This window comes from Pectobacterium zantedeschiae (genome assembly GCF_004137795.1).
GTDB classification, from domain to species: Bacteria; Pseudomonadota; Gammaproteobacteria; order Enterobacterales; family Enterobacteriaceae; genus Pectobacterium; species Pectobacterium zantedeschiae.
This window is the reverse complement of sequence record NZ_NWTM01000001.1, coordinates 976,900-1,034,570: the sequence shown is the minus strand read 5'-3', so window position 1 is coordinate 1,034,570 and position 57,671 is coordinate 976,900. Positions and strand designations below refer to the sequence as shown.

46 protein-coding genes (2 of these 46 only partly in view) are annotated in these 57,671 nt (G+C 51.6%); 5 read left to right on the top strand and 41 right to left on the bottom strand.

Annotated features, from left to right (window positions below):
• From CLR69_RS04635 to CLR69_RS04485, 31 genes are all read right to left on the bottom strand, one after another.
• Nucleotides 1-2,209 carry the 5' portion of an RHS repeat-associated core domain-containing protein gene (locus CLR69_RS04635; RefSeq protein ID WP_242451553.1) on the bottom strand. 1,781 nt of this gene lie to the left of the window's left edge, so the window shows 2,209 of its 3,990 coding nt (coding positions 1-2,209); the start codon lies at nt 2,207-2,209; its stop codon lies beyond the left edge, outside the window.
• A 238-nt stretch (nt 2,210-2,447) separates the two neighbouring features.
• On the bottom strand, nt 2,448-3,122 hold the full coding sequence (locus tag CLR69_RS04630) for an ankyrin repeat domain-containing protein (protein WP_242451551.1): 675 nt from the start codon (nt 3,120-3,122) through the stop codon (nt 2,448-2,450).
• A 337-nt stretch (nt 3,123-3,459) separates the two neighbouring features.
• Entirely contained in the window at nt 3,460-4,212 is a 753-nt protein-coding gene (locus CLR69_RS04625) for an ankyrin repeat domain-containing protein (RefSeq protein WP_129708152.1), read from the bottom strand.
• A gap of 44 nt (nt 4,213-4,256) precedes the next feature.
• Entirely contained in the window at nt 4,257-5,012 is a 756-nt protein-coding gene (locus CLR69_RS04620) for an ankyrin repeat domain-containing protein (RefSeq protein ID WP_242451549.1), read from the bottom strand.
• 12 nt (nt 5,013-5,024) lie between these two features.
• Nucleotides 5,025-6,320, bottom strand: coding sequence for a Tle-like phospholipase domain-containing protein (locus CLR69_RS04615; RefSeq protein ID WP_129711204.1), 1,296 nt, complete (start codon nt 6,318-6,320; stop codon nt 5,025-5,027).
• On the bottom strand, nt 6,313-7,467 hold the full coding sequence (locus CLR69_RS04610) for a DUF2169 family type VI secretion system accessory protein (protein WP_129711203.1): 1,155 nt from the start codon (nt 7,465-7,467) through the stop codon (nt 6,313-6,315). Before CLR69_RS04610 ends, CLR69_RS04615 begins: the two co-directional genes overlap by 8 nt.
• A 2-nt stretch (nt 7,468-7,469) precedes the next feature.
• Nucleotides 7,470-9,608: a type VI secretion system Vgr family protein gene (locus CLR69_RS04605; protein WP_129711202.1), complete on the bottom strand. Its 2,139-nt coding sequence runs from the start codon at nt 9,606-9,608 to the stop codon at nt 7,470-7,472.
• A gap of 185 nt (nt 9,609-9,793) precedes the next feature.
• On the bottom strand, nt 9,794-10,207 hold the full coding sequence (locus CLR69_RS04600; RefSeq protein ID WP_242451548.1) for a hypothetical protein: 414 nt from the start codon (nt 10,205-10,207) through the stop codon (nt 9,794-9,796).
• A 111-nt stretch (nt 10,208-10,318) separates the two neighbouring features.
• Nucleotides 10,319-11,749, bottom strand: a complete 1,431-nt coding sequence (locus CLR69_RS04595; RefSeq protein WP_129711201.1) for a serine/threonine protein kinase — start codon at nt 11,747-11,749, stop codon at nt 10,319-10,321.
• A gap of 29 nt (nt 11,750-11,778) precedes the next feature.
• A complete protein-coding gene (tssH, locus tag CLR69_RS04590) occupies nt 11,779-14,388 on the bottom strand; it encodes a type VI secretion system ATPase TssH (RefSeq protein ID WP_129711200.1) in 2,610 nt (869 codons plus the stop codon).
• Between the two features lie 56 nt (nt 14,389-14,444).
• On the bottom strand, nt 14,445-15,494 hold the full coding sequence (gene tssG / locus CLR69_RS04585) for a type VI secretion system baseplate subunit TssG (RefSeq protein WP_129711199.1): 1,050 nt from the start codon (nt 15,492-15,494) through the stop codon (nt 14,445-14,447).
• Nucleotides 15,491-17,365: a type VI secretion system baseplate subunit TssF gene (gene tssF / locus CLR69_RS04580; RefSeq protein WP_129711198.1), complete on the bottom strand. Its 1,875-nt coding sequence runs from the start codon at nt 17,363-17,365 to the stop codon at nt 15,491-15,493. Before tssF ends, tssG begins: the two co-directional genes overlap by 4 nt.
• 2 nt (nt 17,366-17,367) lie before the next feature.
• Nucleotides 17,368-17,943 (bottom strand): type VI secretion system baseplate subunit TssE, encoded by a 576-nt coding sequence (tssE, locus tag CLR69_RS04575; protein ID WP_129711197.1) that lies wholly within the window; start codon nt 17,941-17,943, stop codon nt 17,368-17,370.
• The gene (locus CLR69_RS04570) at nt 17,933-18,760 is read right to left on the bottom strand and encodes a type VI secretion system accessory protein TagJ (protein ID WP_129711196.1); all 828 of its coding nucleotides are present in this window, start codon (nt 18,758-18,760) and stop codon (nt 17,933-17,935) included. Before CLR69_RS04570 ends, tssE begins: the two co-directional genes overlap by 11 nt.
• Before the next feature lie 16 nt (nt 18,761-18,776).
• Nucleotides 18,777-19,754: a hypothetical protein gene (locus tag CLR69_RS04565; RefSeq protein ID WP_129711195.1), complete on the bottom strand. Its 978-nt coding sequence runs from the start codon at nt 19,752-19,754 to the stop codon at nt 18,777-18,779.
• Between the two features lie 10 nt (nt 19,755-19,764).
• A complete protein-coding gene (locus CLR69_RS04560; RefSeq protein ID WP_129711194.1) occupies nt 19,765-20,556 on the bottom strand; it encodes a PP2C family protein-serine/threonine phosphatase in 792 nt (263 codons plus the stop codon).
• Nucleotides 20,553-22,367, bottom strand: coding sequence for a type VI secretion system-associated FHA domain protein TagH (gene tagH / locus CLR69_RS04555; RefSeq protein ID WP_129711193.1), 1,815 nt, complete (start codon nt 22,365-22,367; stop codon nt 20,553-20,555). The genes CLR69_RS04560 and tagH overlap by 4 nt, the downstream gene beginning before the upstream one ends.
• Before the next feature lie 718 nt (nt 22,368-23,085).
• The gene (locus CLR69_RS04550) at nt 23,086-23,484 is read right to left on the bottom strand and encodes a lysozyme inhibitor LprI family protein (protein WP_129711192.1); all 399 of its coding nucleotides are present in this window, start codon (nt 23,482-23,484) and stop codon (nt 23,086-23,088) included.
• An 11-nt stretch (nt 23,485-23,495) separates the two neighbouring features.
• On the bottom strand, nt 23,496-24,377 hold the full coding sequence (locus CLR69_RS04545; protein ID WP_129711191.1) for a peptidoglycan-binding protein: 882 nt from the start codon (nt 24,375-24,377) through the stop codon (nt 23,496-23,498).
• 128 nt (nt 24,378-24,505) lie between these two features.
• Nucleotides 24,506-24,988: an Hcp family type VI secretion system effector gene (locus tag CLR69_RS04540; protein ID WP_129708197.1), complete on the bottom strand. Its 483-nt coding sequence runs from the start codon at nt 24,986-24,988 to the stop codon at nt 24,506-24,508.
• A 305-nt stretch (nt 24,989-25,293) separates the two neighbouring features.
• On the bottom strand, nt 25,294-26,796 hold the full coding sequence (tssC, locus tag CLR69_RS04535) for a type VI secretion system contractile sheath large subunit (protein ID WP_129711190.1): 1,503 nt from the start codon (nt 26,794-26,796) through the stop codon (nt 25,294-25,296).
• Complete coding sequence (tssB, locus tag CLR69_RS04530; RefSeq protein WP_129708203.1) at nt 26,796-27,326, bottom strand: type VI secretion system contractile sheath small subunit; 531 nt, start codon at nt 27,324-27,326, stop codon at nt 26,796-26,798. Before tssB ends, tssC begins: the two co-directional genes overlap by 1 nt.
• A 78-nt stretch (nt 27,327-27,404) precedes the next feature.
• Nucleotides 27,405-28,427, bottom strand: a complete 1,023-nt coding sequence (gene tssA, locus CLR69_RS04525) for a type VI secretion system protein TssA (RefSeq protein WP_129711189.1) — start codon at nt 28,425-28,427, stop codon at nt 27,405-27,407.
• Nucleotides 28,428-28,438: 11 nt separating this feature from the next.
• The gene (gene tagF / locus CLR69_RS04520) at nt 28,439-29,146 is read right to left on the bottom strand and encodes a type VI secretion system-associated protein TagF (protein ID WP_129708209.1); all 708 of its coding nucleotides are present in this window, start codon (nt 29,144-29,146) and stop codon (nt 28,439-28,441) included.
• Between the two features lie 14 nt (nt 29,147-29,160).
• A complete protein-coding gene (gene tssM / locus CLR69_RS04515) occupies nt 29,161-32,778 on the bottom strand; it encodes a type VI secretion system membrane subunit TssM (RefSeq protein WP_129711188.1) in 3,618 nt (1,205 codons plus the stop codon).
• Nucleotides 32,779-32,781: 3 nt separating this feature from the next.
• Nucleotides 32,782-34,023, bottom strand: a complete 1,242-nt coding sequence (locus CLR69_RS04510) for a DotU family type VI secretion system protein (RefSeq protein ID WP_129711187.1) — start codon at nt 34,021-34,023, stop codon at nt 32,782-32,784.
• A 19-nt stretch (nt 34,024-34,042) separates the two neighbouring features.
• A complete protein-coding gene (gene tssK / locus CLR69_RS04505; protein ID WP_129711186.1) occupies nt 34,043-35,383 on the bottom strand; it encodes a type VI secretion system baseplate subunit TssK in 1,341 nt (446 codons plus the stop codon).
• 11 nt (nt 35,384-35,394) lie between these two features.
• On the bottom strand, nt 35,395-35,892 hold the full coding sequence (gene tssJ, locus CLR69_RS04500) for a type VI secretion system lipoprotein TssJ (protein WP_129711185.1): 498 nt from the start codon (nt 35,890-35,892) through the stop codon (nt 35,395-35,397).
• Nucleotides 35,893-35,915: 23 nt separating this feature from the next.
• On the bottom strand, nt 35,916-36,497 hold the full coding sequence (locus tag CLR69_RS04495; RefSeq protein ID WP_129711184.1) for an SH3 domain-containing protein: 582 nt from the start codon (nt 36,495-36,497) through the stop codon (nt 35,916-35,918).
• 1,177 nt (nt 36,498-37,674) lie between these two features.
• Complete coding sequence (locus CLR69_RS04490) at nt 37,675-38,739, bottom strand: MBL fold metallo-hydrolase (RefSeq protein WP_129711183.1); 1,065 nt, start codon at nt 38,737-38,739, stop codon at nt 37,675-37,677.
• Nucleotides 38,740-38,983: 244 nt separating this feature from the next.
• The gene (locus CLR69_RS04485) at nt 38,984-39,577 is read right to left on the bottom strand and encodes a hypothetical protein (protein WP_129711182.1); all 594 of its coding nucleotides are present in this window, start codon (nt 39,575-39,577) and stop codon (nt 38,984-38,986) included.
• A 498-nt stretch (nt 39,578-40,075) separates the two neighbouring features.
• Here CLR69_RS04485 and CLR69_RS04480 point away from each other — a divergent pair, with 498 nt between their 5' ends.
• Nucleotides 40,076-40,960, top strand: a complete 885-nt coding sequence (locus tag CLR69_RS04480; RefSeq protein WP_129711181.1) for an RNA ligase family protein — start codon at nt 40,076-40,078, stop codon at nt 40,958-40,960.
• A gap of 5 nt (nt 40,961-40,965) precedes the next feature.
• Nucleotides 40,966-42,111: an AAA family ATPase gene (locus CLR69_RS04475; protein WP_129711180.1), complete on the top strand. Its 1,146-nt coding sequence runs from the start codon at nt 40,966-40,968 to the stop codon at nt 42,109-42,111.
• Between the two features lie 179 nt (nt 42,112-42,290).
• Here CLR69_RS04475 and zigA read toward each other — a convergent pair whose 3' ends face one another.
• The 6 genes from zigA to ascF all read right to left on the bottom strand — a co-directional run bounded on the left by zigA (nt 42,291) and on the right by ascF (nt 48,838).
• Entirely contained in the window at nt 42,291-43,514 is a 1,224-nt protein-coding gene (gene zigA / locus CLR69_RS04470; protein ID WP_129711179.1) for a zinc metallochaperone GTPase ZigA, read from the bottom strand.
• A gap of 488 nt (nt 43,515-44,002) precedes the next feature.
• Entirely contained in the window at nt 44,003-44,419 is a 417-nt protein-coding gene (locus CLR69_RS04465; protein WP_129711178.1) for a hypothetical protein, read from the bottom strand.
• A gap of 17 nt (nt 44,420-44,436) precedes the next feature.
• The gene (locus CLR69_RS04460) at nt 44,437-44,823 is read right to left on the bottom strand and encodes a VOC family protein (RefSeq protein WP_129708360.1); all 387 of its coding nucleotides are present in this window, start codon (nt 44,821-44,823) and stop codon (nt 44,437-44,439) included.
• Between the two features lie 64 nt (nt 44,824-44,887).
• Entirely contained in the window at nt 44,888-45,685 is a 798-nt protein-coding gene (gene hisN / locus CLR69_RS04455) for a histidinol-phosphatase (protein ID WP_129711177.1), read from the bottom strand.
• Between the two features lie 231 nt (nt 45,686-45,916).
• Nucleotides 45,917-47,347, bottom strand: a complete 1,431-nt coding sequence (locus CLR69_RS04450) for a 6-phospho-beta-glucosidase (RefSeq protein ID WP_129708246.1) — start codon at nt 47,345-47,347, stop codon at nt 45,917-45,919.
• Nucleotides 47,348-47,377: 30 nt separating this feature from the next.
• Nucleotides 47,378-48,838, bottom strand: coding sequence for a PTS cellobiose/arbutin/salicin transporter subunit IIBC (gene ascF, locus CLR69_RS04445; RefSeq protein WP_129711176.1), 1,461 nt, complete (start codon nt 48,836-48,838; stop codon nt 47,378-47,380).
• A 363-nt stretch (nt 48,839-49,201) separates the two neighbouring features.
• Between ascF and CLR69_RS04440 the strand changes: the two genes are divergently transcribed.
• Nucleotides 49,202-50,215, top strand: coding sequence for a LacI family DNA-binding transcriptional regulator (locus CLR69_RS04440; RefSeq protein ID WP_129711175.1), 1,014 nt, complete (start codon nt 49,202-49,204; stop codon nt 50,213-50,215).
• Between the two features lie 100 nt (nt 50,216-50,315).
• On the opposite strand, the gene CLR69_RS04435 is transcribed toward CLR69_RS04440, so the two are convergent.
• The 3 genes from CLR69_RS04435 to CLR69_RS04420 form a co-directional block, all read right to left on the bottom strand.
• On the bottom strand, nt 50,316-52,268 hold the full coding sequence (locus CLR69_RS04435) for an autotransporter domain-containing protein (RefSeq protein ID WP_129711174.1): 1,953 nt from the start codon (nt 52,266-52,268) through the stop codon (nt 50,316-50,318).
• A gap of 968 nt (nt 52,269-53,236) precedes the next feature.
• Nucleotides 53,237-53,743 (bottom strand): ClbS/DfsB family four-helix bundle protein, encoded by a 507-nt coding sequence (locus tag CLR69_RS04425; protein WP_129711518.1) that lies wholly within the window; start codon nt 53,741-53,743, stop codon nt 53,237-53,239.
• Between the two features lie 112 nt (nt 53,744-53,855).
• The gene (locus tag CLR69_RS04420) at nt 53,856-54,836 is read right to left on the bottom strand and encodes an LLM class flavin-dependent oxidoreductase (protein ID WP_129711173.1); all 981 of its coding nucleotides are present in this window, start codon (nt 54,834-54,836) and stop codon (nt 53,856-53,858) included.
• 284 nt (nt 54,837-55,120) lie between these two features.
• Here CLR69_RS04420 and CLR69_RS04415 point away from each other — a divergent pair, with 284 nt between their 5' ends.
• Nucleotides 55,121-56,317, top strand: a complete 1,197-nt coding sequence (locus CLR69_RS04415; protein ID WP_129708265.1) for a M20 peptidase aminoacylase family protein — start codon at nt 55,121-55,123, stop codon at nt 56,315-56,317.
• A 150-nt stretch (nt 56,318-56,467) separates the two neighbouring features.
• Here the strand turns inward: CLR69_RS04415 and CLR69_RS04410 are convergent, their stop codons facing one another.
• Nucleotides 56,468-57,013, bottom strand: a complete 546-nt coding sequence (locus tag CLR69_RS04410) for a flavin reductase (protein WP_129708268.1) — start codon at nt 57,011-57,013, stop codon at nt 56,468-56,470.
• A 280-nt stretch (nt 57,014-57,293) separates the two neighbouring features.
• Here CLR69_RS04410 and CLR69_RS04405 point away from each other — a divergent pair, with 280 nt between their 5' ends.
• Nucleotides 57,294-57,671, top strand: the start of a protein-coding gene (locus CLR69_RS04405) for an LLM class flavin-dependent oxidoreductase (RefSeq protein ID WP_129708271.1). The gene runs 951 nt beyond the window's last position; the window shows 378 of its 1,329 coding nt (coding positions 1-378); the start codon lies at nt 57,294-57,296; the stop codon falls past the right edge of the window.

Genomic DNA, 57,671 nt, shown 5'->3' with positions numbered 1-57,671 from the left:
CACGTTCGCACACCAGGTTATCCCGCGCGTCATAGCTGAAGGTATGGCGGGCACCGTTTTCATTGATGAGCGCCGTCAAGCGGCGTGCGGGGTCGTACTCGTAACCGACCTGGTGCCCCAGTGCATCCGTTCGGGTTAGCGGCAGGCCATCGGCCGCCAGCGTCCAGCGCGTAACCTGCCCCTGTGCATCATGCCAGGCCGTCAGCCTCTGCCAGCGGTCAAACTCAGCCCGCTCGGTACTGCCGTCGGCGTGTACGATGCGCAGAGGCTGGCCATCACGACCGTGATATAGGGTGGTTTGGTGACCAGCGGCATCGGTTTGCTGTTTCAGCCAGCCGTATTTATCGTACTCAAACGTGGTGGTGCGCCCGGAGCAGTCAGTATGACTGACAAGAAAATCAGCGCTATTCCAGCACAGTTGCTGCACGCCCGCCGCTGCGTCGCGGATGCGCACCAGATTGCCCCGATCATCGTGGTTATATTCGGTGATGCGACCTATCTCATCCGTCACGCGGATAAGGTTACCCGCAATGTCATAGTGATATTCACGCGTGCCACCTAGCATGTCAGTGACGCGTACCGGCAGATTCCAGCGCTCATGATAGTCGAAATGCGTGGTCTGCCCGTCTGGCTCACTCACCGCCGTGCAATTACCCCGCTCGTCGTAGCGATAACGCGTCACGCGCCCAGCCTGATCGGTCAGTTGCGTCATCTGCCCGCGCACGTTGCGCCGGATGCAGATATTCCCCCCCATCGCGTCCCGGTAACCTGTCAGTTCCTGATGTTCATCTACGTCGTAACGCGTCACGCGCCCCAGCACATCCGTGACGGTGGTACAGTTGTGGCCATATTCGAAGCGCCATTCACCACCGAGGCTGTCGCGATGCGCCAGTACCTTACCGTCGGGGGTATGTCTGTCGTAATGGTAAAAGCACTCCATTTCACCTGCGCGGCGGTGCGCCACCATCATGTGATTGCGATAGCGGAACTCACGCAGCACGTCACCCAGTTCATTACGTACTGCGATGAGATCCCCCTGCGGTGAGTAGTCATAGCCGCAGAGTTTTTCTATGTTGAGCGGCTCAGACGGATGGCTCACACTGACGCCGGTTATACGCTCAACCTCGCTGCCATCGGCCAGACTGAGCAGGGTAACGTGGATGTGGAAGCGGCGACCGGCACTGTCTTCAATCTGAACAGGTAGATGCTGCGCGTTGTAATGCAGCGTCAAGCGGTTGTTATGGCGATCGGCGATCGCCGAGAGCAGCCAGCGCCCCGCGCCAGCCTGATGGGCAAAGTGCCAGTGCTGGCCGCCGTCAGCGCTGGAAATGCAGAATTCACCCGGTTGAGGCTGGGACAGCGAGAGCTGTTCATAGCGATGCAACTGCGGCTCATGGCCGAGTTGCGGATAAGGAAAAGCGATCTCGCGTCCTTGCTCATCAATCAGTACCAACTGCTGATGGTGTTGACGCATCTCCTGGGAAAATGGCAGCGACCACCCCTGCCCCAGCCAGCCATTACCGATCTCGTCGGAGAAGTAGTAGCGCTGCCAGTTAAGCGGTACGGATGCTGGGAAGGAGAAGTCGTTGTCTTCCGCCTCAAACAGTACTTTGATGCCCAGCAGCGGATTGACCGGGCTACCAATCGCCATATCCACCTGCGGCAACGGACTTTGCGGGATCTTGCACGGCTCGGTATTTTTCTGCGTGTGGCCTTTGTTACTGCCGCCTTTCTCACTGCCTGCCTTCTTGGCCTTAATAGTCTCACCGGCTTCCTTTTTTACCACCTTGGATTCCGCTTTGACGGCCGTGGCTTCGGCTTTCATCGCAGCCTTTTCCGCCAGCACTGCACCCTCTTTTACTGCTTTTTTACCTGCTTTCACTGCGTCTACCGCTTTACCCGCTTTCGCAGCCAGCTTGCCCGCTTTGAAAGCCGCACCTCCACCCGGAACAAAGTTAGCGGCAGCGGACGCTGCCGATAACGCCGCATTACCGTAATCACCTTCAGCGGTGTAAATGGCCGCGTTGGCACCATCAGCAACGGCGCCGATAATCGGCACTGCACCTAATACATCCAGACCGGTATGCACCCAGTCACCGTAGCGACTCCACCAAGATTTCTGTTTCGGCGGGTTGGCACTGCCCGCCGTCACATGGCCCTGTGGTGCAGGTGCATACTGTAATTTACCAATCGTATTTCCTGTTGCCATTGGCACTCCATGCGAAAAAGTCGCTTATTAATCAGGTTGAAAATTTATATCGTAGATTTTGAAGAGCAGAACGAAGGTTGTTATATAAACGCACTAAAGATAATTTAATTCTTTATTTTTTAATAACGAGCGTTATGGTGACATGTAATGAATTTATTCATTACATGTCACCATAATTATGCTTAAGGAAAATATTGAATTCGCGAAGTGAAATATTTATCACTATTGATATTTGTCGTTAATGATAAGGATGGCCACCTTTTTGTTTAGCTAACTGAAGGATGTCCATCAATTTCTTGTGAGTCGCACCGGTATCACCATTATTTCGCGTTATAACATCATCAAGCTGTCGCATAAATGACCAGCCTGTATTGGTCTCAATAATATTAGGATTAGCGCCATGATTTAATAACCACTCGACAGTATCTAATTGCATTCCATCCAGTGCTGCCATAATTGTCGCTTTACCTAATGAGTCAACGGCATTCACGTTAGCACCACGCTCAACCATCAACGTTAGCGTTTTAATGGTATCGTCGGAAGCAGCATCATGAAGCAAAGGCTGACCTTGAATTTTTACATTAACATCCATCCCGCCATCAATTATGGCTTGCATGTATTCTGGATAAGGCGAAGTTGCAACAACTTCAGCGACACTTCCCATATTGGGGACCTGCTGCAATGGATTTGCTCCAGATCTAACTAACTCTGCCATAATTGCCAACTGCTGGGAGTTCTTTCCATAAGCGCTTTGCAATGCAAAGAAAAGTATTGTCATATCCTGCGCACCAAGTTTATTTAAATCAGTTTTTCCAGCAAGGTCCTTTACCTCGACAGAATCGCTACGTTCTATAGCGTGCGCTAACATAAGTTGGGATCCACTAAAAAACTGTTCGGCAGGTAACTTTTTCATTGCGTTACACCCTGTCGTAAAAAATAAGCATAAAACAAGCGACATTGAAGCTAATTTATTCAGATTTTTTCTCACAAACGTCTGACCTCCATCTTAGAGATGGCGTTGTTAAGTAAATTTTTCTGGCAACTATGAAAGACCAACTCACGCTAGCGGCATATCAATTTATTACAATAGATAAAAAGCAACTAATTCACACGAAATGCACTGAAATACAACGACTCAGCAACGGTTTTATATTCATACGACAAAAGTGCTAAAAATAATAAAACCGTATCCTGACACTTACCTTTTTATTATTTTGGAAGTGAAATATTTATCACTATTGATCCTTATCCTAGAGATAAGGACGACCACCTTTTTGTTTAGCTAACTGAATGATCTCCATCAATTTCTTGTGAGTCGCACCGGTATCACCTCCATTGCGCGTTATAACATCATCAAGCTGCCGCATAAATGACCAACCTGTATTGGTCTCAACAGCATTAGGATTGGCGCCATGATTTAATAACCACTCAACAGTATCTAATTGCATTCCATCCAGTGCATACATAAGTACCGATCTTCCTAAACTATCACCTTGATTGATATCACCGCCTCTCTCCACCATCAACTTGAGCGTTGATAAAGTATTATCAGAAGCAGCACGATAGAATACTGGACGTCCCATAATTTTTGCATTTGCACTCATTCCGCCATCCAACAGTGCTTGCATGTAAATTGGGTATGGCGATGTTGCCAAGACTTCAGCAACACTTCCCATGTCAGGTACATCCTGAAGCGGATCGGCACCATTTTTTACCAATTGGCGGATCGCTGCTATCTGCCGTTCGTTTCTATCCTTTGCTGCCTGCACGGCATAGAACAAAAGCGTCATATCTTCTACTCCGGGCTTATTCAGTGCAGTATTCGGGGCAAGCACCTCGATCTCTGAAATATTTCCATTAGCAATAGCTTGTGCTAGTGTCAATTGAGCTCCATGAAAGTAATTTTCTGGGGGAAATTTATTCATTGCATTACACCCTGATGCTGAAAATAAAAATAATATCCAAAAACGGCGTGTTAATTTTTTTATAAAATGGGTAAACATACCGCCTCCATCAAATTAATAGTAGTTATTATCCTTGCCTGCGATTATCGAACAACAGGTGGCCACACCATACCTTTGCTTACGGCCAATTCGCGTATTTTCTCCAGCTTAGCTTTTACCATTTTATTTGGATGTAAATTCATCGTATCTTCTAGCATATGACTAAACTGCCATCCCGCTTTTGTCTTAATCCTCGGATCGGCTCCATGTTGCAACAGCCATATAACAACTTCATATTCATCCCGCGAAAGTGCCTCAGTTAAAACTGTCTGCCCTAGCGAGTCTTGTAAATTAATATTTGCACCTTTAGAAGTGAGGTACTTCAAAACACGTATACTGTGTTCATATGCGGCATCGAAAATGATTGGCGTCTCTTCCACCATCGAGTTAGGGCTCATACCACCATCAATTAACGCTTTCATAAAAACGTCATCATCTGAACGGGCAACAACTTCAGCCACACTTCCCATATCGGGGATCTGCTGCAATGGGTCTGCACCAGATCCAACTAACACAGCCATAATTGCCAACTGCTGGGGATCCTTTCCATAAGCGCTTTGCAATGCAAAGAAAAGAATTGTCATATCCTGTGCACCCGGCTTATTTAAATCAGTTTTTCCAGCAAGGTCCTTTACATCGACAGAATCGCTACGCTCTATAGCATGCGCTAACATAAGTTGGGAGCCACTAAAAAACTGTTCGGCAGGCAATCTTTTCATTGCACTATATCCTGTTGTAAAAATTGAACATAAAACAACCAATACTGAAGCTAGCGTCTTCAGATTCTGTCTAACAAACATCTGACCTCCATCTTAAATAGCTAATAGAATTTCCTCGTCTTCAGACTTCTCTTTCTCAATACATGACAATACCTGATCCATACCATGGCGCGCGACTGCATTCCCGCTACCACCTTCCATATCGTGGCGGGTGCCAACTGAATCAGGAACTAAATTTAGTAGACCACCAATAATCCCACCGACAATAGCACCAACTCCCCCACCAATGAGTGCTCCGATGCCTACTCCTACACCAATACGCCCTAAACCACCTAATAAACCAGGCTCCTGAATGGCTGTTAGTATTTCGCCTTTCACTCGATAAGCAGTAATATTCTCTTCATTTTGTTTAGTTATGGATCCCCCATACTTCTCAACCGTAGAAGGATTTAACCCTGCTGAATTATAAGTCCATCCTGTTTTTCCACTTGTTCTGGAGCAAGCCGATGCCATCCCACCGCCTAATGAATGACCAGTACAATCTATATTGGCATCATTCAATTTTATTTTCTTACCAATACTGACAGCTTGTTGGTAATAATCAGAATGCATATTTACACCTTGCTGAGCATTATTTTTCCAATCAACCATTTCAGGTGGCCGGGTGCCCCTAAAAACCACTGATGCTGACATATCTTTGTCAAACACAGATTGATCAGGTTCATATACTCGAGCTCTAAAACCATCATTATCAGGGATTTTTAAATCCTTGGGTTTTAAACCATATTTCGCCATAGCTGAGGAATCATCACTAATATCATTCCAACCTGGCGGCACTTCTAATGTACGTAGACTTTTACCATCTGGATCATAAACATTTTTTGCTAGTTTTGCTTTTTCAACTCCAACATTGTTTAGTTCCAAACGATTTGCTGCTGCACGTATTTTAGGATCGCTACTTTCCTTTCCCTTCGTAATGAGTTTTTTCCGCCTTTCCCAGGTCTCTTTCTTCGTCAGATTACCGCCGCGCCCTCCTTTAGCTTTGCCATTCATGGCAAAGATGTCCTGTACCCGATTGATAGGGAAACCACCAATATAAGTATCCGGGCTGTGTTCTATCGACCAGCAATCGCCCTCTACCGTGCCGCTGACTACGCCTTTATTACGCCCAGCGGCATCGCCGATGGTAGTGGGAACAAAACTTATGTTATACACAAACGCTGGATGGCCATTTAAGCGCACGCTATCTACCGTGCTCTTCGATGGCGCAAGTGTAGCCGTTACCGGATATGGTATCGGCGGCTGAATACCCGGCGTGAAACACAAGTCCGGTAGTAATCCCACTACTTTATACACGCCGTCCCTACGGGCGGCATAATTGTCAGCCATGACGTTGCTCCTGTGAAATAAGTGCAGCGAGTGACGGCGGTAGCGGGGTGAAACTGTCGTCTTGAACGTTGGTAAGCTGGTGTTGTGAACGCTGTACCATCGCATTGCGTTCATCAACTGCAATAAAGCGCAACTCCGTCATTGCCGCCTCTAACTGCTCGGAGAAGACCGCACGATAACTGCAATGCACTTTTCGGCTCGGCAGATCGATCACCAACGTATCGAGCTGTAGGTCAAAGGTCACGCCAGCCCCTTGCTGCGTGGTAACAAATGCAAACAGCGTCTCTACCGGCACAGAAAAGTTGATCTCCTGCCCCGATTTTTCCTGATGTGATATCAGGCTCTTTAGCATTACCTGCACATGCGACAGTGGTTTAGGCAGCGGAAACTGCATCCACGGATGCGCACCGCACCAGTAATCGAAGCGAAAGTCTTCAGGCAGAAACGGATGACGTAGCCGCTTCCAGGCGTCGTCATGAGTGCCAGCGAAGCCGATGCGCGGTGTCCAGCCGCGACCATAAAACCCAAATCCGGCAGGCAGATTTTCATCATCTATGTGCTTAATCGGCTGTGGTAATAGTTCAAATTGTGGTGCGGCCACACGCTGCAACTTAAGCTGTTTCTGTGCCTTCGCAGGTAGCCAGCCGATACCCACGCTATTTGACGCAGAAGCCAGCACTTCATCTTTCTCTAGACGATAGCTGCCACCCTGCGCATATTCGTAGCGTAAATCGAGGCTGGCGATCGGTTGAGCCTCGGTCAACTGCCAACTGGCGACCATGTTGCGCCACTCGCGCGGACCATAGACATTCAGCAAACGCGTGAAATCACCAATACGCACACCTACCGTGAACTGGCGCACGGCCTTGTCTTCCGGTGCCCATGCCGTTCCGTTGATCACGACATCCAACCGTGGCTTATAGGGGGCGAGATCGCTCTCAAAACGTACGCTACTGTTACCCGGTTCGTCATAGTACTCATCCTGTTCGACCAGCTCACCTTGGTCTTCACTCAGGGTAAGGTTGCCGCTGATAATATCGAGCTCGTAGCTGACACGCGCCACCAACACGCTGAAGCCGTGATCGTGTTGATCGATCGATTCAAACAGTTGCGCTGGGAACGCGCTGTAGTTAGCAAAATTTTCCATAATCAGTTGATATCAATCTGCGTTCCGTCGATGTCGATAACCTTCTCTCCCACCAACTTAATTTTGTTGGCACTGAGGGTGATGGTCCCGTTCTGCTCAAGCACAATCATTGATTCGCCACATACCAGCGTGATTTTGTCCTCTGCGCTGAACTCCGCTGACGTTCCTGCTGAGAGGCCGATATCACGACCGGCATTGAGGGAATATTTCATCCCAACATTGTGCATTTGCATCGCCCCCACGTTGGTCATCCAGCCAGCACCGACATTGAGCACATAAGCCGCCCCAATATTGGTGTTCTGCGCCAGACCAACATTCAACATGGATGCCAGCGCAATCGTCTCGGCCTTCGCCTGATCGACTTTAAGCGTCTGATTGCCGTTAACCGTGACTGACTGATTCTGACCGATGCGCACATTTTCGTTCTGGTCGACCGTCTCGGTACGATTACTGTGAACCGTGATCGTTTCGTTACCATCTACGGTTTCAGAGCGATTCTGATGGACGGTGATGGTCTCGTTTTGATCGACTGTTTCGGTGCGGTTCTTTTTGACCTCGGTGGTTTCATTACCATCGATGGTTTTGCTGCGATTGTTGCCAACCAGGTGGGTCTCGTCATTCTCCACCTCGGTATCCATATTCTTCTCAGCATGGAGCCACACCTGCTCCTCGCCCGCCTTGTCCTCAAAGCGCAGCGCGTTCGCGGTGTCCGCCGTGCCGTCTTTCGACCGGCTCATGAACCCCATCTGCGTCGCCGCCGCTGGCAGCGACCACGGCGGCATGCTCGCCTCGTTGTACACCCTGCCAATGATCAGCGGACGGTCCGGGTCGCCGTTGATGAAGTCCACCACTACTTCATCGCCCACGCGCGGGATCTGCACCCCGCCAAATCCCTGACCTGCCCACGCACTTGAGACTCGTACCCAGCACGAACTCGTGTCGTCACCCTTCGCCAGCCGGTCCCAGTGGAACTTCACCTTCACGCGGCCGTACCGGTCCGTCCAGATAGATTCACCCTGCGGGCCCACTACCTTCGCCGTCTGCGGGCCGTGCGTCTTAGGCCATACCGTCGTCGGCGGTGCGCGGAAGGTGACCGACGCAGGCAGTACCGTGAATGCGATGTTGTGCCGGCCCCCGCTCGTGTCGCCACTGGCGTAGGCGTTCTCAGCAAAGTCATAGGTCGCCAAGGTCACCAGATATTCCCCGTTGTCGCTAAAATGCGGCGCGTTAAGGAGACCGAAGGTAAACCCCGGCGCAATGCCCGTCGCCGTGCCCAACCCGCTTACGCTGTGGTGCTCCACCTGCCACACCTCCTGACGGATTCGCGTGTAAAATTCGCCGTGGCTGTGGTCCACAAAATGACCCGGCCAGTCGTATACGTCCACCGAGCCCGGCGTCGGTGACGCCGGGTTCTGCCGCGCCTGCAACATCCACGCGTTCGGCTTGCGGAAATCGTAGTCATCTGTGCTGTACATCCCCGGCGTGACGCTCTCGGCCAGCGACCACTGGCTGATGCCCTCTTCCGTAACGCTGCCGCCCGACGGCGTTACGTGGTATGCCAGTGTTTCGTAGCCGGGAAACGCCTTGTGCTGATCCGTTGCATCGCACAACACCAGCGTGTGCCGTTCCTGCTCGTGGCGGAACCAGTAGTAAATCCCCTCTAGCTCTATCAATCGACTGATGAAGTCCAGGCTGCTCTCCTGGTACTGCACGCAGTACTCCCATACCCGGTAACTGCCCGATAAACGCATCTCCACGTTGACCCCGTACTCCTTCAGCAGCGTCTGCACTATCTGCGGCACCGTCTGGCTCTGGAAGATGCGCAGGTTGCGGTCACGCCCCATCGGCCACAGGTCAGACTCTACCGTTAGCGTGTACACCGCGTAGCGCGTGCCACTCAGCTCTTCGCTGCGCACCGCCACCCGGGTGATTTTGCCATTGAGGTAGCGTGGGCTCAGCAGGCTCTCCGTCGGCAGCGTAAACGTGACCGGCTGACCCAGCAGCGCATGCCGGTCGATACGTGCGTCGGTGGCGAGCAGGTCGGCGGTCAGCACAAACGACTGGGACAGCGCCTCAGTGCCTGAGAGTTTCCAGAACAGCAGGCCATCCATCGGCAACTGCGCGGTGATGCGTGAGAACATAGATAGATTCCGTAAATTGTTTGAGGCGAATGAATCGTAATGGAAAGTGAAAGACTAAAATGCAATGAATATAAAGCAGAGTAATTCAGATATAATCATTCAATTTTATTTTATACGTGAGAAAATGCTTATTTGTGAAACATTAAATAGCGATGTATATATTTCAACGACCTGTATTCATACTTTTAATCAGTATTATGTGTAATACCCTTATTCGTTTCAATAAGCCGTTGACTTTCAACCCAACCAATAATCTGGTCGCCATCCTGGGTTAAATACATCACACTGTAAAATCCCCCAAATGCTGAATACACATAGAGTGAATTCCCAGGGGCCACAAATGTGTCCTTTAGCACGCACCTGTCATCAGGCGCAGAATAAAACTGCAATTGTCCTCCCCCCCTTACTTTATAAATATTGTTATGGTGAGAAAAAAACACAAATTTTTTATCGATCACTTTGTTAAATTGATTGCAAAATTCGTTTGAAAAACAAATATCGGGTAATAACACGGATGATAAAAATATACAGACAACAATCAGCCTCATATTTACCCCACTCAAAATAATTACACCCCTCAGTCTTGAACTGATCTCCATAATAATGCTGCTTACTTTATTTCAGTATTTAAGGTTTTTGGGCTCAGAGATAGTGAGATTTTTATACTACGCAGTTGAGCCCACTGACGGTGAAAAGTAGATTCCTGACGATTAACCGTGGGGATCGAGCAACCAAACGCCTTCCCGACTAATCTGCAAGGTTTGCTCACGAGTGCCGCTTTGACCGCTGATGGCGAAAGTGTAACGGCCCAGAGCTAGTTGTAGTGAGGCGAAGCCATTCGTCGCAGGAACCAGCGCCTGCGGCTTGCCGTTAACCTCGACGCGATCTCCCTGCTGTAGCTTGATGTACACCTGCGCAACCCGTATTGGCTCGGGTTCGTGCGGCGTAACCTGAGCTTGCGCTAGTGCAGTCGGTTGTTCTGCCTGCGTTTGGGGTTCAAGGGGGGCCGCAGGTGCACTATTTTGCGTAGTTTCCGGCGGAACTACCTGCTCAGCACCGCCCGACATCAGCATACCTATGCACAGGCCAACCAACGCACCGGCCGCCACCAATCCAGGAAGCGCAAAGCGATAGCGCAGCAGCGATTTCACCCGCGATTCCGGCTCGGCCTCTACCACATTGTCTACCAGCGCCAACATGGTGCCCGGTCCGCTGATTTTAACGTCCAGCAGTTCGGGTTCGCGCTCCGGTAATTTGATGAGTTCGGCAAAAGCATCAATGCTTTGCGTACGATCCTCCGGTTTCAGCGCTAACGAACGATCCACCGCTTCCAGCAGCGCGGCAGAGTAGCCTGACACACGGCGCTGCGCCAGCGGCAAATAGTTATCTTCGATGCTACGCACCACGCTGACCGGCGGCGGCGCGCCGGTGATCAAAGTATGCAGCGCGGCTCCCAGCGCGTAGATATCGGTCCATGCGCCCTGCTCACTCTCGTCATTGTCGCTGTACTGCTCAATCGGTGCATAGCCAGGGCGCAGCATGGTTTCACTTTCATCCGACAGGTTTCCGATGGTTTTACGCGCCGAGCCGAAGTCCAGCAACACAGGATCGCCATTGCTCTGAATCTGGATGTTATCCAGCGAAATATCACGATGCAGATAACCCGCTTCGTGGATAGTTTTGATGGCCCCCAGCAACGGCGGTAGCAGACGACGGATCCAAGCCTCATCCACCAACTGCGGATTACGCTCACGCAGCGTGGAAAGCGTGGTACCGCTGTAGAGCACCGTGCCCATATAAGCGGTGTCGTTCTGTACCCAGAAACGCAGCACATGCAGGAGATTGGGATGATTGAAACGGGCCAGCAGACGCGCTTCCTGGATAAAGCTATTCAATCCGGCATAGAAAGTTTTACTAAAGCGTTCACTGCGCAGTACCAGATTGAGATCATCACTGCGCACCGCCAGCGAGGCAGGCATGAACTCTTTGATCGCGATATCACGCTCCAACTGATGATCCCAGGCACGATAGACAATACCGAAGCCACCACCACCAATAACTTCTTTAATTTCAAACTCATTGAAACGGTAACCCAACGGTAAGGCATTGGGTACGTTCAGGGGATTATCGTGTTCCGACATTTTTAATAACTCTCTAATGACTAACGGCTTTAGATATCGAATTGGCAAACAAACTCGCCCTGCTCACTGCGCACTTGTATACGCCGATAGTGTTCATCGCGTGCATGGGCGCTAAGCAACATCTGACTCATCTGCGGCAACAGGGTGTTGGTGAGGATGGCATCGACCATACGGCCACCGGATTCCACCTCGGTGCAGCGCTGTACGATCAGGTGCACTACGGAGGCATCGATCTCAGCCTCAATGCCGTGGTTGTCTGCCAAACGTCGTACAATGCGCGCCAGTTGTAGCTGCACAATCTCTGCTAGCATGGCATCGCTAAGCGGGTAATACGGCACAACCAATAAACGGCCTAGCAGCGCGGCCGGGAACACGTCCAATAGCGGTTTACGCAGCGCCGCACTGAGCGAATCGGGGTCAGGCATCAGTTCTGGATCGGCGCACAGTGCGCTAATCACCTGCGTACCGACATTGGAGGTCAGAATGATGATGGTGTTACGGAAATCGATATGGCGACCTTCGCCATCCTCCATCCAGCCTTTGTCGAACACCTGAAAGAAAAGTTCATGTACATCGGGATGCGCTTTCTCGATCTCATCCAGCAGCACTACGCTGTATGGCCGACGACGTACAGCTTCGGTCAGCACACCGCCCTCACCGTAACCCACGTAACCTGGCGGTGCGCCTTTCAGCGTGGAAACGGTGTGTGATTCCTGGAATTCACTCATGTTGATGGTAATGATGTTTTGCTCACCACCGTACAAAGATTCTGCCAAGGCCAGCGCAGTTTCCGTTTTGCCGACGCCCGATGGGCCGCACAGCATAAACACGCCGACTGGCTTGTTAGGGTTGTCGAGGCGCGCGCGCGCAGTGCGCACACGTTTAGCGATCAGATCCAGACCATGACGCTGACCAATCACGCGTTGATTAAGGGTGTCAGCGAGGTTGAGTACTGCATCAATCTCGTTCTTTACCATGCGGCCCAGCGGAATGCCGGTCCAGTCAGATACCACCGCCGCCACCACACCAGCATCAACCGCCGCGAATAGCAGTGGCGTTTCGCCCTGTACCTCGCGCAAGCGCTGCCGAGCGATATCCAATTCGTCGCGTAATGCCGCTTCACCTTCCACCACGCAACGCCCACACAACGCAATCAGTTGATTAACCAGCTCGCGCTCCTTCTGCAAACGCTGCTGCAACGCATCACGTTCTGCTTCTAGCTCCACGCGCTGTACGGCAATCGCCTGCCGCCGCGCAGCATCGCCAAGACCAACTTTGGCTTCACGCTCGGTAATCTCTGCTTCAATTTCCAGTGCATCCAGACGATGTAAACAATCCTCCAGTGCCGCAGGCTGCGCGCTCTGGCTTACCGCCACCCGCGCGCAAGCGGTATCAAGCAGAGCAACGGCTTTGTCTGGCAACTGCCGTGCTGGAATATAGCGATGCGATAATTTCACCGCCGCACTGACCGCTTCATCCAGCAGCAGCACCTGATGATGCTTTTCCAGTGCGCTGACGGTACCGCGCAACATCAGAATCGCTTTGTCTTCATCCGGTTCCTGTATCTGCACCGTCTGGAAGCGACGTGTCAGTGCAGGATCTTTCTCGATATACTTTTTGTATTCTGTCCATGTGGTCGCACCGATGGTGCGTAACTGACCACGCGCCAAAGCTGGCTTAAGCAGGTTAGCGGCATCGCCTGTGCCCTGCTGTCCACCGGCGCCGACCAGCGTGTGAATCTCATCAACAAACAGCACAATAGGCGTTGGGCTGGATTGCACTTCATTGATTAGCGCCTGTAAACGCGCTTCGAATTCGCCTTTCATTCCAGCCCCTGCCTGGAGTATGCCGATATCCAGCAGCCACAGTTGTACATCGCGCAACGGTGCCGGCACATCGCCTGCAGAAATCCGTAGTGCCAGACCTTCCACTACTGCCGTTTTGCCGACGCCAGCTTCACCGGTCAGCAGCGGATTGTTCTGTCGGCGACGCATCAGAATATCCACCATCTGGCGAATCTCTTCGTCGCGCCCGGTGACCGGATCGATGTGCCCTTCACGCGCGCGCGCGGTAAGATCCTGTGCGTACTGCGCCAGCGTGCTATTACTGGTAGTCGGGACGGCACCTTCTGCGCTCGGCGGTGCGATTAGCGCCTGCTGCGCCTCTTTACTGCTGCCGAGTACCGTATCGAACTGATCCAGCAGCGCGTCGGCGTTAATGTGGGCGAACTGGCTGGATATGCCTTTCAGTACGCTGGCGAGATTGAAGGTTTTCAACATACCAATCAGCAGATGACCGCCACGGATCCGTGTGGCACCATACTTGAGAGAGGCGTAAACCCAGGCGCGTTCCACAGCACTATCAATATGTTCAGCAAGGTCGGAAACCGCACTCGCCCCTCGTGGCAGGCGGTCAAGGGCGCTAACGATATCTCGCGTCAGAGCACTTTCATCCAGTGAAAAATGGCTGATTACCCGCTGTAAGTCGCCCTCTTGTTGCTGCATCAACTGGTGCAGCCAATGCACCAGTTCAACATAGGGATTGCCGCGCAGTTTGCAAAAGGCGGTGGCGCTTTCCAGCGAAGTAAATAACAGCGTATCCAGTTTGCCGAATAACACGGCACGGCTGATTTCTGACATATCGAGTCTCTTAAATGAAAGAAGCACAAGCGGTGTAACAGGGAAAAGCGATGGGGCTAGCGTGCCGCAGCCTCAACCTCAAACATAAAATCTTCACGATCCTGTAACTGCGGCATTTGCCCCAGCCAACTGGTGTAACCAAGACGGGCATTACCGCCCAGCGTCACACTCTGCACGTCGTCTGCCGCCAGAATCAGGCTAAGATCCCACTGCATTTCAATGCCGAGGTAGTGACGCACCCAGTCACGCACTTCGCGTACACCCGGTGTATCCGGTAGGAAGCGGGCATATTGTTCAATACTGAGCGGTCCAAAACGCAGGCAGAAACGGTGCTGCACATCGCGTACCGAAACACCGAGAAATGACGATGTGCCAAGGCGCGGTATCTGGCGACCTGCACCTAATCGCGCCTGATCGCGCTTATCCAGCGTCAGCCACTGCGGCACGTTCTGTTCCATCTGTACCGGTACGCCAAAGTAATGGCGCAAAATACGCACTAGCCCTTCAGCATCATGACCGTGACGGCTGAGGTGGCCGACTAACATCAGACGTGCATGCAAACTCAGTGAAGTGGCTTGCTGTTGAGCGGGTAATCCAATACCGGACAAGCACGCCAGATAGTTGAGAAATCGACGGTTATCACTGCGATCCAGGGATACTGTGGGCTGTGCATCGGCCCAGACGCGATAAAATAGCAACGTCGCGCGATGATGAAATAGGTCAGCAAAAGCGGCAAAACTGTGGTCCTGGTGATGCACGATACGCTCGCGTGCATATTCGGTCAGGTGCGTAGGTAGCGGCCCGTTGGGGCCAAACAAGCCGAAGCTATAAATGGAGACCTCGTGGCGATCATCCTCCTCACGTTGGCTAACCTCTGCTACTGCGGCGGGTGCAAAAGCCAGTGACGGCGTTTGGCCAATCCGCACTACCTCAAATTTCGGCAATGGCGCACGGCCCAACGCATAACCTTGCCCACACTGGGCATCCAGCTTGCGCAACAACTGGAAGAGATCGTAGCGCCACGGTGCCGCCATCACCTCCTGCCAGAAATTATCCGGTAGACGCATGGCACGCTGTAGCGCAATGCCTTGCGCCAACTCGCTCATATCAACGCCTTCTTGCCCATGCGTGGCGGCCAGTAACCGACTTCGCCACGCTGCTGGCTGTTCAGGGTGAATTCTGTGAAACTATTTAGCGCAACCAGTCGAGAAAAAACGCGCTCCAAGACACTACCAAATAGCCACGGGCTTGCACCGGAGAATGCCTGCTCATCAACCTCCAACGTGATATTGACACCGCGCGCAAACACGACGGGCCCCGGTTCAGGCACACGACGGTTGACGGTGCTGAGTTGGCAATGGCGGATACCTTCAATTTGGCGTGATACCGGCGCATCGGCTGGGTTGGCATACAGACCAAGTAGCTGGCGCAATGCCGCAGCACCTTCACCGTCGGCGCTGTCCATCAGACTGAGATAGTTCATTTGCAAATGGCTAATCAGCCGCCAGGATGAGAGTCCTTCAGCTAGCGCTGGACGCGGTGGCGTTGGGCCTTTACATAACGTCAACTGCCCCACGGGGATCGAATCAGGCATCACAAAGTTGCCCTGATCCTGCTGCAATAGCATGAGCGGTAAATCACGACTGGTACACATCACTTCTGCCGATAGATAACGTAGGTCATCACGCCACGGCGTGTGATGTTCATCTACCAGCGACAGGAAAACTTCCGAACCCATGTAGCCGGTGCGTGTACCATAGCGCTGCGCATGTTCGGATAGCGTGCGCTGCTCACGCCGCAGCGAAAAATAGGCTCCGTAATCGCCACCATCACTACTGAAGGTGCTCCAGAAGGAGCGGAAAATCTGCTCATCTCGTTTCCCTTCCATCGTGGCAAACAGCCGCTGCACCGAATGCACTTCATAATCCAGTGGACGGATATTATCGACCACCACGTGGTATTCGTGTTGGCTGTCGCTGACCTTTATACGTTCAGCGGTTTTCGGGAACAGATTTATGACGGGGGTGCAATGTAACGCCAGATGACTGGCATCCACTACACTCTCTAGTGCGCTGTCGGCTTTATCCAGCAGGATAATAATTTCAAAGGATTGGGCGTTACCACAGCCGCGTATAAACGGTGCCAACTGCCTTAAACTGATGAACTGGAAACGAACAGGAAAAGCAAAATACTCTTGCAGCAGGCGATAGCCATCAAAGTTCCGCAGGTCGTCTGGTAGCAAGGCCTGCTCCGGTGCAAATCCTTCCTGCTGTAGTGCATCATCGCTTAACACCTGGCGCAGTGGCTTTCTTTCCACAGATTGCAGCAGGACACCAACTCGATGCTGCATCAATAATTCCAGCAGCTTCAGCGCCTGGATATCCGGGCCACTTAGGTACAGCATGACATCATCCAGCTTGAGCTGGTCTAACGACGAAACACCCTCACATTCAATACGGATCCGCAATGCGCCAACGGCATCGGTACCGCTCAGTTTTAGCTCCCCCAAGGGGATATCCGCAGGCACACCGCCAAGCGAGACATTGCTGATGCGTAACGGCTGCAACATCACGTCATGTGCCGTGGTATAGCTACAGGTGACACCGCTTTTTTTGAGATTTTGGCTTTCCATCATGGTACCGCGTGGCACGAGGAAACCATTGCTAATGTCGCCTTTTTGCGTGTCTGGCGTGAGTTGGGCAATTGCCATTGACGGCGTCGGCGATAAGTAACCCGGCGCAATCATTTCCAGCATACGCTGCGAAAAACGCGGGAACTCAGCGTCCATTTTCAACTGAACGCGCGAAGTGAGGAAGGCGAAACCTTCCATCATTCGTTCAACGTAAGGATCGGCGACATCAATCCCTCGCATGCCCAGACGCCCGGCCACTTTGGGATAGCGTGCGGCAAACTCCGCGCCCATCTCACGCAAATAAGCGAGCTCACGGTTGTAGTAATCAAGCAGTTTGCTGTCCATGATTAACTGGCATCCTGTAGTTCGAAGTGGCCGCTCTCCAGCTCAATTTGGGTGCGGAACAAAAACTCCAGTGGATAAGGCACGCACCATAGGCGGCCCTTGATCTCAATCGACAACACGTTATGCAGGCTGAGTGAGGTCATGTCGCTGATGCAGCGCACCTGTAAGCCTTGCGGCAGAATGCGCGGTTCGAAGTGCAGGATGGCATCGGTCATTTTGCGCTGGATATCCAGCCATTCGATGTCTGAAATGTTCTGCCCAGACAACGGTGCCACGCCGAAATTCCACACCGAGCGCTGCACTTCACCGAATTCGCTGAGATCCTGCTGCGCTTCATTGTTGATGGTGTTGAACAACCACTGTAGATCTCGTAGCACATGGCGACGCAGTGTGCTGTGTGAGATCAACGTGTTGCTGTTAGCGTCGTTACGTTTGTCCGGCGCATTGTCGGTCAGGCGATCGAGCAGCGATGGTTGCAGCTTGTCGCGCGCGGTTAACGTATCGCGATTTTTACGTGCGCGGAAACCGCTATGCAGTAGTGCATGTCCGTCGTTGTTCGAACGATTATCACTGCTCATCGGCAACCTCGATCGCGTTAAAGGTGATCTGTTGCAACGCCAGCAGCGGGGATTCGGCACTGTCACTTAGCCATATTTTCTGGCCGTTGCCGATGAACTGGCTACCCTCTTCACCCTGCGTCTGCCATTCGGTAACGCTGGCGCGCAGATAGCGTTCGTCCGCGCCCTGTAGCAAGGGATAACGCACCGGGATCTGGCAAATCTGTTCGCTGCCATCGATCAGTTGTACGCGTGTGTGGCGCCAAATTAAGTCGGTAACGCTGGCTGGAGCCTGGAACACCATCTCGCGAATAGCGGCAAACGGGATCCAATAATAACGACCATTGGCAATGGCTTCGCATACCGGACCAAAACGGCTGTCGCCGTCCATCAGCCAGGCGAAATCCATTGTTTCATCCTGCTGTTGCAACTGGCCGGGATTGGCGTCAGCCTGATCCAACGCGTCGGCACGCCACTCTGCGCCACGTATGAAATCACCCGCAATATCGGCACGCAGTGCAGCTAGCAGGGTTTCACACCAGCGCCAGGCGCTGCCCGGCAGCTGTGGTTCTGCCTCACCGCGTAGCACCGCCTCACGCTGCTGTTCACCGGCAATCGTCTGCTGCAGCAAAGTTACCGTGGGCTGCGCCAGCGGCGTTAAGGCTAGCCAAGGTTGCAACTGGGCTTGCGCGCGCGTCCAATTGCCAGCCAAACACAGTAGTTGCACAAAAGCGGCTCGCAAATCGGCATTGGCTGGGGCAGCTTGAATCTGGCGCATAATCTCAGCAAGATTATCGGCTAATGAACCACTCGCCAGACGCTGTTGTAAGGACTCCATGCAAGCTCCTTTTGCGTTAATTAATGGTGCGGTAAACCGCAGCGGCAGGATCTTTCAGCTCTGGATGCAGCTGTTCGACCAGTTGAACCTTGATCGGTGCATTCCCACTCAGCCACGGCGACCACACATTGCTCACTTCCCGCAGACGCGCCCGTAGCACACTGTCATTAGCCGCATGGCTGGCAGGCATTTGTACGACGACCTGATTCGGTGCCTGCCAGCCATTGAATTGGTTACTGAATGGCAGCACCAGCCAACTCTCCGGCGATTTATGGTTACTCAGCACCATACGTTCGCGGTTAACGGTAGTAATGCTGAGCTCGGTGGTTTCCAACTTGCTATTCAGGCCCACAATCGGGAAACCCTCTAGGAAGGTGACATCCACAGTTTTCTCCTCGCCATTACCTACCTGCGTCAGGCTACTATGGCCGCTCAGCCACTCCCCCTGAGCACAGATCGGCCCCTGTGTTGATGGTACAAACAGCGCGTTGACTTGCGCCGGATGCTGCCACCAGGTACGGAAGTGGCAACCATCAAGCTGGCTAAATTGCAGCCACGGCGTGGTATCGGCCGGCGGTGAATTCAGCACCGGTGCAGTTGGCTCAGCCGCACTGACTGAGAGCGGTTCTACTGAAGGAGGCGGCGGCGTGGCCACCGTTTTCCACTGCTGCGCTTTGGCCGCGCTGCCGGTAGCGATTTCGCTGCCGTCTGCATCGGTCAGTTGCCAGTGCAACTGCTGCAAAGGTTTACACTGTGACGCCATCAGTTTGGCAACGCGCGGCAGGAAATCGTCCAAGTCCGCGGCACTTTTATCACCTTGACTGACAATACGCAGAGCCACACTGCTCTTACACCAACTCGCCAACTGGTTATTTTTTACATCATCGATCCAGACATCCAGTTTCTGTGCCGGTGACTGCACAATACGATAGTTATCAGCAAAAGCGTGTGTGCTGAGCAGCAACGTAGCCAGTACCAGTAATCCATGTTTCATGTTGACGTTCTCAATCTCGAAGGGGGGAAAACTGCGCCGCGTCGGATAGCGAGTGCAGTAAAGTGATGTCTTGCGGTGATCCAATCCAGACTGCCAGCGCACTGAAGTTATCCTGTTGTCCATTATCTAACTGGCCATTTTTGATAATTTGCTGCATCAGCGTCATCCACTCTTCTGGCGTATTCACCATGTGCAGCGACTGTTGCATTTGGTTCTGTGTCACGCCATTCCAGAAACCATCGGTGCACAGCAAGAAAGCATCGCCGTCTTCAATCCCCACCACATCGCTATAGCTGGCATCGCGCAGCTCATCACCCATGCCGAGTGCGAAATAGAGCAGATTGTTGTTAATGCCTTCAGTCTGATGCCCAGCATCTTTCATCTGCTGTACCAGGCTGTGGTCGGTGGTGACGTGATAGAGATAGCCGCGTCGGAACAGATACAGCCGGCTATCTCCGGCGTGAGCCCAGTAGGCGAGCTCAAAGTCGCGGTCAATAAACAGGCTCACCATCGTAGTGCCCATGCGGCTGTGTTCGCTGCTGACCTTCTGCTGCTGACGAATCGAGTGGTTGGCATGATTGACGTAGTCGCGAATCGACTGCGCATTAAGGTGCGTATTGCCGTCGAACGCATCCATCAGGCTACTGCGAGCGATATCTGCCGCAACATCACCACCAGGAAATCCGGCTACGCCATCGCACACCACGAAGCAGGCTGAGCGTTCACCGATGGCGTCACCAGTTTGATCCTGATTGCTGGTGCGGTCGCCCTGATTCGACATGGAAGCAATTGTGATCTTCATGTGGCATCCGTGTGGGTTTGTGAGTCTTTGTACTGATTAACTTCCAGGTCATAGGCATGCAGGAACGCTTCACCAAACAGGGTGTGAAAATCGTCTTCGATCTCGCCAGCCGTCTCACCGTAGCGCTCCACAAAATGTTCCCACAGCGCCGCTTTACGACTACCGGGTAAACCCAGACGTGAGACCGCTCCCGCCTGACGCGCCTCTTCTTCTAACTGATCCGGATTAAAGGATTGCAACATTGAGGCGATGATGGCGCGGATCCCGGCAATCATCCCCAACTGGTGTGCTTGTAGATCGATCAGCGCATCACGTACTGCCTGACGCGGCGGCATAAAACCCGGCATGCGACTGCCGAACATCTGTATCAACACGGTCTTGCCGGAAGGCAGCAGCTTAAATGGGTTGTTGGCGTCATCAAGAATCATCGTCATATCTGCTTTTACGCCGCGTTTGAGAATTGAACGCGACGACAGCAGTGCCACCGTACCCTGCGAGAACATGCTGAGCATCTGGCCAAACTGCAGCATCTGCTCACGGTCGAACTGTGGTGTCGACTGCAGATCGCGCAGACCCATTCCTTCCAGCAGTGCATCCAGCAGATCTCCTTTCAGCAGATCGCCGCTGCTTTGACTGACTGCGCTGCCCTCTGTAGATGTATCGGCCTGGGTGCTGGAGGTGACCGGGTCGATACGCAAACGCCCTTTCGGCGTTGGCGATAGCGTGCGCGGTACCGCCTGCGGTGTCGGCAGCGTGATACCACCATAATCCATTTGTGGATTGACGGTTTCATGCTGCTCCGGCTCGGGTTCACGGCTCGACAACGATTCGCTGGTAGCCTGCATATCGGTGTTATCAAATAGCGGTGAGCTACAGAGATCTGCCAGTTCAACTGGAACGCTTCCAGAATGCGCTTCGGCGATGGGTTCCGGCTGTTCAGGCTTAGCAACCAGAGTCTCAGGTTGTGTCAGCGGCACCGCGTTGTCCATCATCAAACCGAGCGGATCGTCGTGACTACGCGCATCTGTAGAACTCTGGTTACCAAACAGGCTGAGCGGTTCGATCTCGGTTGATCTGTTTTCCATCTGCGGCTGTGCTGCCGCATTTTGCTGCGCTGATAGCGTGCTCGGCGTACGATCGTCAAAGATGCTTTCCCGAGCAAAAAGCGCATCACCTTCATCAAATAGGCTGGTGTTTTGCGATGGTTGCCCGATATTCAGCGGCGCATCGCTGAGTAACTGTGCTAAAGGATCTTCCGGGTTGCGTTCAACACCTGCGGGCGCTGTCAACGGGTTTGCCATCGGCTGTTCAGGCACCGTGTTCTTATGCGTCGACAAATCATCAGAGATCGAAAATTCTTTGGTGAGACTATCCCAGATTTCACTGGGGATCGCCGCAGTGTTGCTGGCTTTTTCCGTCAATGGTTCATCGGCGATGATAGTGGGGTTAACCACAGGCGATGGCGCGACCGGTGCAGCCTGCAACTGCGGCGCGTTATTGAAATCATTAACTAACAGTTGGTAATCACCGATGCGCAGCACATCGCCATCCTGCAATTCAACCTGACTGCCACGCTCCAACGGGATGTCGTTGAGCTGTACGCGCGTCACATTGCCACGGTTGGTCAGACGGCATTCGCCATTCGCCGTGATGTGCACAATCGCTTGCAGGCGAGAGATGGTTCGGTCGTCATCGGGTAATACCAAATTGTTATCAACCCCTCGACCAATGGTGCCACCGGGAGGAAGGAAGTCACAACAGATTTGCGGCGGCTGATGACCGGGTTTAGTCGTTATTATCGTAAAGCGCATAACGGGTTCCTGCGGTTAGCGGTTTGGCATCTATAACTCACATCTCTCGGGGAAAGATGCCGGGTATAGCGTACTGCCGAACGTTTAAGCATTGAGATACACGAGGTGTCCCTGTGTTTCCCTAACAGCTTCATTAAGTGGCTAGTATTAGGTTATAGGGATATTTGATTTCTGTACGCTGCGGTAAATACTATTCCGTTGAGCACGAAATAGGTCACCATGAATGACAACTCTACAAAGGTTGACTGGGGTTTAATCGTTGATTCAGAAATTTATTACAATACCAAAAAGTTAATTAACTGGATAAAGATACGTTAAGCTTAAATAAACTCAAGCCCTTTAACCCTTAATACAGAAGCGATAGGCTTATATTCTAATGAGCTTTTTAAATATAAACATTTCATAAGGATGAATACATATAGCCAGAATAAAAAAGAGCGCCTATAGAAATAAAAAACCATCACTATAATTCATAGTAATCTTTCCAGCAGGCTATTCTTTTGATGAAATTAACTTATAAAAACCTTCAACTCATTCCTTAGCTGACTTGTACTATTTATTCAACTTAAGCTCAGTTTCGTTTCTATCTTTTTCAGCGCCAAAATAAATATCTTGATCATTGTCACCTTGTCCGCAGCCCATCGTTACGTAAGCAGACTGTAACGAAAAAAACTTATTACCAACACCGAGGTAAATAAAAATTTCGTCATAAGCTTATTTAATAAGGCAACTGTTTCAGAATATCAGTGCGCTCTTTATCGATGCGAACAACACAGAGGTTGGTGGCAACCTCATGAGCATTGCTACCCTCCTCAGCGGCAAAAGCTTCCAACTTACACTGACCATCACGGTACTTAAGCCAGTTGCGCTGGGTATCAACCAACGTTGCAACATAGTCATCAGCTAGTTTTTTCTGCGTACCGTACATTTGTACAATACGTTTTTTAGCAGTCAGGTATTCTTTATTGAGTTCATCTTCCACGAACTTTTTCTGCTGAACAGTGCACTGATAAAGCGCGCCATCTGAAGGCTGTTTAGCACAAATATCCTCCGCAAGTGCCGAAGCGCTGGCGCAGAAAGAGAACGTCACCAAAACCAATCCATGTACGAACTTCATACTCACTCCTGTTATCGATTTTTACGAAGGTAATTTGCACGACGCCTGCCAGCTTCACCTTCTCTCATAGCTGGCGTATTTTCAATATAATGAATTAGTGTATCAAAGTCGTTGGTCATACCCGCCATCATTGGACGGGGACCTTTAGTCCAGCCCTGATAGACAAAGTCCACCATAATGTCTCTGATAGCAGGGTGAAGATGTTCCCAGCCAACTTTGCCAGGCTGCCCGTCAGTGTAATTATTGTAATTTGTCTGCGCACGTTGCACATAGGTCGGATAAATTGCCTCAAACAAGTTAATTTGCTGCTGATGACTGATTGTCCCAATACTGTTTTGATTATTAAGAACAAACCGTCGAGCCAGATCCCCTTTTAAGCCAGCTCCTCTGGCGATCATTGTTGCCTGGTTCACAGGCACTCCAGCGGCCTGAAGTTGACTAGAGACACTGGCCTCAGAACGCGATCCCAGATCGTAACCCCGACCAATAGTGACACCTGATTCCATTTTTTCCGGCCAGTGAATATGGCGACTGAAATAGCGGCTAGAGGAAGAATCATCCCCTTCTGCATCAAAGGTTACCTGCCCTGCACACACCACAAGCGGCCCGGATAAAGGGTTATTTACTGGCGGAACCGCTGGCCGTACCGAAGCATTTCCTGACACACTTCCGCGCATCAAACTACTCCACGTTTTACCATGGATATCGATAACACCATCTGGGCGAGACATAAAACGAGATTGGTAACGCTTAATCGCTTCAATAGTTTTAGGTCCCATGCGACCATCATCTCGAAGCTGGGGAAATCCATTACGCTGTAACAGCTGCTGTACTGTTTTCACATCGCTGTAATGATTACGGCCACCTACACCAACCGAACCAGAAATACTCATTTATCGTCTCCGCATAATGATGTTGATTCAGAGAGTCCTTGTAAACCGATTGGAAAATTAGCATAAAACGCTATTACGGCTTCCCTGAACAGGAAAGATACGCCTCCTCTCTGGAGGCGTATCGTTTATTACGCTTCTTTATTCTCTTTGATATTCCACCCTGCACTGCTTTCAGCGCCTTTACTACCGGATGAAGTTTGTTCCCAGTACTGTTGCTTCACTTTTGATGCCTGGAAAGCATAAGTAATACCAACAGTGTCACCACCGTCTGAGCCAGTGTAGTTAACGGAAGTAACGAGTACATCTTCTAAAGTGAGGCGTGCATATTCCACTTGTTGACCACCCGCTTTACAAACTGAAAGTTCAACTTTGGAAAGGTGCTTACCACTTGCGCAATATTTAAGAATTGCGGTTGTTGATTTGTCGATTAAGGCATTAACGCTCAGGTCGACAAAATTAACTTTACCAGCACCTCCACCACCACCTACAGACATATTGCCCGGTTGGTTAGCGCCCCAGAAAAAGGAGTCGATATCAGTCCAACCGGTGTGGTTAGAGTCTTTAGACTCACCAGTTACACCATCAACTTTTAAAAACATATCAATAGCCATAATTATCTTCTCTTGCTTGGTTTATATTCTGCTTTGATAAAGCATCGTTATGGCAAACAGGAAAGCATGGGGCTGAATAAAACAGTCCATATTTTACCTCTGCCTCGTTTTCTGAATATCGCTACATGTATTATTCAGAGGGATTTTTATTACCCCGAGTGGTGGGTTAATAAAAAATAGTGAATAACTTTACTCATCGGCGTAATAAATCACGTCAATTAAGAACATTGGCTTTATTTTTAATAAATTAAAAAACGTTATGGCTCACTGTGCCAATGAGTCCTATGAACCGCCCTTACTCTAAGCTATCCATTTTCATTCGATTTCAGCGATGGTAGTTTCGATACCAGGCGCAGTGAAACTGTCAGTCCTTCTAGCTGATAATGTGGACGCAGGAAGAATTTCGCTGCGTAATAACCTGGATTGTCTTCCTGCTCCTCTACCGTTACCTCGGCAGCAGCCAATGGTTTACGCGATTTAGTTTCCTGCGAGGAGTTGGCTGGGTCGCCATCAACATAGTTCATCACCCAATCATTCAACCAACGTTCCATGTCATCGCGCTCGCGGAAAGAACCGATCTTGTCGCGTACAATGCATTTCAGGTAATGCGCGAAGCGGCAGCAAGCGAACAAATAAGGCAGACGGGCAGCCAAACGGGCGTTGGCTGTGGCATCAGCATCGTGATACTCGGTCGGCTTCTGCAACGACTGTGCGCCGATAAAGGCGGCGAAATCAGAGTTTTTACGATGCACCAGCGGCATAAAACCGTTTTTCGCCAGCTCGGCTTCACGTCTGTCGCTGATGGCGATTTCGGTCGGGCATTTCATATCCACACCGCCATCATCACTCGGGAAAGTGTGGCACGGCAGATTTTCGACTGCACCACCGGATTCCACGCCGCGAATCGCGGTACACCAGCCGTATTCTTTAAACGAGCGGTTGATGTTGGCTGCCATCGCGTAAGCCGCATTGCTCCATGTGTAGTTGCTGTGGTTAGAACCGTCGGTCTGCTCTTCAAAATCAAAGTGATCAACCGGATTGGTGCGAATACCATACGGCAGACGAGCGAGGAAACGCGGCATCATCATACCGAGATAACGGGCATCTTCCGATTCACGCAGGCTGCGCCATGCGGCATATTCGGTATTTTGGAAGATTTTGGTCAGATCGCGTGGGTTAGCCAGTTCCTGCCAGGATTCCATCTGCATTACACCCGGTGCAGTGCCGGTAATGAACGGACAGTGTGCGGCCGCACCGATACGGGCCATTTCACCCAACAGTTCGACATCCTGTGGACTGTGGTCAAAGTAGTAATCCCCCACCAGACAACCAAACGGTTCACCACCGAATTGGCCATACTCCTGCTCGTAGATTTTTTTGAACAGCGGACTCTGATCCCATCCCGCCCCTTTGAAGCGTTTCAGGCTACGCCCCAACTCCTTTTTGGAGATGCTCATGAAACGAATTTTCAGCATCTCGTCAGTTTCGGTGTTGCTCACTAGATAATTCAGGCCACGCCACGCACTTTCCAGCGTCTGAAAATCATCGTGGTGAATGATCTGATTCACCTGCTGAGACAGTTTTTCATCGATCTCAGCGATCAGCGCCTGGATGGTGCGGTACGCATCACTTGATACGGTAATCGTGTTTTCCAGCGCTTGCTGCGCCAGGGTTTTCACCGCACGCTCTACCGCTTCACGTGCCTGATCGCTCTTCGGGCGGAACTCTTTGTTCAACAGTGCGCTGAATTCGTCCTGGCTAAAATGGGTTGCGCCCTGCGGTTGCTGCGGTTGTGAAGTCTGGGTCATTAGCGCTCTTCCTTACCTTCAGCAGTATCGTCCTGCTTCGGCAGATGCGTCAGCGCCTGCAGTAGCGTGGGATCTTGCAGAATCTTACCAACCAGCTCTTCCGCACCGTTTTTACCGTCCATATAGGTCAACAAGTTCGCCAACTGAGTACGCGCGTCCAATAGCTTGCTCAGCGGCTCAACGTTGCGCGCGATGGCGTCTGGCGAGAAGTCGTCCATACTTTCGAAAGTCAGGTCGATGTTCAGTTTACCTTCGCCGTTCAGGGTGTTATCCACCTGAAAGGTGGCGCGTGGCTTCAGCGCTTTCATGCGTTCATCAAAGTTATCGATGTCGATTTCGAGGAATTTTCGCTCATCAACGGCGGCCTGTGGCTCCAGTGGTTTCCCCACCAGATCCGCCAATACCCCCATGATGAACGGCAGCTGAATTTTGCGTTCCGCGCCATAAATTTCCACGTCATATTCGATCTGAACGCGAGGCGCGCGATTGCGGGCAACGAACTTTTGCCCACTGGATTTCGTTGGTGCCATGGGTTTCTCCATTAATGATGCGCGGATAAAGTCTCGCAGGAGGCGCGCTGGTCTCGCTGCGGTGAGTTGTTACGCTCGCTAGTCGCGGCGTCCAAAAATATTTTCCATCTGATGTACACCATCTGGCGCGAGATCGCGGATGATGTCCATAAAGTCGAGTTCGATCAGACGCTGTACACGGTCAATCATCAGCGGGGCCGGATGACTGGGCTCATGTAGCGTGAAATAGTGCTTCACTTTCTCTAGCATCAGCTGCGCATCGGCACGTGAAGTGAGCGGAGAACTGCGCCAGTCGGCGGCAGTATGCATAGGAGCAAGCGCACCCCGTGCGGACGTTTCGACGGCGTGCTCAGTGGCAACCTTGGGCCGTAAGGCGTTGAGGTCGGTGGCCTGACAACGTTCGGCGATTATCGCAATCTGTTTACGCAGTTGCGCCAGTTCCGGTACCGCCGACTCCCCCAACCGTTCGGCAAGGGTTTCACTGATCGTTTGTAAATGCCCCGCTATTTGCAGAACCGCTTCTGTACCCGGTTGTTCGCCGCGCGCCAGTTCATCAGTCAGGCGAGCTAAACCTCCGGGATACTCGGAAACGTTCGTTTTGCTACCGTCACATAGCGCCACGGCATCGCGCAGCGTGATACCGTCCAAGGCATAGCGCAGCAGCCAGGACTGGCGTACCGCGCTACTCAACGCCGATTTATCCCCCAGTAGCGCGACAGCATTGATGCGATAAAACGGATCTTCTTCACTAAATTCTTTCAGGCGCGGCCACAGTGGTTCCCAGTACAGCAGCAGTGCCTGCTCAATCAGTTTCAGACCTTGAGCGTAACCCGGCAGGCCTTTCAATTCAGTCCATGCATGAGTCAGCGCTAACATCACGCGCAAGTCTTTACTGCGGCTCAGTAAGTCAATCGCCAGCTTTTCAACTTTATTCCAGTCCGCTGGTTCTGCCGGGATAATGGTGTTACCGAACTGCTGCTCAGCTTTGCCCGTGCCAGCCTGCTCCATCGCCTGAAAATCTGCGTGATACTCTAGGTTGTCGCCGCAGGGATTGTCACTGCTGACCGGTGCCAGCAAGGCATCAACTATATTCATCGTCATGCGCGTTGGTCTCAGGATTCAAACATGGGTGGATAAAGTCCGTTTCGTCCGGGTTTTGCTCCACCGGCTGGGTCGAACAGCAGCGAAAACAGCTGTGCAGTGAAATTGCCGCTGTGCATCTGGGTATAAAGTGGGAAACCGTCGCTCTGATTGGTCCACCAGAAACTGGTGTAGAACTGCGGGTCAAAACTGTCACCCGGCCGTTGCCAGTTCAGCGTTGATAAGCCGTTACTCGTCTCAACCATGTCGAGGATGCCCGATGGTTCGCCATGCCCCTGCGGTTGCGGAATGCTAAGTAGCGCCTGATCCAGTTGTTCTGGCGTTCCGCCGCTCCGCACCACGCGCAGTAGCATATTACCAACCTGCTGATACCACTCACCGGAACATGCCAGCAGCGCTGGCGACCACTCTGCTGGCGTGAAATGGCGCAGTACGCACAACGGATAGTTACGCCCGACGCTGTCGCGCGCGGCGATTAAGCACCCCATTTGAATCAACTGGCTACCGAGCATTGGCGGTACTACAAAATTCCACACTGGCGCGTTGAGAAAGGCGCGCGACGGTGCATTATTTCTCTCTTCACTGGTTTTCCAGTGATGCAGTCCGACCTGAAACCAGTTGGACCACTGCCGATAGAGCGCATCGGGGAAACGTCGCTTAACAAAGTCACCCGAGCTGGGCAATTTTCCGTACCAGCCGGGGGCAGCGTAATGAGTCATGATCAGCTCCTGTTTCAGGGGCAGCCAAAGCTGGGAAGCTGGAACGGGTTGCGAATACTACCAGGCGTGAACGACAGCGTGACCTGATGGCCATCGACATCAAAACTGGCTTCGCGGGTTAAACCACCGACTGAGGTCAGCCGGGCGCGATCGAAGAAGCGATTGAGTGCCCACGGGCCGCTGGTGACCAGTGTCGAGGTTGTGCCATTAGTCAGGCCAAGCTGCATTCGCACCTGGCTGGTGCCGCCAGGGCCTGGCCAACTCACCATCTGCACCGCCTGCGGGCCGTGGCTGTAACGCAGAATCTGACCGTCAACATCCAGCGTCAGGTTGAGGATCTCGTTGTCCATCTTCACCGTACGTAGCGTGATGCGAAACGATGACGTGGTGGCACCGTTGGCAAAGAAAGCGTCACGAATCGACTGCGCCTGCTGGAACGGACGCAGCAACGCTTCCCCTCCCGGCAACGTTTTACCGTCAATACCCGGCGTAAAGCGCCACGCGGCGTGAGTGGTATCCACTTTGCTGGACAGATTGTCACGGAAGAAGCTGTCCATCAGGCCGCTGCCGGGCGCGAACATGCGCGCCAAATCGTCAGGCGTCACTTCACTGCGAGCGCTGCGGACCAGCGGATAACGACCGGCGATCGCCTGGCGACAAAAGCTGCCAACTTCCATAGTGATGCGCTTGCGCACATTATCCATGTCACGGCGCTGTGCATCACTGCTGGCACCGACCGCCATACTAGAGATCATATTCTCCAGTGAGCGCGGCAGGCGACCCGCACTGGCCTGCAGGCGGCTAATGGCATCGTTCGACGGTGGTGGCATGCCGCTGTTGGCCGCATCCTGTACCGCCGTGAGATAGCGATAGAGATCGTCAATCTGATGCAGGAAATCGTCCACCGCCAGCACGTTGCCTCCCGGCTGCAACGGCTGCGCCAACTCAATAATCGAGGCGAAATGCACAGCAACAGCCTGCTCCGGCGACGGCTGTGTCGCGCCCTGTCCCTGTGCTGCGTTAGCGTCCGACGAGTTGAACAGCGCCTCCAGCGTTCGCGTCGCGTTGTTGCCAGATGACGGTTGTACCAGTGCCTCTTTTTCATCCGCCTGAACGCGCGTCAGCGTCAGCAGTTTGCCCAGGTTGATCACCAATTGGCGTAACGGTGAATGGTTGCCGGACAGCAAACGCGCGGTGTTGATGCGCTGCGATAAATCAGCACTGCTGTTGAGCTGGATATCACCAAGGAACTGTTCCCACTGGCGAATGTAATCCTGTACATACCGTTGGCGTACAGCAAGATCGGTTTGCTGACTGTTTTCTTGCGGCACGATGCCGTTCAGTACCCAGACATCATCCTGGTACAGTGCCTGCGTCACTGGTGCAATTTGTTTATCAACATGCTGCCAGTAACCATCCGGCGTAAACAGGCCTGATAGACCATCATTAAACGACTGACCACTTTTACGCGAGAACACCAGTTCACTCTGTGGGCCGCCCAGCGCCGAGAGCGTCACCGATTGCAGGCTACCATCACGTTGCAGCAGACGTTTCAGACGTCCATAGACTCGCTGTGACAGCGGCATTTGATTAATCAGTACCTGCTCACGCTTTACCAGTGCATCATCCTTCGCGTATGGCGAAGACTGGATGTGCGTCTCCAGCAGTTGTTGCAGATGCCACGCCAGTTGTTTAACTTCCTGCTGAGTGACGTTCTGCGGCAGCTCACGTGAGATATTGAGCATCAACCATGCTTGCAGGAATTTACCGTCGTAGTGCTTCGGTTGATACAGCATCTGATACGCCTTCAACGCTTCGTAGCTATAATCAGCATCGCTGCCATTATCGTTGCGCAGCCAACGTGTAATGTTTTGCGCCACCTGCGGCAACAGAAGCTGTTTTAACGCTTTGTTATACAGCGCCTGAGTGGCATCACTAACTTCAGTCCCCCGATATAGCCCCATACGGCGCGTCTGCGGCGGTGCTTCCAGTGAAAAATCAGCGCTTTTAGGCAACTGCAACAGAGCGTTAAGATACGGCACCAGGGCGAATAAGTCGCCGTCACCTTCACGCTGTAGTTGCTGTCCGAGTTTCTCAACCTGCGGCGTTTTACCCGCTATTTCCTGCAGATAAGATTTATTTTTACTGTAGCTGGTAACCCACAGCCCACCGGCAATCAGTACCAACCCGAGCAATGCCAGATAGCCAGACCACAAACCGGCACGATTGCGCAACTCCCACCAACGGTTGCTGCCCGCAAGTCCTGATTCCTGAAAGATGACGTTTTCCAATACACCTTTGAGGAAGAAGCTTTGTCCTTTGTTTGATGGAATTGGCGCGTTTTTATCCACCTGATCCCAGTTATTGGACTCACCGTCACGCTGGTTCGGCAGATGCAGAGCACGACTCAACTCCCCCATCACGCGGTCAAACGGCAGACCTTCCTGTGTACCGCTGGCAAAATAGATACCGCGTGGCGCGAACTGGGTTTCGAAATCTGAACGCGCGAACAATGTATCAAGCGCATCCGCCAGCAGCGGGCGCAATGCGGCGAACTCCTGCGGGAACAGATAGACCTCTGCGCGCGCCTGTGCATCACTCTCTGCTAACAACGTATCAGCCAAACCTGCATCAAGACGCTGTTGTAACAGTGAATATTCCTTCTGAAACTGGATGTTGAGCTCGAAATCAGTGGTAGAAGCCTGTGCCCACGGGAAGGTGAAACCCCAGATCTGCTCACGCTGCGCTTTATCCAGAGAGCCGAAGTAACTGCGGAAACCTTTGAGTAGATCGGTTTTAGTCACCAGCACGTACACCGGGAAGCGGATGCCGAGGCGATCGTGCAGTTCCATCAGGCGCTGACGCAGTGCGATAGCCTGATTGCGCATCGCTTCTGGTGATTGCGTCAGCAGGTCTGACACACTCAGTGTGACGATTACGCCATTAATCGGCTGGCGACCGCGATACTTACGCAGCAGGTCGAGGAAGTGATGCCACTCGCTAGCATCGCGTTCCTGCTGACTATCCTGAGTGGCGTAACGTCCGGCAGTATCCAGCAGCACCGCTTCGTTGGTGAACCACCAATCGCAGTTGCGCGTACCACCAATACCACGCAGCGCTGCTTTACCGAATTTATCCGCTAGCGGAAATTGCAGACCCGAGTTGACCAGCGCCGTGGTTTTACCCGCACCCGGTGCCCCGATGATCATGCACCACGGCAGTTGATAGAGATATTGATGGCTGAAGCGCTGCGCCCAGAACGGAGCACCTTTGCTGCTGTTGCGCTGGAAGTGCGCCTTTTTCAGGATACCCGTCGCTTCAGAAAAGCGGCTCGCCAGCACCTGCTCTTCGCTGGTCAGGCGCTCTGGTGCAGCGGTTTTGCTGGTTTCCAGACTCGACATCAGCTTGCGATTAAGCCAGGAATTGTACAGGCGCGGAATCACCTGACTCAGTCCCCACACCAGATAGAGCAACGCGATACTGATGATGCGATTGTGCTCTGGCGCAAGCGGGCGTGAATCGGCAATAGAGAACACAGGGCCAATCACCCAGATGATAAAGGCGAGCGCGGTAATACCGATAAAACCCCAAGTGAGGCGGCTGGTCAGCACAGCAAGAAGTATATTCAGCATGGATTACTGCCCTCTCGCCAAGCCGTTGAGTTCCGCTTGCGTTGCGTCCGGCGCGACCAGCAGCGTAATCTCCACGCGGCGGTTGCGAGCGCGATTCTCTGCGCTGGTATTCGGAGCTAGCGGATGGCTTTCGCCGCGCCCTTCTGCTTTTACGCGTGACGGCTGCGTCAACTGCTGTTGCAGTAGGGTTTGTACCGACTGCGCTCGCGCCAGCGAGAGTTCATAGTTGGAGGCGAAACGGGCGCTGCGAATGGGCACGTTATCGCTGTAGCCAATCACCAGAACCTTGCCACGAACGTTGTTCATCGCTTCCGCGATACGCTGAATCACGACATCGTAGCGTCCACGTACGTCGATTGATGCCGAAGCAAATAGCCCATCGCCTTTTAGCGTGACTACACTTTGGTTAGCTTCATCGCGCACCGCGACCAACCCCGCATCAATCTCCGGTTTCAGAAAGGCTTTGAGGTTGAGCGTGGCAGGTGGTGGTGGCGCGGGATTGCGGATTTTCACCTCCGGCAGCGTCGTCTGGTAGATACGGGCCAGCACCGGAGAGGTGTAATCACCAAGACGCCAGTTGAGGCCAATGTAGAACAAACAGGCAGCAAAACCGGCAACGGCTGCGCAGGCCCACAGTGGGATCATTGGACGCCACCGTTTACGCAGTACCGGCTGATCGGTCGGATGTGGAGAGAGCGCAACAAAGTAGCTGCCGCGCACACTTTTGATCATCTGTAGCAGGCGCTGCTTGATGGTTTCCAACTGTGAACGGCCGTTATCCAACACCCGGTAACGCCCTTCAAAGCCCAGCAGCAGGCAGAAGTAAATCAGCTCCAGTAGCAGAATGTGCTGTCGCGGACTCTGTGACAACCTCGCCAACAGTTGGAAGAACTTCTCGCCCCCCCAGGTTTCGTTGTGAAACGTCACCAGCAGACTGTTACTGTTCCACACTCCGCGACTCCCCCACGGCGTCAGCGCAGCGGCTTCATCCAGCGCGGTGCACAGACAGTAACGGGCACCGACAATCACTTCATAGCTCAGACCAGACTGCTGGCAGTTCAGCTCGAAGCGACGGATTTGGTCGATCAGTTGCTGGCGTAGGCGCACCGGATCGTCATGGGAGATGGAATGGCGAATCTGAGGAATCGCGTTAATCAGCGGATTGGCAGCCGCCACCAGCATATTCTGATGGCTGACATCCTGCTGCGTGACGTCACGGCTCGGTTTTTGTTGTTCCTGCATCATGCGGCGTGCTCAGCGTTGGTTATTCTGATGAACTACGAATGGCCCAGAACTCCATGTTCAGGCCCGGAAAATCACCGGCTAGATGAAGCGCAAATGCACCGGAGCGCTCCATCTCTTTCCACAGCTCGCTGTTCTTATCCAGCTCAAAGTAACTGTAACCGGCATGCCATGGAATTTGCGGCGGTGCACCCGGCATGGCTTTCAACGCCAGACCGGGCAGTTGCAACTGAACCAGATCGCGGATTTTAGTAACAGGCGCGACTTTCATCTGCGCCGGGAAGTGGGTTTTCAGGGCTTCAGCGGGCACACTGGCTTTTACTGCCAGCACAAAGCCAAATTCGTGCACCATGCTACTTTCCGGCACCGTGGCAACGTTGAGGCCGTGTGAGCGCTGGGTGAGTGGAAGCTGAATTGCACTTTCTTCCATCACCTGAGACAGCCCCTGGCGCAGCAGCAACGTTAAGCGGGTAAAACTGCCGTGCAGGTCGTCGTGATTATAAAATGGCAGAGGATCAGGTGTGCGTGTTGGCATCCAGGTACAGAGCTCTGCAGCCAGCTGCAACCAATGGCTATAGAGTGTTTCGGGATGCAACAACGGAAGATGCTGCAAATGCGCATGCAGTCCAAGCTGGCGATTCAACATTGCCAATAGCATAAAATCAACTATGTCTGCACTGTTGAAGCGACTGGTACCTTGCGCACGCTGGCTAAGTTGCTGGCTGCGTTGCTGCATCAGGCCATACAGATCGTTAAGCATGCTTTGCAATGGTCGACTACCGCTGAGCGCGAGCATCGGCGGGACATAAGCGGTATCGAGCCATAGGTGGTTATCGCTGCGCTTCTCAATCACCTGCGCGACCCCCATTGCCGTCCATTCTGCGGTAAGATCCTGCTCCAGCATCAGGCGCAAACGCAGCTTACCGAACTGTACCGTTGCCGCACCGATCGCCTGCTCGTTGTCATCTTCCACTTGAGCTTCCCAGGCGAGATAGCGCGCCAGAGAATTCTGTGTTTCCTGAAACACCACGGCTTCCCGGCCATTGCGGCGGGCTGGAATCGCGAGCACCACTTTAGAACGATCAACATTAGCAGGCAGTTCAAGCGGTGCAGGTCCATGTTGCGGCTGGCTGAAGGAAAAAAACGTGCCATCCGGCAAGCATCCTCTGGCGGCACTTAACGCTAGTTTTCCCTGGCGCAGCAGCGCTTCATCAAACGCCAGATCGAAGAACCCCCAGGTATAAGCGCGCTGCGACTGGCCCCAATCACGCAGCGTACTGTGAAGATAATTTTCCGACTGCTGGAAATGGTGAGGACGCAGGAACATTCCTTCGGTCCAAACCACCTTTTCGGTTCTGTTCATAGACATCCTTTTTACAGCTTAACCACGCGAAGGCCGTTGATGTCCGCCATCATGTGGGCGTTCAACTCGCCGTCGTTACTTTTCCAGAATGCCCACAGCGCACTGTTCTCACCATCCGGGAACGGCAGAGCCAGTCGCCAGATTTTGCCATCCAGCGCCTGATATTCCGCCATGATGCCGATGTAGCGCGCTTCTGGCAGACTTTTGGCGTTGAGCGTTTTGTTCAGGTGGCCTGACATCAGGAAAAACTGTTGGTTGTTGAGCAACGTGCTGCCCAATGCATTAGCGGGCTGATTCTGCAGGGAGTAGAAGTCGGCGGACATGAATTCCGCGTCTGTAGTCAATAACATCACCCGGACCTTGAGCGGTGCACCGTCGTTAATCTGCGGATGTGCCAGGAAATGCAGGTTGTAACGTGCCACCGGTGTGGAACTACCGCTGCTACACGCCGTCGATAGCAATGCTAGTAACGGTAACAACCAGCGACGCAGTTGCATCATTGTCATCATTCAGCCCACCCTACTCAGCACGATTAATTGATGACCCAAGTGCCGCTGGTGGTGTTTTGGCAAGCCTTACTGTCGCCATCGACTGAAACGCAGGTCTTTTTCTTGCCGCCTGTGCGGCGTTTTGGCTGATCCGCTTCGATCGTCTGTTCATACAGCTCACTCTTCACCACAGCACGGAATGGCACGTAACCAATCAGTTGAGTCGAAGGCTGTTCAACGGCTTTTTTGTCATCTGTTTTCGCCGTGTCGGCCGGTGGTCCGACTACAACTGGCATCTGCTCACCCAGCGCCAACCAGTTGTTCTCCACTTGACCAATTACCGTGTAGGTTTCGCCACTTTTCAGGGTATCCACCGTGTTGCTGCCGAAATCCGAGCGCGTCATGACCGAGGCGGGATAGAGCGCGCGATAGGCTTCATTGATCGGGCTGAATTGCACCGGTGCTTTAACCGCATATCGGTGGCTCAGTGTGACACCATCAACGGTGCTGTTGACGATAGTGTCGTCAGTCATTTTGGGCGGCGCTTCACAGCCCGCGACAACAAAAACAAACAGCAGACTTAATGCCATACGGTGGTTCGCCATTTTCTTCATGTATCGTTCCATTAATGCCTAAAAAGTGGCCAAAAGCCGGTTATGAACAAGGCAAGTCACAGAATTTGGATCTGTCTGACCGAGACTCGCATTAGTTGATAAATTAACCATTACATAAAAATAACTAATTAGTTACATATGAATATAAATAGTAAGCAGTTCAAATTAGGTATTCAAAATGCAACATGAATGACGGGGGTATTTGTCGGAAGGATTCTCAATACGCCACAAAACCGTATACAACCGATCAATTTACGATCAACTAAGTGTGTGTATTTGTAAATTAAAACGTTTTTATTATGCCTAATTTAGTTCAAAAACCATCAACTCAGGTGAATTAAACTAATAATTTTCTATTTTCAGAAGAACAACAATCTTCGATAGAAGATGGCTAATATTAAAAAATAAATATAAAAAACAATATATTAAAAGAAATAAAAACATCACAGCTACCGCACGAACCCGGTGATCAGGTCCGAAAGATAAAAATAGCAATCAATTTTCTAATGTATTTACGAAATCTTACATAATGTTGAAGAAATATCAACTCGTCGCCAGCGGAGGAAATATCCTCAGTAAATGTTCTTAAAGGTTTTTAATAAACATCTGCATCATCATTGCGCACATTCCTAGGACTACTCTGAATAAATCATTAAAAAAATGAAATAATTCACTTTGTATATGAAGTATTCTCATGATCGTCATTAGAAATTTTCATGAAAAAATTTACGGCTTGTTTTTTGCGCGATAATCAGAGCGAAGTGGCAAACATGGATTGAATAGAGACACATGCAACGCCCCCCTAGAGAATCCATAAACCAACTCGTTCAGCCAGACGATGACAAGAAGCAACCCGACGTGACTCAGCAAGCCGGGAATGAACTAGCGTGTCAGCAACGCAGACAGGATTGTCTTAAAGGAATGGAGCGAGGATGGATGAAGTGAGCCGTATTGGTTTTTTGTGCGCACGGCAGGAAGAACGTTGAAAGGCAGCTTTTTCATCACAGCATGCGAATGCTGGTGTTAACTGCCGAAAGCGAAAAGTTTCTTGAGCACTACTGCCGCATCGCAAGTGAGATCCAGTCTATGTACCCTAAGCCCCAAGTCTTCATTGATTGCCTGAGTGGGAAAACATTTGGGGGATAGGGGTAGCGCATCAATGATAGCGGTAGGACAAACGTAACTCCCACTACCACCACTGACTAAACCTCTGCTGCGAGTTATCGATCTGGACGCGTTCACCAATACGGGGCGTCATTAATCGCCAGTCTTGATTTTCGCTAGCCTGAGAAATACGCACCAGTGGATCATTCCAGCGGTGGTGCGCCAGCTTAAATTTGCTGTTGTGACTCGGTAAGACCGCTTTAGCCTGTAAGTCACTGGCCGCCTGCGCGCTCTCTTCCGGCGTCATGTGAACGTAGGGCCAGTCACTGTCATATTGGCCACATTCCAGTATCGCGATATCAAACCCACCCAAACGTTCGGCGATCTCTTTATAGTGCGTCCCATAGCCGCTGTCTCCACCAAGATACAGGCGATACTGCGCCGTTATCAGCGCGAATGATCCCCATAGCGTTTGGTTATGCTTGAGGAGCCGACCGGAAAAGTGCTGCGTAGGAAGCACGTGAATTTCTACCCCATTCTCTTTCAGGCTGCTGAACCAGTCACCTTCCGTAATGTCTTTCCGGGGGAAACCCCATTTTACAAAATAGGAGCCCACTCCAGTCGGCGTAACAATCTGGCGGATTTTTCCACGTAGCGCGTTCAGCGTAGGGTAATCCAGATGATCCCAGTGATCGTGAGTAATGAGCAGATAGTCGATTTCTGGAACGTCTTCCGGTGAATACACATTGCTACCTTTGAAGGCAATATTGGTACGCGGTACCGGAGAGGCGTTATTGCTAAATACCGGATCCAGCAGGAAGGTTTTTCCTTCCAATTGAATAAAATAGCTGGAATGTCCCATCCATATGATGACGTTATCCGTTTTACTTAACTGATGCAGATTGGTCTTTTCCGAAGGCAGACGAGTATCGGGTAGCGCCCCCACATCCTTACCGAAAAGAAAGCGATACAGAAGTGCGATGCGATTTTTACTCCCCACCGTCGGGCGAGCAACCGGGTTATGAAACGCCCCATCGCGGAAGAGTGGATTTTTCGGTTGAGGTTTTACCTCTGGTGAAACGTATTGCGGCTGTTTTAACCAGCCGTAAACCGCTACTGCAATCACAGCCAAAACGAGTAATAAAAGCATAGAGTTTATCCGGTGTCGTTTCGTGATGAATCTTGTTTTGTAATGAATACTGTTTTGTAGTGATGATTTTAGGCATCGACTCTCTGGCTTCGGCAGTTATGCACGAACGTGGAGAATCTGGCAAGGGAGAACCCGGGGATTTTTGGTGCAAAAAAAGCGAAGGTACTCACCTTCGCTCAAGGTTTGCAGGGAAAGCATCGTTGTCTTTAACCGATGACGCTAATCCTGCTACATCATCCACATGCTATTTTTTAAGCGCCAGCAGCGTTTTTCCCATTCCAATAACGAATTCGTTCTGTTGTCCAATGACTTTATTTAGCCCTGCTTCATCCTGAATATTATCGACCGTATTGATCGCCTGAACTTCCAGTACACGCCCTTTAATCAGCGTCGAGCATAGAGAATGCAGAACCTTATTGTTCAGAATCGTTTGTAAGCAACGAAAAGGCGTCGCATCGTCAATATTTCCCGCACGCTGATCGGGTTTGATGCGCTGACGTAGCATCTCTTTTTCCGTGCTGGCGATCACCGCATCCAGATCGCTGGGCGTCGAAGCGATGGGAATCGTACCCTTGCTGTTTGGCGGTAGCATATACAGTGAAACCAACGCCTTATTGCCTGTCATAGGGTCAACATATTCGGTCTGAACCATGTGATTTGCCGCATCGAGCACTTTTTCTCGCTGAATCATGCCCAACAGTTGTGCAGGTAATGCTGAAGTGAGATCCTGCGTGGTGTAGCCGACAAACAAATCTGGATCCTTTGTCTCGGCAAATCCATGCAGCGGCAGTACCAATAACAGACCCGCAATCCCTTTCTTTATCACACTGATTTTCATTATATTCCTCTACTTTTCATTGTGTGCATCATCCCGTCATACTCAGCACGTTTATGTCGATAGACTTCGACTTTTATCGCCTTTACCACCGCGGTCAAACACGGCACGTATTCTACAACTGCTGGAAAGAATAGCATTTTTTATACAAAAACTTGTTGTCGGAAGATTCCTTCGCTAGAATCGCGCCGTTTACTCACCCCCAATGTGTCATTTGGAGCCCTAAAGTGCCCTGTACGTCAGCCTCCCACTAACCCGCCGACGACTGCTTAAGCAGCCTCGATTCGGCGCAGTCTGCGCCAGCGTTGGCTGCGGTACTGGTTCCCTTCCGTTTCTCGCCATCGCGCGGAACGGAAAATGAATCTCCCGCTTCCTCCCCCGCGACTCTGACCTCTGGAATGCCAGTGGACAGCCTATTGACTCGCGCCCGAACACGTTCGTCGGCCCTCTTTTTTACCGTAGATGGGCCTGGCTGCGCCAATAACGCAGCAGGCGAAAAACATGTATTTACATTCAATACCGTTAGTAAAGTATCCGCGTACGCCTCATTTGGAAGGCTCGCGCTTACAGCCCGGCGATGATGCGTCGGACCAAATTGCGCTGAAAGCGCTGGCAGGCCGCTACGTCGTGATCGAAGAAAAGATCGACGGCGCGAACAGCGGTGTATCGTTTAATGAAACGGCAGAACTTTTGCTCCAATCACGCGGCCACTATCTGGCTGGCGGCTCACGGGAACGACAGTTCAACCAGTTCAAACTGTGGGCCACTGCGCACGAAATACGTTTTCTTGAACTGCTGGAAGACCGTTTCGTGATGTACGGCGAATGGGCCTACAGCAAGCATTCCGTGTTTTATGACCGTTTGCCGCACTATTTTCACGAATTTGATCTTTACGATCGTCGTGACGGCATTTTTTTATCGACGGCACGTAGACACGCCATGCTGGCCGGTTCGCCCGTGTTATCCGTTCCGGTGCTGTACGCTGGAGAGATGCCAACGAATCCTGCATTGCTGTGGAAGCTGGTATACCGTTCGCTGGCGAAGAGCCAGAACTGGAAAACCGCGTTTGAATCCACCGTTCAGCGTGAAGGTTTGCCGCTCGCGCTATGCTGGCAACAAACCGATAAATCGGATCGCTCGGAAGGCCTTTATCTAAAGGTTGAAGATGATGAACAGGTACTAGCGCGCTACAAGCTGGTACGCCATGACTTCATTCAGACCATTTTGGACAGCGGCTCGCACCATTCCCGACGTCCTATTTTGCCGAACCAACTGGCTGAAGGCGTTGATCTGTATGCACCTTGTCCAACAGTATCCTGGGAAACGCTGGGGCTGAGTACGCTGCATTCTTTGGATGCACTCGCCGCTGCCATGCCTGAGAAGTAAGGAAGATGACTATTATGGATTGGAATACCATCAGGGGATTAGTCCCCACCTCTGGCGCACAGCCAGATTTTGCAGATTGTCTGGACGCATTCCCGGTGCTTAAACGCGCCAAAGAAACGCCACAGGAGCCGCGCTACCACGGTGAAGGTGATGTATGGACGCACACCATCATGGTGATCGAGTCGCTATTACAGTTGCCCGATTACCAGACAGCTACGCGCGAACAGCAGGAAATTTTATTTTTTGCCGCACTGCTACATGATGTCGCGAAATATCGAACGACGGTGGTTGACCCGGTGACGGGTCAAATTGGTCAACCGGGGCATTCGCGCAAAGGCGCAATCGACGCTCGGATACTGCTGTGGGATGCAGGCGTACCGTTTGCGATTCGGGAAGCGATTTGTCGATTAATTGCGGTGCATCAGGTGCCGTTTTACTGCCTTGAAGACGAACGTCGCCGGGTGTCGCCGCTCTTTACGATTCGCGAACTGTCCTGGCAGTTGAGTATTCCGCTGTTGTCCACGCTGGCGGAAGCCGATATGCGTGGGCGCATCTGCCAGGATCAAGCACGCGTACTCGACAGCATAGAGCTGTTCCGTGAGCTGGCGCGAGAAGAAAGCTGTTACGGCCAACCGAGAGCCTTTGTCGATGCCCACACCCGCTTGAGCTATTTTCGCGGTGCCGATGTCCATCCTGACTATCCGTTGTTTCAGGAACCGGGATCGAAAGTCACCGTGATGTGTGGTTTGCCAGCTTCGGGAAAAGACACCTGGGTACGGACACATCGGCGTGACTTACCCGTGGTTTCTTTTGACGATGCGCGGGCAGAGCTTGGGCTGAAACACGGCGAAAATGAAGGAAAAGCGGTGCATTGGGCAACCGATAAAGCGCGTTCACTGCTACGAACCCATGAACCTTTTGTGTGGAACGCCACGCATCTGAGCCAGCAAATGCGCACCCGCACGTTGGATCGGTGCTATGCCTACGGCGCAGACGTAGAGATCGTTTATCTGGAGCGTTCGCGTCAGGAACTGCTGCGACGCAACGGTAAACGGGACACCACGCTAAGCAATAAAACGCTGCAAGGGATGCTGACAAAATGGGAACTTCCCTCTCCGACAGAAGCGCATGTTGTTAGCTATGAAAGCTAACGTAGCCGTAGCGCAGTCCAGCGAGGCAGCGCGGTAAACGGGATCTCATATTCCGTGATGCCGTTTCTTTCTCCACCAACATACTGTTTTTCATAGATCAACTTATCGTCCTCGAAGCGTACGGGGACGATAAATTCCCCGCAGCCTGAGAAATCAGTCCTTTTCTAGATTCCCACACGTTATGACGCAAACCAAGGCTCTATCGGGTCTGGATAACCAAACCATGTCGCCAGACCTTCCGCCATTTCTTTGTCCGTCAGCAGGGCGGCCTCCAGGCGGGTTCGCAACATGTGTTCATCCATATCGATACCGATAAACACAAGTTCTTGACGCGCATCACCCACGCCATCCACCCATAGGGAACGAATGTAATCAAGCGATTCACTATCTGTCGGCCACTTTTCTTTTGGCACGCTGACCCACCATGAACCAGCCAGCCCCTGACGCGCAACACCACCTGCCTGAGACCACGATCCAGCATACTCTGGGCGGCTTGCCAACCAAAAATAGCCTTTGGATCTGACAACCCCGGTGAGTGAATTTGCCATGACCTGCGAGAAGCGAGCGGGATGAAACGGTCGACGAGCGCGGAAAACAAAACTGGCGATGCCATACTCCTCAGTTTCAGGTGTATGCTCGCCGCGTAGCTCTTTCAACCATCCGGGGGACTGCGCCGCTTTGTCGAAATCAAATAATCCCGTGTTGAGCACCTCATTCAGCGGCACAACACCAAATTGTGCATGAAGTATTTTCGCGCCCGGATTCAGTGAACGGATAATCGCAACCAGCTTCTGCTGTTTCGCCGCATCAATAAGGTCCGTTTTGTTGAGAATAATCACATTACAGAACTCGATCTGATCGATCAGCAGATCCACCACGCTGCGCTCGTCCCCCTCTCCTAACGATTCTCCACGTGAATGGATGCTGTCCACCGAAGCGTAATCTTTTAAGAAATTATATCCGTCGACAACAGTTACCATCGTATCCAGCCGCGCCACTTCAGAAAGGCTTTCCCCATCGTCACCCGCAAACGTGAATGTCTCCGCCACTGGAAGCGGTTCCGCAATACCCGTTGATTCAATGACCAACTGATCAAAACGCCCCTCTTTCGCCAGCCGATTAACCTCAATCAGCAGATCTTCACGCAACGTGCAACAGATACAACCGTTACTCATTTCCACCAGCTTTTCGTCCGTCCGTGAAAGCTTAGCGCCGCCTTCCCTCACCAGTGCAGCATCAATATTCACTTCTGACATGTCGTTGACGATCACAGCGACGCGGCGGCCAGCGCGATTGTTCAGAATATGGTTAAGTAACGTGGTCTTCCCCGCGCCGAGAAAGCCGGATAATACGGTCACAGGTAACCTTGCATCTCCTTTCTGTCGAACTACTACGTCAGCCATATTTCACACTCTCTGATAATTTAAGGTCATTTGCAGTTTTACTTTTCTGCTTCGGGATGATTCGTCACCCTGAATATTTCTCTTTTAAACACTCGCGTGATTATCTCCCCACCCAGTAATTGGTATGTTATAACATAACAATTAAAATATGAGAATCATTACGGGTTTGGTTTTGTATAATAATATTAAGAAACTTACACTAGCCCTTGGGGGACTCTTCGTAACGTGTTAGGAAAGTGAGAGAAACTGGCACGCTCGCGGCGGTTCTCAGGCGCTTCCAGAACAGGAAATGTGCGATAGGCTAGAGACACCCGCCGTTATTGCGTTAAGCCGGTAGGCTCAGCCAGAACGGGAAAAGTGTGGACTCATTCGCGCTTATAAGGGGCAGTTGACATCGCCACTACTCATCGGAACTCGCGTACCGACGGTACTCACGGATCGCGATTTCACACAGTTCGATGCCTTGTTCCATTGGGAAGATTGAGTCGTTAATGTAGCCGTAGCGTAGTCCAACGAGGAAGCGCGGTAAATGGGATCTCGTATTCCGTAATGCCGTTTCTTTCCCCACCAAAATACTGTTTTTCATAGATCAACTTATCGTCCTCGAAGCGTACGGGAACGATAAATCCCCCCGCAGCCTGAGAAACCTGGCACTGCTTTTCTTCGAGCACATCAATACAGAGTAAAGCCGTTTGTGGGCCATCGCGTTCCACCGTAGAGAGCCACTCTTGTACAACAAGGTAGCGAGAATCCGGCGACCACAGCATCTCCTTGCCGAAAACGCGTTCCTCCAATGCTTTGCCGTCGATCGATAGCGAAAAATAAGGTGGGCCAAACCGAATTTCACCGGCGCAAATCAACATCGCGCGATGTTGTCGATCGAATGATGACAGTTTGTGCAGCATACAAAACGATTCCCGAATTAGTCTGACGTTATCTCGATTAGATTACCATCAGGGTCGCTGACGATCGCTTCATAAAAACCGTCCCCTGTCATGCGAGGCGGCGCAATCAAAATACCGCGTTCCGCTGCTTTGCTGGCTAACGCCTCCACATCTGCCTTGCTGCCAACCGAAATCGCCACATGCGCCCAGCCGCAACCCTCTTTATTGGTTAAGGCTGCCGCCAGCACTGGCAGCGTCATGAGCTCAATGGATGCCCCTTCACCCAATTGAACGAAATGCGATTCAAACCCTGGGCGATTGCGGCTTACATATTTTTCTCCCACCTGTGCGGCGAAGAATTCTTGCCAAAATACCGCCTGCGCGGCCAGATCGGCCGTCCATAACGCAACGTGTGCCACTTTCATCATGATTCCTTCTTTAACCGTTGTCTTTCACATCGCCATCGTCTGTTATACGAGCCAGCGACAATTACCGCGATCCGTTCAGAATCGCTAAAACCTGCGGGTGCAGATCTGGGTTACCCGTTGCGACCACTGTGCCCCCCGCTTCCGCACGTTGCCCGTTGAGATCGGTGATGATGCCACCCGCCTGCTCAATAATCGGGATCAGCGCGACAATGTCATAAGGCTGCAATGAAAACTCCACGCAGATATCAATCTGGCCTGCTGCCAGCATTGCCATGGCGTAACATTCACCGCCATAGCGCGTCATAAGTGTGCTTTCGCTGAGTTCTGCAAAGCGAACGGTTGGATGCATGCCCAGTGCTTCCGGCGCAGTGGTATGAAGAATCGCTTGTTCAAGCGATACACTTTTACGCGTACTTAAGCGTGTTTCTCCCTGCCAGTCGCTACGCCAGGCTTGTGAACCATCAGCCCAGAAGCGCTCTCCGGTAAAAGGCTGGCTCATCATTCCCATCACTGCTCGCTCATAATGCAACAGACCGATAAGTGTTCCCCACACGGGTAAACCGCATAAAAAAGGTCGGGTACCATCGACCGGATCTAAAACCCAGCGCACAGGTCCTTCGCCGCTCAGACCAAATTCTTCCCCCAGAATCGCGTGATCGGGATAATGCCGCGTGATGTGCTCACGTATTACCCGCTCAGCCTCCCGATCGGCTTCCGTAACTGGATCAAAGCGAAATCCCTCTTTTGGCTTCGTTTCAATTTGGTTGGTTTTGAGAGAACGAAAACGCGGCAACGTTTCCTGACTCGCTAACGTGGCAAGCTCATGAAAAAAGGCAATATCGGGAAGCGACTGACTCATGGTGTTTTACCTTCCTATCGCGTTTGCATAACAGCATTTTGGGGAATTGACGTTGATAGACAGTGATGCTCGATTAAGCTCGATAATGCACTTTACAGCATAATCTACCCGCTCGATTATGAATAATCAAACAAACTCAAACGATCTAACTTTTATCTACGGATAAAAAATAGCCCCCAGACGCTACCGTCAGGGGGCTATAACAAGAATAGCTAAACTGCATTATTCCATTCAGCTCAGGTCAGTACCGTTGCTGGCGATCACCTTCTTATACCAGTAGAACGATTTCTTTTTCTTTCTGGCTAATGTGCCTTCGCCGCGGTCGTCGCGATCGACATAGATGAAGCCATAGCGTTTACTCATCTCACCAGTGGACGCAGCAACCAAATCGATACATCCCCACGAGGTGTAGCCGATAACCGGAATACCGTCGCCGATAGCGTCCGCCATCGCGCTAATGTGCTCACGCAGATAGCTGATACGGTAATCATCATCAATCTCGCCCTGTGCGTTAATCTCGTCCTTCGCACCTAGCCCGTTCTCCACCAAAAACAGCGGCTTCTGATAGCGGTCATACATCATATTCATGGTGATGCGCAGGCCCAGTGGGTCAATACCCCAACCCCACTCACTCGCCTTGATGTGCGGGTTCTTCAACGACTTAACGATGTTAGCGGCGCTGCTGTTGTGCTCGTTCATATCTGCCGATGCACAGCGGGAGGCGTAATAGCTGAAGGAGACAAAATCCACCGTGTTCTTGAGAATCGCCTCATCGCCCGGCTCAGAGGCAATCGTGATGCCCTTCTCTTTAAACAATCGACCGGTATAGGCTGGATAGGTGCCGCGCGCCTGCACATCGATAAAGAACAGGTTTTCACGATCTTTATTCAGTGCCGCCCAGACATCTTCCGGTTTACACGACCACGGATAGAAGTTACCGCCAGCCAGCATACAGCCGACCTGATTTTCCGGGTTAACCTCATGCGCAATCTTCGTCGCCAGCGCGCTCGCCACCAGTTCATGGTGTGCGGCTTGGTATTTCACCTGCTCTTGATTTTCCCCTTCGGCAAACACCAGACCCGCGCCGGAAAACGGGCTATGCAGTAGGATGTTAATTTCGTTGAACGTTAGCCAATATTTCACCAGCCCGTCAAAGGCTTCAAAACAGGTTCTGGCATAACGGGCAAAGAACTCCACCATTTTCCGGTTACGCCATGAACCGTATTCGGTGACCAGATGCATCGGCACATCGAAATGGCACAGCGTCACCAGCGGCTCGATATTGTACTTCTTGCACTCGGCAAACATATCACGATAAAAGGCGATGCCGTCCGCGTTGGGAGTCAACTCATCCCCATTCGGATAGAGGCGACTCCAGGCGATGGAGGTACGAAACACTGTAAACCCCATTTCCGCCATCAGCGCGATATCTTCTTTATAGCGATGGTAGAAATCGATCGCCTGATGGCTGGGATAAAACTCATCCTCACGTAGTGCGAAACGCGGCTCTTGTCCCAGTTTTACTGGCAGGCGATTCACACCGTGGGGAATCATGTCCACCGTCGTCAGACCTTTACCGCCCTCAAGGTACGCGCCTTCTGCCTGATTGGCCGCAATTGCGCCCCCCCATAAAAACCCAGTGGGAAATGTTGATGCAGACATACGCTATTCTCCTTCGTATTAGTGCTTCATTTAATTCGTGTTCGCTGCGTGCTGCGGCGCGGAAACCTCATCATTCTGTACTCGTTTTTCTTCCGGCTTCTCTTCTACCGGAATGTCTTCAAAACCCAGCAGCAAGGTCACGAAGAAGGAAATTACAACAGACAGAATCATGACGCCGAATACCCAGGCAATGCTCATCGGATTGGTAGGATCGAAGAACTGTACGCTGGTGAATAGCCCCGGCGATGCCATTGAATGGCTTGCCAACCCGCCGATTCCGGCGACGGCACCACAAATAAAGCCGGTGATTAAGCAGGCGATTAGCGGACGTTTCAGGCGCAATGCCACACCGTACAATGCGGGCTCAGAGATCCCAGCAACAATGGCTGATGCTGCGGCCGCCAGCGCCGTCTGGCGCAGTTCCGGGTTTTTAGTACGCCAGGCCACAGCCAGTGATGAGCCGCCCAGCGACAGATTCGCGCCGATTTCAGACGGCATAACCATGCCCTCTTTGCCCGTTTCAGCAATGGTTTGAATAATGGTCGGCGTAAACACGCGGTGCATACCCGTCATAACCAGCAACGGCCAAATTGCCCCCATGATGGCAACGGACAGCCAGCCCAGATAGCCATGCACGGTGTACACCACCGCAGAAATGCCGCTACCGATCCAGATCCCAATCGGGCCGATGAGCATAATGGCAATCGGGGACGCAATCAGCACGATTAACATCGGCTTGAGGAAGTTTTTGGTGACGGCTGGCGTAATGCGGTCTACCCATTTTTCAATATAAGACAGAATCCAGGTCATACACAGCGCCGGAATCACGGTATAGGTATATTTTACCGCGGTGACCGATAGCCCCATAAACACTACCTGCTGACCCTGTGCTGCTTTTGCCATTAGATCGATAAACGTCGGGTGCACCAATACCCCGGCGATAGCAATCGCCAGCGACATATTGGTTTTGAATTTTACCGCCGCAGACGCCGCCACCATGATCGGCAGGAAGAAGAACGCGCCGTCACCAATCACGTTCAGAATCGTTATCGTCGACGCGCCCTTCTCAAATAGCCCGGTCATATCCAGGATCATGGCAAGTAATTTCACCATCGAACCGCCAATAATCGCCGGAATAAGCGGTGACATCGTGCCAATCAGCGCATCCAGAATGCCTGCACCTATGCGTCGCAGCGTAATTTTGTTGTTCACTGGCATCGTTTTTTCAGCCGCCGCGCCTTCCGGTAGCAGCTTAACCACCTCGGCGTAAGCCTGGGAAACGGTATTGCCGATGATGACCTGACACTGGTTATCGTTTTTCACCACGCCCAGTACGCCGCCGATCGCCTTCAATTCGGCGACATTCGCCGCATCATTGTCTTTAAGCACAAAACGCAGACGGGTCATACAATGCGTCACGGCAGCGATGTTATTAGCGCCACCGATAGCATCAACGATCGAACGGGATACAGCCGCATAATTCTTTGACATGGATAGACAATCTCTCGTAATCGCGCACGTTACACAGGATTCAACAAGCCGCTCACCGCGAGATCATTGTTTAGTGTACGCGCATTTATTATTCAACTTCATACAGTTATGAAAGTATTCATGCCGGTATCCCTGCTCCATGCAACGTGATGAAACGCCGATGGGTAACCGGTTCCACATGATAGTGTTTATATGCTGAATTTATTTCAATAGATTAATTACAAATATTTTACTTATGTGACCACGATCGCCATGATGCACGTAATCCCTCTCCCGCTCACATTGGCTCTGCATGTATCACCCTGCTGCCAGCAGCATAAAATGTGTAAAATGGCGTTCGTGTTCAACGTATCAGGATGTCCCATGTCGACAATGCAGGAAGTGGCGAAGAAAGCAGGCGTATCAAAAGCGACGGTGTCGCGCGTGCTTTCAGGCAAAGGCTATACCAGTGAAGAAACCAAAGCACTGGTCTATCAAGCCATTGAGGAGACGGGATATCAGCCAAATTTACTGGCACGGAATCTGGCGACCAGCAAATCAGCCTGCATCGGTTTGGTGGTGACGAATACGCTCTATCACGGCAGCTATTTTAACGAACTGCTGTCACAGGCCGCCAAGAAGCTCGAAGACAATGGGCGTCAGTTAATTCTGGTCGACGGCAAACACAGCGCCGATGAAGAACGCGACGCCATCCAATTTCTGCTCGGTTTACGCTGCGATGCGATTATCATCTACCCCCGTTTTCTCACTGTAGATGAGATGGATGACATCATCGATAAGCACAAGCAGCCGATCATGGTGGTCAACCGTAAACTGCGTAAACACCAAAGCCACTGCATCTGCTGCGATCACAAAGGTTCCAGCTACAACGCCACACAGCATCTGATTGCACGCGGTCATAAAGATATCGCTTTTATCACTGGTTCACTGGATTCACCGACCGCTATTGAACGACTTTCCGGCTATAAAGAGGCACTGACAGCAGCCAACATCGCGGTGCGGGACGAACTGATTGTGAGGGGAAAATGGACACCGCGCTGCGGTTCGCTCGCCATTACCACCCTGCGCGATAGTCAGGTATCGTTCAGCGCCGTTCTTGCCAGTAATGACGATATGGCGATTGGCGCGATAAAAGCGCTGGATGACGCTGGCGTTGCCGTACCCAGCGACGTCTCTGTGGTCGGATTTGACGATATTCCCACGGCTCCGTTTTTAAAACCGTCACTCTCCAGCGTAAAAGATCCGGTGAGCGATATGATCAACGAAGTGATTAACCGCCTGATCGCGATGCTGGACGGCGGTTATTTCTCGAAAGAAAACCTGTTCTTATCTGAGCTGCAGGTCAGGGACTCGATTCAGAACGGGCCGTACGGGTAACCGACCCGCCTGCTCTCAATTCGGGGTCGTTACAGACCCCGTTTTAACGCCTCATTTCAACTTCAGCCACTAAGCCCGTTTTCAGGCAACGGCAACAGACTTAAAATTGCCACTGTACGCCCACGCTATAGCGCGTTTGATCGCCATCCCGATGACCAAAACGACTACCGATTTCGGAGTACAGATTCAGATTCTCTGCGGCAAGCCACTGCACACCAACCGTCGCCTTGCCGAAATTCTTATCCTGCTCTCCCACGGCAATACGGCGGTTTGCACCATCGACATGATCTTTTACGGTAAAACTGGAATCGAGCCCATCGGCCAATTCACGCACCCACGCCACTGTCGCATAAGGCTGTAGCGACATCGTGTTACTGAACTCCACCTTGCCCCGCACGCGCCAACCCAGAGTGGCCTCCAGTGAATCGACATCCTGTTTTTCATACCGTACACCCGTCCGCAGGTTGCCTTTGTCATCAAACGCGTTGATACGATAACGCGCATAATCTAGCCCAACAATCGGGCCGGTGCGCAGGCCACTTATCGAGAAATCATAACCACCAGTCACGCGGGCACCGACGAACTGCGCTTCGGTGTTGCCATCCAGCAGGTTGTCCAACAGAACCGGGCCGCCCGCCGATTGCAGATAAACCGAGCGACGTGATTCAATCGCCGACCGCCCCGCCGTCACTTCGCTACCCAACCAGGCCGGTCCGCCCTGATTCAGCAAACCATAGACACCGGCTTGCCAGGTATCGCTTTCAATATGTCCATTGCGCTCAAGCTTATCCTTGCTGCGCAGCAGGCTCAGGCTACCACCAATCATGACACTGTCACTTAATTGATAATCCACCAGAGCATAAGCCATCGCCTGCCGAGAACGCTGCTGTGGTGCGCGGTCATAGCCATTTGACGGAGTAACATCGCCCTCAATCCCGACCGCCGTATCCAGCGTGCCCACGTTACGAGTGGTATTTTGCAATAGCAGCCAGCGTTGGTTATGCAAATCACTCAATGATTGGTGCTGACGCTTCAGGCTCTCTTCCATCGCCTGTTGCATCGCGGCAGCGGAATACGCCGAATGCAGCAAATCAGTATTGGAGAGTTCCAGCAGCAGTCGTGTCACCAGCCGTGAAACATCTCGCAGGCGCTGATCGATACGCTCTTGTCCGAACACGCTAGTCAGAAAGGCTTCGTTATCAACAGTTGGGTTATGCCATGTTGCCCCGCCCGGCACTGCGGGATTCGTGGTTTGCTCATAGCCATCCTGATCGCCAATATCCCAGTTGGTGGCCTCCATATAGAGCACGGGAATATCGAACGCCGCGTTGAAGCTATCGCCATCACTGCAACAGCCCGTCCCCGCCGGATAACTTGCATTCAATCCCGGATTGGTAAACAGCTCGATCCCCAGTTCGTTCGCAATACGCAGCGTCTGCTCACGCAGGCTTGCCAGAGCGGGATTCGCGACACTGTTATCGCCAGCATGAGCGTAAAGTTTGTCGCCAGTGATCATACTGTCCATGTTAATCATGGCCTTAAGGTCGCCTGCGGTTCCTTGCGCAATCAGATCGTTAACCATCGCGCGCGAACCTCGTAGCCCCTCTTCTTCTGCGCCAAAGGCGGCAAAAACCAGCGTTTTTTCCGTCTGGATACCGCTAAAATTACGCGCCACTTCCGTCAGAATGGCAGCACCTGATGCGTTGTCATCCAGCCCTTGTAGCGTTGGCCGTCCGAAAAAGGTATCAAAGTGCGCGCCGGTAATGATGTATTCGCTGCTCAGTCCGACATTAGAGGCCAGCACGTTTTGTGACGAACGCGTCGTACCGCTTGCCGTCCAGGAAAAATCCTGCCTGACAGTGGTATAACCGGGCGCCATACGCTGCGTCATCCAGTCCGCAGCTCCGGCAAAGTTTGCCGTATCGCGATAGCGCCCCGGGTAATCGTTAATGAGCGTATCCACCGTCTCGCGCGCATAGTCACCATAATCATAAGCCCAGGCAGGAACACATAAACACGCCATCCCTACCGCAACAGCTACTTGCTTCAACATACACTCCACTCCCTTTTCTCGTTATATACCCGTAATACTTCAAGCTGCATGTGCATTGGCTGCGCTACTCGGCACACTTACGTGAACCTCGTTGGGGCCAACGCTTTGCGTTGTTCAAAACCGCTAACGTTTTGCCCTGCAACTCGAATTATTTGGGGTATGGATTGAATCTTGTTGTTATTAACGTTGTTGGTTATTAACAACAGCACCAGAGGAACCTTATCCAGGTCATGTCTTTGTTAAAGAAGGGAAAATAGCAGCAATATTCATTCCAATACTATGGAATAAAAGAAAATGTGATGAAATATGTCAAAAAGCAGCAAATCGAAAGTATATCGTAAGAATTATGTAATGTTGATTAATCATGGGGTTAATCATGAATTAACCGGGTTTCATAATGAAAACCAGTAAATGACGGACAGGGGGAGAAAAAAGGTGATGGAAACGCGACGGGTTTGATGAATATGCGATAAAGGTGCTTTTATGAGGATACGTAAAGGCAACGTGGGCAAAACACGCACCGAAAACGATCGTTTACAGCACGTGATTGCCCATGTTTGTAGGGAATTTAAACGTAAACGTTAAGCTGGTTAGTTGCCGTTGGGCGGTTCACACCATCAGCTATTGGTGGCTTGAAGACTGAACCACTATTTTCGTACGCTATCCGCGTTCGGGTAGAAGCGTCCTGATTAGGGTAACCAGACAGCTGCGACGAGCGGGAAATGCCTTGGACATAATCAAGTTTGTCAGGCGTGGCGTAATATGACACTGGAGAAACTAGGTTGAGACCAATCATTTTTCTTTCCCCCTATTCATCTCATCTGCCAGTAAAACTTACCTTGCTTATTACTGAGTATAGAACAGTCAAACAGGGGGAATATGTAAGGTTTTGTCTGAAAAACGTCGCGAATGCACACCTCAAAAAGGAAAGGTAAGGCCAAAAATCATTTTGATTTACTATCAAACCGTTATTGGTTTTTCTCCCATGCTCGCAGGCGTCCGGCAGCACTTTTATAAGGCGAGGCGGTGTTGAACTGAATCATCCGACCACGCGTCCATTTGCCGTACCAGCCTTTGCCATAGAGTTGTTCATCGGTATAGCGTTCAACCAGTGCGATGAGCGTCAGCTTATTCGCGACAAGCAGCGCAACCAGTTCCGTCCAGTCGCTAATATGGCCATAGTCCTGATAGAATTTCTGTGCCAGCAAACCGAGCTGATTCCATTTATAACCGGTTTCTGGAAAATCGATGGGGTTGCCCCGCTCTTCGAGCTCATGCCATTTCAGCACTAAATTTCCCCAACCGAGCAAATACGCTACCAGATTTGCCGGGCTCATCTGCGTTCCCTGTGCATGTCCTGCCATTTCTGGCGAAAAGGCTCGATCTATAGGAACAGCATCTATTCTCTTCATTAATAGCGTAAATTGATTGTTTATCGCCTTAATCAAGGCTTCCTTGCTCTCCGGCACCGCCATCGTATAACCCCCGATTATTCTGCTATAGACAGAATCAGGGTACTGTTCGCGCAGCGACACTATTTTGTCATCGCTCACGTTTCTCATCATTGTTCACGCTTCTAGCTGTTGTTCAGCGTTGCGCCAACAGCCGGATCGATGCCTCACGTTCACGGGGTGACGTCACAGGCGTATGGATAATGAACTCATCTACGCCAAAGCGCTGATGGTAGCTTTCCAGACGCTGGTGAATATCTTCCGGCGTACCGTAAAGCACATGACGTGGCTCCTGTTCGATACGGAAATCCGTTGCCCCCGCCTGTCGAACGAAATTTTCGGCCTGTTCCTGGCTTCCTACCGTTAGCGGCGGTTTATTTTCAATATAAACCTTGTAGTTATGCTGTGTGCTGGCCAGTGCCTCCGCATCCTCATGCCGTTCGGCGGCAATCACCGACAGCGACAGCAACGTCTGTGCATTGGTTGGCTTCAATTCTCGATAGCTCAAGAGTGATTCCGTTAGCAGCGTTTCGCTAGCGTTAATAAACCCAGCGAACACGAAATTCCAGCCCAGCGATGCCGCCAATCTCGCACTATCCTGACTGGCCCCCAGTAGAAAGCGCTGTGGCTCATGTTCCGGCAAGGGGGTCGCATTCAAGCGATCGGCCGTCTCATCATGACTGCCGAGAAAACGATTGAGCTGATGTAATTTCTCCGTGAAAGCGGTTCGCTCCGTCTCACCGATTTCCTGCTGTAACGCCCGTGTCGCTAGCGGCAACCCGCCCGGTGCTTTACCGATGCCTAAATCCACACGCCCACCCGCCAACGCGCTGATGACATGGAAATTCTCCGCGACTTTATATGGGCTGTAATGCTGTAACATCACACCACCAGAGCCGATGCGCAGCGTTGTCGTGTGCGCTAACAGCCAGGTGATCAGTACCTCGGGAGACGACCCCGCCAGCTCATCGGAATTATGATGTTCGGAAACCCAAAAGCGGTAATAGCCAAGCGCTTCCGCCACTTTCGCCAGCGACACGGTTTGTGCCAACGCCTGCGCCGCATTCATTCCTTCGGCGATGGGGCTTTGATCTAATAAACTGAGCTTATATCCCACGATGTTTCCTTATTTTCAGCGACTCTCCGTTAGCACTATTCATAGTAATAAACAGTCATAACAAAAAAACAGAGATAGTAAAAAAATAGAATAAGAAGAATGTTGCATAAAGGCGTGAAAAATAAATACCAATAATGAATTTTGTTAGCAGAAATATTAATAATAAATGAATACAAAAAACGCCATCATAAAAAGACATGAAATATAACCAGACGGTATTTATCCATTTAGTTGCTATCGGCTACCTTTATCATGTTTAAGTTTTGTTAAGGAGGTGTATTGATATGGCTGAATCTATCCCCTGTTGTGATACGTCATTTGATCAACAGTTAATTAACTGGCGACGGCACTTGCATCAGTACCCGGAATTGTCCAATCAGGAACACCAAACCACCGCGCACATTACCCGCTGGCTACAAGAGAAAGACATCCGCCTGCTGCCTCTTGCGTTAACCACTGGCGTCGTTGCCGAAATCGGCCACGGCAGCGGCCCGACGATTGCGCTGCGTGCCGATATTGATGCGTTGCCGATTGAAGAACTGGTTGATGTCGACTTTCGCTCTCAGAATGCAGGCGTCATGCATGCCTGCGGCCACGACTTCCACACCGCCGTGATGCTCGGCGCTGCCTGTTTGCTGAAAAAACGTGAATCTGTCCTACCCGGTAAAATCAGGCTGTTTTTCCAACCGGCAGAAGAGGTGTCTACCGGAGCCAAACAGCTTATCCGCGCAGGTGCGCTCGCTGATGTTACCGCCGTTTTCGGCCTGCACAATGCGCCCGAACTCCCCGCTGGCACTTTCGCCACACGTAGTGGGCCGTTCTATGCCAACGTGGATCGCTTCGCCATTCACATTACAGGCAAAGGCGCGCACGCGGCCAAGCCAGAACAAGGCATCGACAGCATCGTCACTGCCTGCAATATCGTTAATGCGCTGCAAACACTCCCCAGCCGTAGCTTCAGTTCACTGGAATCGCTGGTCATCAGCGTCACGCGAATTCAGGGTGGCAACACCTGGAACGTACTACCGCAAACGGTAGAATTGGAAGGTACCGTTCGGACTTACAATGCCGCGATTCGGGCAGAAATACCCGAACGAATTGAACAACTGATTGGCGGGATCGCCCTTGCGTTGGGGGCAAAAGCGGAACTCAAATGGTATCCTGGCCCACCTGCGGTCGTGAACACCAGCGAATGGGCCGATTTCAGCAAACAAATTGCCCGAGATGCAGGTTATCAGGTAGAAAACGCCGAACTGCAAATGAGCGGCGAAGACTTTGCTCTTTACCTTCAGGAAGTACCGGGCACCTTCGTCAGCATTGGCTCAAACAGCGAATTTGGCTTGCACCATCCTCAGTTCAACCCGGATGAAAGCGCTATTGCTCCCGCATCACGCTACTTTGCACAGTTAGCAGAAGCCGCACTGCATCGCCTACGCACCACGAAAGTTACCCCGCCACAGGCAGTACTATCCTCATCGTGATCGTTGACTTATAAAAAACCCTCCGCCGGTCAATCCGGCGGAGGGTTTTTTACAGCCAAAGTGCGTCGAGCGGTGGTAATGGATAGATCGTAAAGACGCTGCAAGTACGTCCCTGTAACATATGGCTTAACATAGAGTCGATGTATTTCATTACCCGCGAACAGCGTGATAACCACGGGAAAAATACACCAGCCCATCGGTGCTTTCGCCCTGCTTAATCGCTAATACTCGGCAAATAAAGATATCGTGCGTCGCCGCGCTCACCACTTCTTCAACCTGGCAGTCAAACGCGACCAGCGCATCTTGCAATACCGGTGAACCCGTGTGTAACACGTCCCACTCCGCCGCCGCAAACCGTTCTTCCGTAGACGAACGGCTACCAAACAGCGACGACAACGCTTCGTGATGTGCCGCTAGCGTATTGACACACAAATATTCATTTACCTGAAATGTGGGATATACCGACGAACCACGATTCAGACACACCAGCAGCGTGCCGGGCGTATCACTGACGCTGGACACGGCAGACGCCGTAAAGCCAGCCTTACCTGCCGGGCCATCCGTCGTAACGATATTAACCGCTGCGCTCAACTTTGCCATTGCATCGCGAAACGCCTGCTGGTCAACGGCAGTCACCGCCGCAGAGGGAACGGCGTCATTCGCGGTTACGCGTCGTTCAACTGTCAAATCAGACATCAAATTTTATCCTTTAGATACGGCGAGAGACATGACTATTAACATCATAATAACAAAACAGGTCGCGCCATCATCTGAAATTTTTGAATTTCATTATACATTTTTGTTGTTTTACATCATACCTCACCTCATCAATAGTGAAAACACGCTCTTAACGTCCTATTAACCTTTCATTGAATGCGTGAATACCTATTAATGGCTTATTGATTGATAGCCGGTTTATTGATGGATTGTTTTCACCTTCATGGAAGTGAGTTCAATTAATAAAAGGTTTCTAATAATGAGTGAAAAACAAATATCCTCACGTCGGCAATTAAGACTAGGTTTAATATTACAGGGCGCAGCGGGAAATATGTCCGCGTGGCGGCATAAAAACGTTGTACCAGACGCCAGTATTAATTTTGGTTTTGTACTGGATGCGGTAAAAAAGGCCGAACAGGGGAAATTTGATTTTGTCTTCGTGGCAGATGGTCTGTATATCAATGAAAAATCCATTCCTCACTTTCTCAACCGTTTCGAGCCGTTGACGCTGCTTTCCGCGCTGGCTACCGCTACCACCCATATCGGTCTGGTTGGTACGCTCTCAACGTCGTACTCCGAACCCTTTACCACCGCCCGGCAGTTTGCCAGCCTCGACCACCTCAGCAACGGTCGCGCA

Coding starts and splice junctions, on each gene's coding strand:
- CLR69_RS04450 (WP_129708246.1), bottom strand. CDS start 47,347: ATGTCTGCATCAACATTTCCCACTGGGTTTTTATGGGGGGGCGCAATT.
- CLR69_RS04600 (WP_242451548.1), bottom strand. CDS start 10,207: ATGGAGATCAGTTCAAGACTGAGGGGTGTAATTATTTTGAGTGGGGTA.
- CLR69_RS04615 (WP_129711204.1), bottom strand. CDS start 6,320: ATGGCTGACAATTATGCCGCCCGTAGGGACGGCGTGTATAAAGTAGTG.
- CLR69_RS04570 (WP_129711196.1), bottom strand. CDS start 18,760: ATGGAGTCCTTACAACAGCGTCTGGCGAGTGGTTCATTAGCCGATAAT.
- CLR69_RS04495 (WP_129711184.1), bottom strand. CDS start 36,497: ATGGAACGATACATGAAGAAAATGGCGAACCACCGTATGGCATTAAGT.
- CLR69_RS04475 (WP_129711180.1), top strand. CDS start 40,966: ATGACTATTATGGATTGGAATACCATCAGGGGATTAGTCCCCACCTCT.
- CLR69_RS04560 (WP_129711194.1), bottom strand. CDS start 20,556: ATGAAGATCACAATTGCTTCCATGTCGAATCAGGGCGACCGCACCAGC.
- CLR69_RS04465 (WP_129711178.1), bottom strand. CDS start 44,419: ATGCTGCACAAACTGTCATCATTCGATCGACAACATCGCGCGATGTTG.
- CLR69_RS04490 (WP_129711183.1), bottom strand. CDS start 38,739: ATGCTTTTATTACTCGTTTTGGCTGTGATTGCAGTAGCGGTTTACGGC.
- CLR69_RS04485 (WP_129711182.1), bottom strand. CDS start 39,577: ATGAAAATCAGTGTGATAAAGAAAGGGATTGCGGGTCTGTTATTGGTA.
- tssB (WP_129708203.1), bottom strand. CDS start 27,326: ATGGCACCAACGAAATCCAGTGGGCAAAAGTTCGTTGCCCGCAATCGC.
- ascF (WP_129711176.1), bottom strand. CDS start 48,838: ATGTCAAAGAATTATGCGGCTGTATCCCGTTCGATCGTTGATGCTATC.
- CLR69_RS04460 (WP_129708360.1), bottom strand. CDS start 44,823: ATGAAAGTGGCACACGTTGCGTTATGGACGGCCGATCTGGCCGCGCAG.
- tssH (WP_129711200.1), bottom strand. CDS start 14,388: ATGTCAGAAATCAGCCGTGCCGTGTTATTCGGCAAACTGGATACGCTG.
- CLR69_RS04610 (WP_129711203.1), bottom strand. CDS start 7,467: ATGGAAAATTTTGCTAACTACAGCGCGTTCCCAGCGCAACTGTTTGAA.
- CLR69_RS04410 (WP_129708268.1), bottom strand. CDS start 57,013: ATGTCTGATTTGACAGTTGAACGACGCGTAACCGCGAATGACGCCGTT.
- CLR69_RS04595 (WP_129711201.1), bottom strand. CDS start 11,749: ATGTCGGAACACGATAATCCCCTGAACGTACCCAATGCCTTACCGTTG.
- CLR69_RS04550 (WP_129711192.1), bottom strand. CDS start 23,484: ATGAAGTTCGTACATGGATTGGTTTTGGTGACGTTCTCTTTCTGCGCC.
- tssA (WP_129711189.1), bottom strand. CDS start 28,427: ATGACGATGAATATAGTTGATGCCTTGCTGGCACCGGTCAGCAGTGAC.
- CLR69_RS04545 (WP_129711191.1), bottom strand. CDS start 24,377: ATGAGTATTTCTGGTTCGGTTGGTGTAGGTGGCCGTAATCATTACAGC.
- CLR69_RS04620 (WP_242451549.1), bottom strand. CDS start 5,012: ATGTTTGTTAGACAGAATCTGAAGACGCTAGCTTCAGTATTGGTTGTT.
- CLR69_RS04605 (WP_129711202.1), bottom strand. CDS start 9,608: ATGTTCTCACGCATCACCGCGCAGTTGCCGATGGATGGCCTGCTGTTC.
- tssE (WP_129711197.1), bottom strand. CDS start 17,943: ATGAGCAGTGATAATCGTTCGAACAACGACGGACATGCACTACTGCAT.
- CLR69_RS04630 (WP_242451551.1), bottom strand. CDS start 3,122: ATGAAAAAGTTACCTGCCGAACAGTTTTTTAGTGGATCCCAACTTATG.
- tssG (WP_129711199.1), bottom strand. CDS start 15,494: ATGAGCGAGTTGGCGCAAGGCATTGCGCTACAGCGTGCCATGCGTCTA.
- CLR69_RS04425 (WP_129711518.1), bottom strand. CDS start 53,743: ATGGCGGTGCCGGAGAGCAAGGAAGCCTTGATTAAGGCGATAAACAAT.
- tssK (WP_129711186.1), bottom strand. CDS start 35,383: ATGAACAGAACCGAAAAGGTGGTTTGGACCGAAGGAATGTTCCTGCGT.
- CLR69_RS04435 (WP_129711174.1), bottom strand. CDS start 52,268: ATGTTGAAGCAAGTAGCTGTTGCGGTAGGGATGGCGTGTTTATGTGTT.
- CLR69_RS04415 (WP_129708265.1), top strand. CDS start 55,121: ATGGCTGAATCTATCCCCTGTTGTGATACGTCATTTGATCAACAGTTA.
- tagF (WP_129708209.1), bottom strand. CDS start 29,146: ATGACTCATTACGCTGCCCCCGGCTGGTACGGAAAATTGCCCAGCTCG.
- CLR69_RS04565 (WP_129711195.1), bottom strand. CDS start 19,754: ATGAAACATGGATTACTGGTACTGGCTACGTTGCTGCTCAGCACACAC.
- CLR69_RS04440 (WP_129711175.1), top strand. CDS start 49,202: ATGTCGACAATGCAGGAAGTGGCGAAGAAAGCAGGCGTATCAAAAGCG.
- tssJ (WP_129711185.1), bottom strand. CDS start 35,892: ATGATGACAATGATGCAACTGCGTCGCTGGTTGTTACCGTTACTAGCA.
- tssF (WP_129711198.1), bottom strand. CDS start 17,365: ATGGACAGCAAACTGCTTGATTACTACAACCGTGAGCTCGCTTATTTG.
- hisN (WP_129711177.1), bottom strand. CDS start 45,685: ATGAGTCAGTCGCTTCCCGATATTGCCTTTTTTCATGAGCTTGCCACG.
- CLR69_RS04625 (WP_129708152.1), bottom strand. CDS start 4,212: ATGTTTACCCATTTTATAAAAAAATTAACACGCCGTTTTTGGATATTA.
- tssC (WP_129711190.1), bottom strand. CDS start 26,796: ATGACCCAGACTTCACAACCGCAGCAACCGCAGGGCGCAACCCATTTT.
- CLR69_RS04510 (WP_129711187.1), bottom strand. CDS start 34,023: ATGATGCAGGAACAACAAAAACCGAGCCGTGACGTCACGCAGCAGGAT.
- tssM (WP_129711188.1), bottom strand. CDS start 32,778: ATGCTGAATATACTTCTTGCTGTGCTGACCAGCCGCCTCACTTGGGGT.
- CLR69_RS04540 (WP_129708197.1), bottom strand. CDS start 24,988: ATGGCTATTGATATGTTTTTAAAAGTTGATGGTGTAACTGGTGAGTCT.
- zigA (WP_129711179.1), bottom strand. CDS start 43,514: ATGGCTGACGTAGTAGTTCGACAGAAAGGAGATGCAAGGTTACCTGTG.
- tagH (WP_129711193.1), bottom strand. CDS start 22,367: ATGCGCTTTACGATAATAACGACTAAACCCGGTCATCAGCCGCCGCAA.
- CLR69_RS04480 (WP_129711181.1), top strand. CDS start 40,076: ATGTATTTACATTCAATACCGTTAGTAAAGTATCCGCGTACGCCTCAT.